We start from the raw sequence: 54619 nt of genomic DNA, 5'->3' as shown, positions 1-54619 counted from the left end.
CGCCTCGACCTCCTTCTCGAACCAGGTGGCCTCGGTCTCACCCTCGGGCACCGGATAGCGCGGCATGTAGTTGGCGTTCGTGTCGAAGGCCACCTCGCAGCGCTCGGCGATGAGGAGCGTGTTGTCGCAGGCCTCCGGGTAGTCGCGGAAGAGCTGACGCATCTCCTGGGCGCTCTTGAGGTAGAACTCGTCGGCGTCGAACTTGAACCGGTTGGGATCGGAGAGGGTGGAGCCCGACTGCACGCAGAGCAGGGCGGCGTGGCTCGTGGCGTCGTGGGCGTGCGTGTAGTGCAGGTCGTTGGTGGCCACGAGCGGCAGCTGCAGCTCGTCGGCGAGGCGCAGCAGGTCGGTCATGATGCGGCGCTCGATGTCGAGCCCGTGATCCATGATCTCGCAGAAGAAGTTCTCTTTGCCGAAGATGTCGCGGAAGTCGGAGGCCGCCTGCACGGCCTCCTTGTACTGGCCGAGCCGGAGCCTCGTCTGGATCTCGCCACTCGGGCATCCGGTGGTGGCGATCAGGCCCTTGCCGTACTGGCTGAGCAGCTCGCGGTCCATCCGCGGCTTGAAGTAGTAGCCCTCGATCGACGCCTTGGAACTCAGGCGGAAGAGGTTGTGCATGCCCTCGGTGGTCTCCGACAGCAGCGTCATGTGCGTGTAGGCGCCCGCGCCCGACACGTCGTCTCCCCCGCCGTTGCCCCAGCGCACCCGTGTCTTGTCGCTCCGGTGGGTGCCAGGGGTGAGGTAGGCCTCGGTGCCGATGATGGGCTTGATGCCGGCCTCGGTGGCCGTCTTCCAGAAGTCGAAGGCGCCGAAGACATTGCCGTGGTCGGTGACGGCGACCGCGGGCATGCCCTGCTCTTTCGCGGCTTCGATCAGGGGTTTCACTCTCGCCGCGCCATCCAGCATCGAGTATTCGCTGTGGACGTGCAGGTGCACGAAGGAGTCGTTCGAGGGCACTGATTCTCCGGCTGGTCGGCGTGGGTTCCAAGTCTAAACGCCGGGTGCACGACGGCGCCCGCGTGTCGCGAACGCGTCGCCGGATGGCGGACTAGCCGAGAAGCTGCGTGCCCGGCTGCGGGGGGCCGGCGGGCGGCACGAGGAGGCGGCGCTGGGTGGCCGACATCGCGAAGACGATGCCGCCGAGCCCTGCGATCAGCACGCCGCCGACGACCACGAACCACCCGATGAACGACAGCTCCCACGAGGCGCCGCTGCCGATCACGAGCATCAGGATGCCGACGAGGGCCCCGAGGAGCCCGGCGCCGATCAGCACCCATCCCATCCCGAGCAGCAGACGGAGCGAACGCGCGCCGTGGAAGGTGGGCCGCACGCCGAACCGGGAGGCCGTGTACTGCGACCAGCGGAGCCCGGTCCACCACCGCGACGTCCGGGTCGCGACCGGGAACCAGCCTGCTCCCGGCCCCTCGACCTCTCCGGGGAGGGGGCGCACGACGTCGGGAGCCTCCGGCGCGACGACCGGCGACGGGATGCGGCGCACCGCCGACGACGTCGCCCCGATCGCGAACCAGAGCACCGCGAGCAGCACCATCGAGATGCCGGCGGGTGACACCGAACCGATGACGGCACCGATCGCGAACTGAGCCAGCGCGAGAGCCGCGAAGACCGATCCGAACGCCCAGGCGACGGCGGGCTGCTCGGCCGTGGCCCAGTCGGTTCCGGGAACGCCGTCCTTCACCCGGAGGCCGGTCCACGTGCGGCCGTCCCACCAGCGCAGCCGCCCGCCCGGTGTCGGGTACCAGCCCTGGCCCGGCGCCGACGACACGTCAGTCTCGTGCGCCGACCACTGCACGCCGTCCCACCAGCGCAGTTTGCCCGGCGTTCCGGCGTCGTACCAACCCGGCGCGTAGCTCACGTCTCCCCCTTGCAGCGCCCGATCCCCGCGAACGGACGTGCTCCCATCCTCGACGGGGTGCGGCGTTCCCGCAACGACGGCCGTGCTCCTGCGAAGCGACCACCGCTCCGGCGACGCCGGCGGTCCCGAGGCACCGAGGGCGAACGCGAGTGTTTCGCCGTGTGACGCCCCGGGCCCGCTCGACCGCCGCCCCTGGCTAGCCTGACCGGGGCGGATGCAGCATCCCGCCGCGACCTGCGGGCCCCGCCCGCCGCACCGGCCGGTCACGACACCGCCGCGATCACACCCCCAGCAGAAGAGGCCCCCATGAAGACCGTCCGCACAGTGCTCCTCGGAGCGGCGACAGCCGCACTCCTCGTCGGAACCACCGCCTGCAGCAGCGGAGCGGGCGGCACCGAATCCGACGGCGCCGGGGCGAGCGCCGCCCCGAAGACCGAGATCACGATCGGCTTCAACCCCGGGCCGTACAAGGAGATGTTCGAGGGCGGCATCCTGCCCATTCTCGAGGCCGAGGGGTACACCGTCACCGAGCAGGACTTCACCGACGGCATCGTCACCAACGTGGCCGTGTCGGAGGGTGAGATCGATGCGAACATCATCCAGCACCCGGTGTACATGGACTTCGTGAACGCCCAGGAGGGCCTCAGCAACGTAGCGCTGGTGCAGGTGCCCACGCCCCGGATGGCTCTGTTCGGCGGCAAGTCGTCTTCGCTGGACGATGTGAAGGACGGCGCGACGGTGACCGTGCCGAACGCGCCCTCGAACCTCTACCGCGGCCTGCTCATCCTGCGCGACGCCGGCCTGATCGACTTCGACGACGTCGACGACCCCAACACGGCCGACCTCTCGATCATCACCTCGAACCCGCACAACCTGAACATCACGGCCATCGAGAACGCGCAGCAGGTGCCGGCGCTGCAGGATGTCGACTACGCCACCATCCAGGGCAACTTCATCATCGCGGGCGGCCTTGACTACGACGACGCCCTCGCGGTCGAGGACCAGCCGGTGGAGTTCTCGAACATCGTCGCGGTGCGCGACGCCGATGTCGACAGCGACTGGGCGAAGGCCATCAAGGCCGCCTACGAGTCGCCCGAGTTCGTGGAGTACATCAAGGGCGACTCGCAGTACGACGGCTACAACCTGCCCGAATGGTTCAATTGAGCGCTGAGCCGGCGCACCGGGCGCCCACGTCGTCGTCGCTCACCGGTTCCGCGGGCGGCGGGCGGATCGAGTTCGACGACGTGTCGAAGACGTTCGCCTCCCGCAAGAACGAGACCACGGCAGCCCTGCGGAGCGTGAGCCTCGAGGTCGAGCCCGGCGAGATCTTCGGCGTCATCGGGTACAGCGGGGCGGGCAAGTCCACCCTCATCCGCCTCGTGAACGGCCTCGAGCGGCCGAGCTCGGGCCGGGTGGTGGTCGACGACATCGACCTCGCTCCCCTGAGGGGTGCCCGACTGCGCGCGGCCCAGAAGCGCACCGGCATGATCTTCCAGCAGTTCAACCTGCTCGACACCGTGCGGGTGCGCGACAACGTGGCGATGCCGCTCCGGCTCGACGGCGTGAGCGCCGACGAAGCGAGGGCGCGCGCCGACGAGGTGCTCGACTTCGTGGGCCTCGGCGGGAAGGCGACCAGCTTCGCCGGCGAGCTCTCGGGCGGGCAGAAGCAGCGCGTGGGGATCGCACGGGCTCTCGTTCGCAACCCCCGCATCCTGTTGTCGGACGAGGCGACGAGCGCCCTCGACCCCACCACGACCGCGCAGATCATCGACCTGCTCCGGAACGTCAACCGCGAGTACGGCACCACGATCCTCGTGGTGACCCACGAGATGGACGTGATCAAAGACCTCGCCCACAAGGTGGCCGTGATGGCCGACGGCGAGATCGTGGAGCAGGGCACGGTGCTCGACACCTTCCTGCACCCCCGCTCGCCGATCACCCGCGACTTCGTCACCACGGTGGTGCCGCAGGGCCTCCCCGACCGCGTGGTCGAGCACCTCGGTACCGACGGACTCTGGCGGCTGCTCCTCGTCGACGACGAGGTGACCCAGCCGCTGCTGTCCGACCTCATCACCGGCTACGGCGTCGAGGTGAACATGCTGCACGCCGACATGACCGAGATCCAGGATCACACCGTGGGGCAGCTGATCGTGAAGGTGACCGGCCCGGCCGAGAAGGTGGCCGCTGCCCGCGCCTACCTCGAGCAGCGCGTCGTGCACCTCGAGGAGGTGCGGCGATGAGCGGCGACAAGTGGACCTTGATCACCCCCGAGCTGTTCCTGAAGGCTCTCGGCGAGACCCTGCAGATGCTCGGTGTCTCGCTGGTGCTCGGTTCGGTGCTGGGCGTGATCATCGGAGCGGTGCTCGCCCTCACCCGGGCGGGCGGGGTGCTCGAGAACAAGCCGATCAGCCTGGGGCTGGCGGTGGTGGTGAACCTCATCCGCTCACTGCCGTTCATCATCCTGCTGGTGGCGATCCTGCCGTTCACCCGGCTGCTGGTGGGCACGAGCATCGGCGTGTGGGCGGCGATCGTGCCGCTCACCGTGATGATCGCGCCGTACATCGGCCGCCTCGTGGAGAACTCGCTGCTCGAGGTGCCCCGCGGGGTGATCGAGGCCGCGCGGTCGATGGGGGCGTCACCGTGGCAGGTGTTCTGGCGCTTCATGCTGCCCGAAGCGCGCGGCTCGCTCGTCCTGGCCGTCACCATCGCCTCGGTGGGCCTGCTCGACGCCACCGCCATGGCGGGCACCGTGGGTGCGGGCGGCATCGGCGACCTCGCGCTCTCGTACGGCTACCAGCGCTACGACGGGTTCGCGATGGTGCTCACCGTCGTGACGCTGATCGTGCTGGTGCAGGGCATCCAGCTGCTCGGCACCCTCGTCGCCCGACGGTACCGGAGGCGCTGACCGTGGCCGTGTTCGAACCGGCCGCCCGGGTGCGGGCGCTGCCCCCGAACTTCTGGGGCGAGATGGATCGTGAGATCCTCCGGCTGTCGCGGGAGCCCGGTCCGCGGATGATCGACGTCTCGAAGGGCAACCCCGACCTGCCGACGCCCGAGCACATCGTGGCGGCCATGCAGCGCGAGGTGGCGGATGCCGCGAACCACCGCTACCCCGCCTACCTCGGCCGGGCCGCGTTCCGTGACGCGGTGGCGCTGCGCTATCGCGTCGACCACGGCGTCGACATCGATCCGGATGCGCAGGTCGCGGTCTTCCACGGATCGCACGAGGCCATCATGGCCGCGGTGCTCTCACGCGTCGACCCGGGCACCACGGTGGTGCTGCCCGACCCCGGCTACCCGATGTACACCTCGGCCGTCGACCTGGCGGGTGGGCGGATCACCGCGCTTCCCCTCCTGGAGCCCGGCTACCAGCCCGACTTCGCGTCGCTCGACTCCGTCGACGAGGCCGCCCTGCTGTTGCTCAATTACCCGAACAACCCCACCGGCGCACTCGCCACGCCCGCCGCGTTCACAGCCGCTGCGGAGTTCGCGCGGCGCACCGGGGCCGCGTTCGTGCACGACTTCGCGTACTCCTCTCTGGGCTTCGACGGGCGGGCACCGTTGTCGGCCCTGGCGGTCGATCGCGAGGCGGAGGTGACGGTCGAGGCGCAGACGCTGTCGAAGACGTACAGCATGGCCGGGTGGCGGATCGGGTTCGCCGCCGGCAACAGCTCCCTGATCGCGGCGATGAAGCGGTACCAGGCCCAGGCGTTCAGCACGATGTTCGGCGCCTCGCAGGAGGCGGCGGCCGTGGCGCTCGCCGGCGATCAAGGTGCGGCGCGCGAGCTGGTGGGCGTGTACCAGCGGCGGCGCGACCTCGTGGTGGCTGGCCTCCGGCGCCTCGGGTGGGACGTGATCGCACCGGAGGGCACGTTCTTCGTGTGGGTTCGCCTGCCGGGCGGCGGCGACTCCGTCGAGTTCGCCTCGAGGCTGCGGTCGGAGGCGCGCGTCGCGGTCGCACCGGGCGACGGATTCGGGCCGCGCGGAGCCGGCCACATCCGGATCGGCCTGGTGAACGACGAGGCCACCCTGCAGGAGCTCGTCGACCGCCTCGCCGCCTTCACGGCCCCGCGCTGAGCACGTCGCACGGCACGTGCCTGGAACGGTGAGGTCCCCGAACCCGCCCTCGGAGTTCCGGTCAGCACGTGGTGATGAGGTGTCCTGCGTGCGCGGTGACCGGTGAACGGTGCTGGGCTGAGGTGTGATGGCCGAAGCCAGGACGCTGCCCGCCGCGCCTACAGAGGGCCGGATTGACCGCCGGCCCGACGGTGTGTGCTCGCCCCGGTGCTCCTACCGACTCACCGTTCGACATCGACGACTACTGGCGCAGGTCGACCTCCCAGTTCGTGCGCTGGATGAGGGCGTCGAGCTCGCGCAGTTCGACGGCCACCTGATCGGCCCGCTGTCTCAGCTCCCGCACCGGCAGCGCCGAGAGCTGGCGCAGCTCGCTGCGCATCTGCCGGTAGCCCCGGCCACCCGACGCGGCATCGGAGGCGCGCACGAGGATGGCATGCTGCGCCCGCAGCGTCTCGCGCGCGGCGAGAGCGGCCGTCACCGTTCGCCCGTCGGGCAGAACCGCGACGGCATTGGTGAGGTTCACGGCGGTGACGAGCCGCTCGAGCTCCGCCTGCACGCGCAGGCATTCCTCGAGCAGTTCGGCAGCGTCTTCTGCCGGCGTCTCGCCCTCCTGGTAGAAGGCGTTGGCGACGACGCGCTCCTGCAGCGCGGCGGTGCGCTTCTGCAGGTCGGCACGCTCCAGCAGGGCTTCAGCGAGTCTCATGCCGCTGATCTTCGCACATCGGGGCTACGGGGTGAGGCCGTCGATCAGGTCGGTCACCAGGTTGACGAGGCCGAAGAGGGCGAACGCGGCGCCGAGCAGCCACCACCAGTCCTGGCGGAGCGAAAGGCGCCGACCGGGCCGGGCGACGCCCCGCGACGGCCGATCGAACGGGCCACCGGCCGACATCGACATCGGCACCGACCCGGGCCCGAGCACCGACCCGAAGACGGATGCGCCGCCGAACGAGGTCTCGTCCTGCGCCAGGCGGTCGTCGCGCCAGCGCTCCCACCTGACCAGCTGCGCCGAGAGCACCTCGACGGTGGCGAGGAGGCTCTCCCACGCCTCCGGATCGAGCGAGACCAGCTTTCCCGGCGCGTAGAGGAAGAGGTGGTCGTCGACGATCTCGACGTCCAGCCGTGACGCGGTGTCGATGAAGCGGGCCATCACATCCGGGGAGAACAGGTAGAGCGCATCTGCCTCGTAGCCCTCGGGGCAGTACAGCGTGAAGTGCCGGTCGAAGTCGCCCTCCAGCGACAGGCGCTGACCCCGCGCGAAGGCCACCGGCAGCCGCGGCCGACGGAGTGAGTTGTTCCCGCGCGCGTCGAGCACGATGTGGGGCAGGGCGACCGGCAGACGCAGGGCCGCGTAGCCCCACCGGTAGGTCGAGGAGTTCTTTCCCGAACCGATGGTGCAGGTGTGGTTGCCCACGTCCAGCGTCGGCGGGTTCGAGCGTCGAAGCCGGTCGGTGACGAAGGCGGAGGACTGGCCCGGGCGGCTGAAGATCATGCCGGGCAGCAGCGGCGGGCTCGTGCGCGCCTCGTACGTGAATCCGTTCGCCTCCGCGAAGCGATGCAACCGGAACTGGCGCACTCCCGACCGTCGGCGGACGGCTCGAACGAGGACGACGATGCCGATGACCGGCGGAATCGCGTACGGGATGAGGATTCCGGTCAGCGCCCAGTCCCACTCGCCGCCGTCGTCGAGCAGTGAACCGTCGATCAGGATCAGCCACGACGCCAGCAGCAGTGCCGGGAAGACGATCATCAGCACCGCGCGGCCCACGATGCCCCCGATCGACGGTCGCACCGTCGAGGGCAGCGTGCGGCGGAACACCCGCAGCCCTGGCCGGTCGACGTGCCCGGTGAGCGGCCCGGTGTCGAGAGTCACGCCGACGGGCGCGGGAGCACGATCACCATCGTGGTGCCCGCTCCGAGCTCGCTGGAGATGTCGATGCGCCCGCCGTGCGCCGTCACGATGGCTTTCGTGATGGTGAGGCCGAGGCCCACGCCCTGCACGGCGTTCGTCGTGGCAGTGGTGGCGCGGAAGAACCGCTCCGAGAGCCGGTGCAGCTCATGACCGGCGATGCCGTAGCCCGTGTCGGCCACCGAGATGCGCACCTCATCGTCGTCGACGCCGAGCTCGAGGGTCACCGAGCCGCCGCGGGGCGTGAACTTGACGGCGTTGGAGAGGATGTTGTCGACGGCCTGGCCGAGCCTGGTGGGGTCGGCTTCGACGACCACGTCTTCGTGGGCGATCACGGTGCGCAGCTCGACGCCGGCGGCTTCGGCGGCCGGTCGCGCAGTCTCGGTCGCCGCCCGCAGCACCGGTCCGACCACGATCGGCGCCGTCTCGACCGTGAACCGCCCGGAATCGACCTGGGCGGTGAAGAGGAGGTCGCCGACGAGCCTCAGCAACCGCCGGGCGTTGCGATCGACGACGCCGAGGTACTTCTCCTGCTGGCGGCTGAGGGGCTCGTCGTCGTCATCCCGGAGCAGCTCGACATAACCGAGGATCGAGCTCAGGGGGGTGCGCAGCTCGTGCGAGATCAGCCCGGCGAACTCGTCCTTGAGGCGCTCGATCTCGCGCGCGTCGGTCTCGTCGGTGGCCACGAAGATGAAGCCGGCCGGCTCGCCCTTCTCGTCGACCCGCTGGGCGATCGAGACCTGGGCGGGGAACTCGACGCCGTCGCGCCGGCGGTAGGTCCAGTCACGCACGTCGCGGAGCCCGCCGCGGGCGGTCTCGACCAGACCGTCGAAGTCGGTGTGGGGCCCCTCGGCTCCTGCGGTGTCGCCCGCGGTTCCGAGCCGCGACTCCTCACGGATCTCGTCAGCGAGATGCAGGTCGGTGATGTGCATGCGGCCGATCGCCTGCGTGGCGCTGTAGCCGAGGAGCGACTCGGCACCCGGGTTCCAGACGGTGATGCGGCCCGAGGTGTCGGTGCCGATGATGGCGTGGCCGGTGATCGAGCTCCAGACCTCGTCGAGCAGCTGGTTGGCCTTGAGCGTCTTCTGCTCGCGCTTTCGCGCCTCGCGGTTCAGTTTCTCCAGAGACGCCACGAGCAGTTCCCGCTCCGCATCCGCCTCCTGCACCTGCTCGAGCCGACGGTTCACCACCCGGGCGATCTGGTTGATCAGCACCGCGGCGATGGTGAAGACCACCGGGGTGAACACGAGCCGCACCGTGTCGGCCGCGCTCTCGATGGCCGAGACTCCCACGGCGAACGGGAACGCGATCGTGAACGCGACACCGGCTGCGGCGATCAGGATGTTGCGCACCCCGGGCTCGGAGGCGATCCAGACCAGCGGGATCACCAGCAGAGCCCCGAACGGCGACCCCTGCCCCCCGGTGCCCACCCGCATCAGCGCCACGGCGACGAAGGTGGCGATCGGGATGGCGAGCTCCCAGCCGGGAGCGATCCGCAGGCGCGGCAGCAGCGCGGCGAACCCTGCGGCGGCCAGCACGAGGGCATCGGCGGCCAGCACGAGGGCCGGCTCCACCTGCACCACCACCGGGGAGAGAACCACGATGGTGGCCAGCGCGAACGCGACCAGAGCGGCGACCTGCTTCAGCAGCGGCGACCAGGTGCCGAACGCGCCTGCCCGGCGGCGTACAGATGCTGCGGCAGGGGTGGCCGGGGCCTGCCCGGGGATCGTGCCCCCGCTCATCACACTCGGTCGGCGATGCCGCGCATGAAGTCGACGAGTTCACGAACCTGGAACGGCTTCGTGATCAGGCCGTTCGCCCCGGCCGAGTGCACGGCCTCCGCCGTGCTCGCCTGCACGTTGGCGGTGATGATCAGCACGTGCTGCTCGCGCAGCTCGTCGTCGGCGCGCAGTCGCTGAACGAGTTCGAGCCCGGTCATGCCGGGCATCGAGATGTCCAGCACAGCAAGATCGATCTCCTCGGCCTTCAAGCGTTCCCAGGCGGTGAGGCCGTCGCCGACGGCCGCCACGACCTCATGCCCTGCCTTCTCCACGGCGATCGTGACGAGGTCGCGCAGATCCGCGTCGTCATCGGCAATCAGTACCTTCATGTCGTCGGTCCCCCGTCCCCCAGGCGGGCCGGACCCGCCTCGTCTTCCTGTGGAAATAGCGTCCCCAGTACCCGCGCCACGTCGCGCGCCGTGAACGGCTTCGGCAGCACGCCGTCGACGAGCGGGAAATCCTCGAGGCCGAGCACGGAGGTGACCACGAGCACGCAGTCTGGCACGTCGGCCTTCATCGTGCGCACGAGCTGCCATCCGTCGATTCCGGGCAACATCAGATCGATGACCGCAACGGCCGGCATCAGAGCCCGGTACGAGGTGATCGCCGCCTCGGCGGTGGTGACCAGCTCGACCTGGTAGCCCAGTCGCTCCAGGTGCAGCCGGAGCAGGTCTCCCTGGTCGTCGGAGTCGTCGACCACGAGTGCTGTGCGGCCGACGTCCCCCGTCGTTTCGCCTGCCATGCCGCATCCTCCCCGCCCGCCGCCGGAATCCGGCTGGACACGGGCTGAGAACGCTCCCACGAGTATTTCACGCGCGACCCCCGACATCAAACATCCCGACGGGCGCGGCTATAGGGTCGGTGCCATGAACGGTCGATCGCGCGCGCTGTACGTGGAGACGCTCGTGCGGGCCGACATCGACGACCTGTGGCGACTCACGCAGGATCCGTCGCTCCATCCGCGCTGGGACCTGCGGTTCAGCGCGATCGAGCCCCTCGGCGTGGATGCGGAGGGGCGTAGCCGGTTCCGGTACGAGCGCCGACTTCCGTTGCACCGCATCGTCGGCACGGGCGTCTCGATCGGTGAGCGCACACGGCCCGACGGCACCCGCACCTCGGCGCTGGCCTTCGCCACCGAGGATCGGTTGTCTCCCCTCGCCGGCGGGCGGGGATACTGGCGGTACGTGCCGACTCCCGATGGCGTGCGGTTCATCACGGGGTACGACTACGTGCCCGGCTTCGGTCGCCTGCCCGATGTCGTGCTCCGGCCGCTGGTGCACTGGATGACGGCCTGGAGCTTCGACCGGCTGCGCATCTGGGCGGAGACGGGCGTGCCTCCGGAGCGGTGGCCCCTGGTCTCGGTGCTCGCCTGGTGGAAGGCCGGGCGGCCGCGGGCGACGCGCTGCCGCGTTCGCTCGCCGCGGGAGGGCGCCATGGCGGGAGCGCCGGCGACCCTGGAGCGACTGACGTGACCGGGTCGATCTTCGAGAGCACGCTGGGCGAGGACCGCTTCGCGCGGCTGCATCCGATGCTGCAGCGCCGGTTCGGTGTCTCCCTCGAGTCCGGCGAGGCCTGCATCGGGCGGGGCACGATGGAGCAGATCCGGCGCGGCCCCTGGTGGACGGTACCGTTCCTCCTGATCGGCCGGTTGCGCAACATCCTCGTCGCCGAAACGGGCCGAGGGGTGCCGTTCACCATCGAGAACCACCCCTATCTCGACCCATTCGGCCGGGAGACCGTCACCTTTGTGCGGGAGTACAGCGTCGGGCGGCGGCCGGCGCGCTTCGACGCGACGATGGTGCTCGACGGCCGGAGAGGCGTGATCGTCGACTACCTGGGCACCCATCAGCACCTCGCCGTCGACCTCGATCTCGACGTCGACGACCGCGGTGGGCTGGTGCTGCGCTCGGGTGAGCAACGGTTCTACGAGGGCCGGGTCGGCTTCCGGTTCCCGCTGACGTTCTCGGGCTCGGCCGAGCTGCACGAGCGCTGGGACGACGAGCGGGAGGCGTTCCATGTGTCGCTCGAGGTGCGCAACCGCCTGCTGGGCTTCCTGTTCGGCTACGAGGGCTGGTTCACCTGCGAGTTCGTGCCCGCGCACGGTGCCCCGGAGCGGCTCAGGCCGGTTCGCCACGAACGGCGGTTCTGAGCGGGCCCTGGTCAGGCGGGTAGTGGCAGGCCCTCCCTCGCGGCGCGTCGGCGGGCTTAGCGTGGGGGCATGAGCGATCTGCGTGCCGAGATCAAGGAGTTCCTGAGCTCGCGTCGAGGCCGGATCTCGCCCGAGGAGGCGGGGTTGCCGGTCTACGGCGGCAACCGCCGGGTGAGCGGGCTCCGACGCGAGGAGGTGGCCCTGCTCACCGGGGTCTCGGTCGACTACTACGTTCGGCTGGAACGCGGCAATCTCGCCGGGGCCTCGGAGAGCGTGCTCGATGCGCTCGCGCGCACCCTGCGACTCGACGACGCCGAGCGCGAGTACCTGTTCGACCTGGCCCGCAACGCCGGTCCGGGGCCGCGGCGGCCCGTGAAGGCGACCACCGAGGTGCGCCCCGCCATCCGGCAGGTTCTGGAGGCGATGGCCGACGCGCCGGCCTGGGTGCGCAACGGCCGGCACGACATCCTCGCGGCGAACCGGATGGGCCGGGCTCTCTACTCCCCTGTCTTCGACGACCCCCGCCGCCCGGTGAACACCACCCGGTTCACCTATCTGAACCCCGCCGCCCGGGAGTTCTGGCGCGACTACGACCAGATCGCCGACGACGCGGCAGCGATGCTGCGCCTGGAGGCGGGCCGGAATCCCCACGACGAGGGGCTCATCCGGCTGGTGGGCGAACTGTCGACGCAGAGCGAGCTGTTCCGCCAGCGCTGGGCGTCGCGCGACGTGAAGTACCACCGCAGCGGACTGAAGCGCCTGCACCACCCCGTGGTGGGCGACCTCGACCTGAACTACGAGTCGATGGAGCTGCCGGGCGAACCGGGGCTCGTGATGAACGTGTACACCGCGGCCGCCGGCACGCCCACGGCGGATGCGCTGAAACTCCTCGCGTCGTGGGCGGCCGGCCAGGTGCGCCAGCCGGTGTGACCGGAGCCGGCGGCGGCTCCCCGGCGGCCCACGGCTCAGGCGGGTGGCGCTGCCGGGTACTCGTCGGCCGTGAGCTTCTCGCCCCAGACCGTCTCGGGCTCGTCGGTGCCCGGCGCCTCCCAGAGCGCCAGGTGCGAGAGGAACTGGTCGGGCGCTGCACCGTGCCAGTGCCACTCGCCGGCCGGCGTGTAGACTGTGTCGCCCGGGTGCAGTTCGATCAGCTCCTCGCCCCGCGACTGCACGAAGCCCGACCCCTCCGTGACGTGCAGGGTCTGCCCCACCGCGTGGGTGTGCCAGGCGGTGTGCGCACCGGGCGTGAAGCGCACGAGGTTCAGCCGGGTGCGCGACGGCTCGACGCCGGCGTAGTAGCTGTTGAAGTAGACGTCGCCGGTGAACCACTCCTCGGGGCCTGTGACGGTGGGCGATTTCGGCTGCTCGGTGGTGCTCATGGGTGCTCCTTCGTGGGGTGGGCTCGGGGATCGGCGCTTCGGCCTCGCGACCATCACACCCGGCATCGGGCGGGAGCGGGAGTTCCTGACGGGACAGGTACCGGCAGACCCTCCCAGCGAGCCGGGCACCAGCTCAGAGGGCCTGGACGATCAACACGGCGCCGAGCGCGACGACCACGCCGTGGCCGACGAGCGCGGTGCGACGCTGGAACCGCGGGCCGGTCGTGCGCCGCAGAACGGCGCCGAGCGCGCCCAGTGCGGTCTGCCAGCAGAACGAGGCCGCGCCCACGCCCGCGACGAAGGCGATCGAACCTCCGGCCGAATCGGTGATGCGGTCGAGCGCCGGCAGCAGGGCGGCGAAGTAGATCAGCGTGGCCGGGTTGACCGCGGTAAGGGTGAGGAACAGGGCGAACCGGCGGGCGGAGCTCGTCGCCGGCCGCGCAGCGGGCGACGGTGTCCGCGGCGGTTCCGTCACGGGCGGGCCCGCGGCAGCGCGCCGGCCTGGCACCAGGCCGCGGAGCCCGAGGACGACCAGGGCCGATCCGCCGACGACCTGCGGCCACGGCGCCCATCCGCTCACCGTCGGCCCGGCCAGGGTGCCCGCCAGCACCGCGGCGACGCAGTACCCGAGGTCGACGGCCGCCACGGCGGCGGCACCCGCCAGCCCTCGCCGGAGCCCCCGCGCCACCCCCTCCTGGATGAGCAGCACCCCGATCGCGCCGAGTGGCGCGGCGAGGGCGAGACCGGCGGCGAGGCCGGAGACGAGTGCGAGTGCGGGATCCATGCCCCGATGGTGCTGCGGCGCTCCCCCGCCGACTGCACGATCGGGCAGTCGGCTGAGAAGATGTGTCGCATGGACAGCATCGACGACGAGATCATCGACGTTCTGCGCGACGACGCCCGTGCATCGTTCAGTGCGATCGGCCGCCAGGTGGGCCTCAGCACGAACGCCACGGCGGCTCGGGTGCGTCGGCTCGAGCGGGCCGGCGTCATCCTGGGCTACCGCGTGGTGCTGGGTGAGAACAGCGACGAAGACATCCACCGCGCCGGCCTCGAGGCGTTCGTCGACGTTCGGCTCGACCCGGCCCGGAACTCGGAGGACTTTCTGGAATGGGCGCGGCGCCTGCCCGAGATCGGCGACGCGGTGCACGTCACAGGCGCCTACGACTACCTGCTCCATGTGCGGGTGGGTGACACCGGGGCGCTCGACCGGCTGCTGCGGACGCTCAAGAACGACGGCGGGGCCACGCACACGCAGACCCGGCTGGCGTTGCGGTAACCGGATGGCCGCCACCGCTCGCGCTACCGCGCCCGCTCCTGGCGCAGGGCCGGCAGGTACAGCAACGCCCCCAGCAGGCTGAACGCGCCCGCCACCACGAAGGCGAACCCGGTTCCGGCGGTCTCGGCCAGCGGGGTCAGAACCAGCAGCCCGAGGCTGTAGCTGCCGCCCCCGACCATCGAGTTGATCGACAGCACCACCGCCCGGTTCGACCCCGTCGCCTGCCGGTGCAGCAGCGCGTTGTGCATCGGCCCGGCCGCACCGTGCGTGAGGTAGGCCAGCCAGAACGCCGAGATCAAGCCGATCGGCCCGGCCACGAGGCCCATCGCCATCACGAAGAGCCCGTTCAGGATGCGCGAGCCGATCGCCGTGCAGGTCACCCCGGCGTGCCGGCTCACCGACCCGGCCAGCGCCGAACCCGCGGCGAACAGCACCCAGGCGGCCGCCGACGCCGGACCGAAGAGGGCACCGGCCGCATCCTCGCCACCGACGAAATCGGCGAGCCGCACAGGGGTCACCGTCTCGAACGCGATCATCGCGACGCTCCAGAACACCTCCACGAGCACCAGCGATCGCAGCACCGGAGCCGTGCGGAGCATCCGGAGCCCGTCGGCGACCACCCCGAACGGCCGCCAGAGCGAGGTCATCGCCGAGTGCCGGAGCCGGTGCCGGAAGGGGTTCGTGCCTCGCCGGCCGACGGATGCGCGTGCGCCGTCGCGCCCCGGTGCCCGCCCGCGCTCCTCCCGCACGAGCACCGCCACGAGCACGGTGTGCAGCCCGTACAGCACCCCGGCCACCACGAACGGAAGCACCAGCGCCGACTGCCCGGCCACGGGATGCCACGCGATCAGCCCACCACCCACGACAGCACCGCCCGCGATGGCAGAACCGAGCGCCGTCGCGGCTCGGCTGAGCCCGCGCTCGATGGGCGCATCCGGAGCGTGGGCGAGGGCGGTGTCGACGAACCACGCCTCCAGCGGGCCCGAGTCGAGCGCCCGGAAGACACCCTGCAGCATCATCGCCACCGCGAACGCGCCGAACGTCTCGGCCGATGCGAACACCGCCGTGGAGACCAGGGCGAGTACCCCCGACACGATGAGCAACGGTCGCCGGCCCAGCGAGTCGGCGAGGCCGCCCGTGGGCAGCTCGAGCGCCAGCACCACGAACCCCTGCACGGCGAGCAGAGACCCCGTCTCGGTGAGCGACAGACCGCGTTCGAGCGGGAGCAGCACGGTGAGACCGAACACGAGGCCCACCGGGAACCACCGCGTGAGGGTGAGAAGCACGAGGCGGCGCTCGGCGGAGCGTGCCGTGAGGGAGGGGCGGCGGTCAGGCACCGTCGTGCGGGAGTTCGGCCTCGGCCTGCGGGCGGGCTTCCGGCGGGTGCTCCGGGTCGACCGGGGAGGCGTGGGTGTGCACGTGGATGCGCTCGGCTCGCGGATCGCCGGCCCCGAGCATCCGGTATCGATCGAGCACGGCGCCGAGCTCGTCACGCAGCGAGGAGGCCTGCTCGGGAGTGACCCGCACGATGCTGTCGTTCAGGCCGAGCACGTCGACCCACTCCGACGGCCAGCTGTCGGAGGCATCGTGCCAGAGCTCGGCCCGGGTGGCGAACTGGCGCAGGTAGTCGCGCTGCAGCCAGCCGAGGGCGGTGCGGGCGTCGTCGTCGCCGGCGAAGTCGGAATCGGTCCAGGAGTGGAAGTCGGTGGTGGCCCGCCAGAGCCGCCGCTTGCCCTCCCCCTCGCCCGTGTCGAGCACGAGCCCCACCGATTCCAGGGCGCGCAGGTGGTAGCTCGTCGCACCCGTGTTGGTGTGCAGCCGGGCCGCCAGTTCGGTGGCCGTGGCCGGGCCGTCCAGGCGCAGCCGGCTGAGCAGCCGCGACCTGAGCGGATGCGCCAGCACGCGCACGGCTCGCTCGTCCAGGCGCATCCCGGTGTACTGCTGCTCGTTCTCCGTCACGCCCCCACCCTCTCATGCACAGAATCTATGCACAATAGTTCTGCATAACTTCGACGAGGTCGCAGCCTTCGACGACGACGTGCTGATGGTTGTGGTGGTGACGCTCGGCCATCGCAGCGACGTCGGTTCGCGGTGACGCTGCGGCACGGATGCGAGCCCTACGACGGATCCGGGCGGCGGAAGGCGAGGGTGCCGGGAGCGGAGGCGCTTTCGGTGAGGCCCGCGTCGGCGAGGGCGGCCCGCACGCGGCGCGGGAGTGCCGGCAGGCCGGGCGCGGTTGCGCGGGGCGCTCGGGCGAGGCCCGCGATCAGGGAGATGCGATCGGTGCCGGCGTGCAGCTCGAGCCGCGACGACTGGCCGTCCGTGCGCCAATGCAGCCGGTCGATCCGCGCCAGGGGCACGTCGAGTCGCGTGCCGCCGGCGTCCACGACCACCCGGCGAGCCCCGAACGACACCGTGCAGGTGACCGTGCGACGCCGCAGCAGCGCTCTCAGCGCGAGGTGGACGGGCAGCACCAGCAGCACGCCGATCACGGCGATCAGGATGCGCGGCCCCAGCCGCTCGGCCAGGTCGCCCGTCGACACGAGCAGCAGCACCACCGCGGCGCCGACCACGACGATCGCCATCGCGACCAGGAGACGGAGCACCCGCATCCGGAGTCGCACCGCCGGGAAGCGCAGAACGGATGCGCCGCCCTCGTGCTCCCACGCGGGCGGGGCGAGCGGGGCCGCCGATGCACGGGGCCTGATGGCCGACACGACGCGGCCGAGGAGGGCGATCCACACCCAGGCGGCAGCGGGGAGCACGGCGAACTGGGCGACGAGGAGGGCGGAACGAGGGAATCCGGCGAGCTCGCGCGCAACCGCCGGAGCCTGTGACACCAGGGCCCACAGGAGGAGCGCGGCCACGACGGCGCCGACGACATGGGTGGCGACGCCGGCCTGAGGCCGGCGCATCCGGAGCGTGACGCCGACGAAGCCGATCGCTGCGAACCACCCGCCCAGGAGGGAGAACAGGAAGGGCACGAGATCGACCGCGGGGCCCGACCGGCCGCCGGTGACGACGGCTGCTCCGAGTGCGACGACGGCCCAGACCCACGGGCTGAGCAGCAGTCGGCGGGCGAGCGGGGGCACCGCCCGAGTCTATTCAGCGACAGCCGGCCGGCCGGGCGATCAGACGAACTGGGCGAGCTGGAGGAGGTTGCCGCAGGTGTCGTCGAGCACCGCGACGATCACCGGCCCCATCGCCGTCGGCGGCAGGGTGAAGGTCTCCCCCAGCGCCACCAAGCGCTCGTACTCGGCCTGCACGTCGTCGACGCCCAGCATGCAGAACGGGATGCCGTCGGCCACCAGCGCCCCGGTGAACGGGGCGACCGCCGGGTGGGACTTCGGCTCGAGGGAGATCTGGGTGCCGTCGGGCCGGGCCGGGTCGACCACGGTGAGCCAGCGGAACTCCCCGAGCGGAACGTCGGACGCCACCACGAAGCCGAGACGCGAGGTGTAGAAGTCGACGGCGCGCTGCTGGTCGTCGACGAAGATGCTGATCGTCTGGAGCCTCATCGATCATCCTTTCTCTCGCCGGACCCGTCTCGGCTGACGCCGGACCCGTCTCGGCTCACGCCGTCACCAGAGCGGCGATCAGCCCGATGAACACGAGTCCGAACGCCGCCATACTCACCGTGCCGGCCGTGGCCCGGCGCCCGGCCGGGAACACCACCGGCAGCACGATCGCCACCACGAAGGCTGCCACGAGCGCCAGCACGGTGCCGAAGACGAGGCCGTAGCCGTGCAGGTCGGTCGCGGCCGGCGCGAAACGGCTGCTCAGCGCCATCCACGCCGAGAACACGAACACCACTCCCGCGGCCGCGGCGACGACACCGGCCAGCACCCGCCGCACCAGGGCGAGGGATGTCGACCTCGAGCGAGGCCCGGGCGTGGTCATGCAGTCACTCTAGGCGGCGGGTCGTCGACGGTCTACGCCCCCGCCTCGGGGGAAAGGGTTGACGGGGCACTTGTTTTTTGCAAGTATCGGGGCGTCCGGATGCGGACGATCCGCGTCGAGAAGGAGTCACGATGACCCAGATGTTCGTCAACCTGCCGGTGACCGACCTGGAGCGCGCCAAGGCGTTCTACACGGCGATCGGCTTCACCGTGAATCCACTCTTCTCCGACCACAACGCCGCCTGCATCGTGGTGGAACCCGAGCACAGCTACTTCATGATCCTCGTGCGCGACTACTTCCAGACCTTCACCGAACTCCCCATCGGCGACCCAGCGGTGAACCCGTCGGTGTCGACCGCACTGTTCGTCGACAGCCGGGCCGACGTGGATGCGCGGGTGGAGGCCGGTCTCGCGGCCGGCGGTTCCCAGGGCCAGCCCGCATCCGACTACGGCTTCATGTACCAGCGGCAGCTCGCCGACCCCGACGGCAACCTGCTCGAGTTCGGCTGGATGGATCCGGTGGCCGCCGAGAAGGGGCCGGAGGCCTTCGCGGATCAGCAGGCCTGAGGGCCATGGCCGCACGCGACTACGGACAGTACTCGGGCATCACCCGGGCGATGGAGCTCGTCGGCGAGCGGTGGGCGCTGCTGATCGTGCGCGACCTGCTGGTGGGGCCGCGGCGCTACGGCGAGCTCGCCGCGGGGCTCCCCCGCATTCCGAGCAACATCCTGGCCGCGCGCCTGAAGGAGCTGCAGGCGGCCGGCGTCATCCGGCGGGCGCCGCGCTCGCGGGTGATCGTGTACGAGCTCACACCGTACGGTCGGGAGCTCGAACCGGTGGTGCTCGCGCTGGGCGCCTGGGGGTTCCGGGCGCTCGGCGAACCACGGGAAGACCAGGTGATCACGCCCGACTCGTTCACGATGGACTTGCGGGCCGCCTTCCGCCGCGACGTGGCGCTCGCGCTGCCGGCCACCGCTTATGGGGCGCGGTCGGGAGAGACCGAGCTGCTCATCCGCGTCGATGGATCGCGCCTCGACGTGTCGCGCGGGTTCGGCGCGGTCGACCTCGCGTTCGCCGTCGACGGCGCGGCGGGGCTCCGCCGTCTGCTCTCGGGAGAGCGGGAGGCCGAACGAGCGATCAAGGCCGGTGAGGTCGAGGTGCTGAACGGGCAGGAGACGCTTCTGGGGCGATTCTCGACCACGTTCAATCTGGCCGCCTGAGTGCGGTGGGCACCGCGACATCCGCGATTTCCAGCTGATTTTGAGGCTTTCCGACTTAGCACTCTACCGACGAGAGTGCTAAATTATCGGTAGTTGAGCGACACCCGCTCAGATCTTCGAATCGGAAGGAGATTGATTCATTATGGCGATGTCTTTTGATCCTTTCAGCGAGCTGGACCGACTGGCTTCCGGCCTGCTGCAGTCGCGACCCGGGCCCCGGGTGATGCCCGTGGATCTGTACCGCGACCGCGATCGGTACGTGCTGAACGCCGACCTCCCGGGCATCGACCCGGGGTCTGTCGACGTCGATGTCGACGGCCAGCTGCTCACCATCCGGGCTCAGCGTACGGCGGGATCGGCCGACGGGGGCAAGTGGCTGGTGCAGGAGCGGCCCGCCGGCAGTTACCTGCGCCAGTTCAGCATCGGTGAGGGCGTCGACACGGCGGGCATCTCGGCCTCGTACGACAACGGCGTGCTCAGCGTGATCATCCCGGTGAGCGAGAAGGCCAAGCCCCGCAAGATCCAGGTGCAGAGCCAGTCCGCAGCGGCCGACGAGCAGAAGACCCTCACCAGCTGACGGCTCGGTGGGGCGCTTCGGCAGCGAAGCGACCCGACCACCGATCGACTCGCAATCACCGCGGCCCGGGCGTCGACGAGCACTCGTCGCCCGGGCCGTCGCCGTGTGCGGAAGCCGACTGCCGATGATCGCTACAGTGGTGCCGTGACAGAGAAGAACCAGGCCATATCGGCTCGGACGTGCGCCATCCTGAGCGTTGCGATCGCCGCCTTCAGCATCTGGGCGGTCGCCTCGACGGCACGCGACGGCGGGGGCTGGACGTTCTCGGTGCTCGCCTGCTTCGTGCCGCTCCTGTTCGCGGCCCAGGGCATCCGGATGAGCCGGGAACCCGGAGCACCGTGGGCCGGGTTCAGCCTGATCGTCTCCATTCTCGGCGCGGGCCTGGGGCTTGTCTCCTTCGGCTCGTTCCTGTGGTTGCTCGTGCACTCGAACGCGGCCTGACCGAGTCCGATCCGGGCTCGCGCCGGTCGCGGTCGGGGGCCTACCGTTGTGGCATGGCCCACTCTCGCACCTCCGTTCCCGCCCGCCGGGGACTCCCCTCGTGACCGGGCCGAGCGGCTATCCGCCTGAGCCGTGGTACCTCGGCGGGTCGCTGCTGGTGTCGGTGTTCGCCGTGCCCGCCGACGACCTGCCCCGGGGTCTCGTGCTGCCGCAGGGGCGTCGAGCGCTCCGCCTGGGGTCGCGCGTGATCGTGGGCGTCGCGGCCGTGCAGTACGTACCGGGCGGAGCGTTGGAGTACGACGAGCTGCTCGTGGCCGTGCCCAGCCTCGGGCGCGGTGGCCTGCGGGTCACCATTCCGCAGATCTGGGTGGACAGCCCCGTGTCGCTGCGGGGCGGGCGCGAGCTGTGGGGCATCCCGAAGCAGCTGGCACGCTTCATCCGGCGCACCACGCCGAACGGACGCACCCTCGTGCGCGTCACGGGCGACCCCGCCGACGGCGGCAGCACGGATGGCGGCATCGCCGCGGTGCAGGCCAGGCGCGGCCGGCCGCTTCTGCCCGGCCTCCGTCAGGTCGTCCTGCCCATCCTGCAGCAGCTCGACCGCCGGGTGACGCTCTCGCACAACCTGGTGATCGGGCGCATCTCGGGCCTGCGCGCGACCTGGCGCTTCGACCGCGACGGCGCTCTCGGCTGGCTGCACGGGCGCCGTCCGGTGCTGAGCGTCGAGCTGCACGACGCCGCCGTGGTGTTCGGTATGGACGTGACCCGGTCGGCGACGGCGACCGCCGCGGAAGGCGCCCCCGCCACTCCAGCGACCCCCACCGGGCCCGCCACCCCCAGAGAGACGAGACTCCCATGAGCGCACGACCCGTCGCCGTCGTCACGGGCGGCGCCCGCGGCATCGGCCACCGCATCGCCGCCGACCTCGTCGATCACGGCTACCGCGTGGTGATCGGCGATCTCGACGAGACGGCCACCCGCGCCGCAGCCGCGGAGCTCGGCCCGCACGCCTCGGGTGTGCGCCTCGACATCACCGACCGGGTTCTCGTCGCATCCGTCGTCGAGGAGGTCGAGTCGACGGTGGGCCCGATCTCCGTCTGGGTGAACAACGCCGGCATCATGCCCACCGGCCGCTTCACCGAGCAGAACGTCTCGTTGTCGCGCACCGTGATCGACATCGATTACAGCGCGCTCGTCGAGGTCACCGCGGCGGTGCTGCCCCGAATGCTGGAACGCCGGGCCGGCACCATCCTGAATCTCGGCAGCGCCACCGGCATCAAGCCGCTCGCCGGGCTTGCCGTGTACTCCGGTGCGAAGGCGGCGGTGATCGGTTTCAGCGATGCGCTGCGCCGCGAGCTGCGCGGAACCGGCGTGACCGTGCGGGTGGTGCTGCCCAATCTCGTATCGTCGCCGATGGGTGCGGGCATCACGCCGCCACGGCTCTTCCCCGCGGTGACGCCCGAGCAGGTGAGCCGTGCCGTGCTGCGGGCGATCGACTCCGGTCCGTTCGCCGTCACGGTTCCCCGGGTGCTCGGCCCCGTGCTGCGGGTGTCGCGTCTCCTGCCCACCCCGGTTCAGGACTGGCTCGACGATCGCATCGGCACCGACCGCATCGGGCTCGGCGGCGACCCGGCGGCGCGGGCCGCCTACGAGAACGACCTCGAGCAGAAGCTGGGCTGACGCCGCCCGGGCGTGCCCCGGTGCATGGGGACCTCTCCCCCTCGTTCCGATCGACGGATGTCGGTAGGGTCGGCAGAACCCGGCCGACCGATGCCGGCCGAGAACGAGGTGCCGATGAGCGGGATGCCGCGATTCCCCGACCGTGCTGCCCCGGCCACGCGCCCGCCCGGCGCCTGGCCGTTCTGGCTGGCGTTCGCCCTGATGCTGCTTCCGGGCATCCTGGTGCTCGGTGCGCTCGGCCTCACGAAGGACACCGCCGCGGGTGCGCTCGAGTTGCAGCGCGACGCCCTCGGCCGCAGCGAGGTGCTGACCGGTGAACTCGTCGACGTCGACACCACCTCGGGCATGCCGAAGACGAGCAGCGTCTACGAGGTCGAGATCCCGGATGCCGCGGCCAAGGGCCTCGACGCCACGCTCACGTTCGGGGGCGGCGAGCACTGGGGTTTCCCGCCCTCGAAGGAGTACCCGGCCGAACTGTCGTTCCTGGTCGTCTACGACGACCCGCCGTACTCGCCGGTGCACGGACCGGTCGGCCGGGTGGAACCCGTGACCGAGCAGTCGGCCGCTTCGGCGGAGAGCGGGTTCGTGACCGCGCAGATCGGCTGGGTGGCCGGAATCGTGGTGTTCTGGGTGCTCGCGGTGGGGCTGCCCGCGCTCGCGATTCGCCGAAGCGTGCGCCGCCGTCGGGCGAAGCGGGTCGTGACCACGGCTCCACTGATCTGAGTCGCCGCCGCGCGGTGAACCCCGCCGTGACCAGGATATCGCCCGGGCGGGGGCTTGCGGCAAGACCCCGGTAGGCGGGCAGAATGACCGGTCGCGGGCCGAACGACCGCGAGATCGGGGTGACGGAATGGTCGATGTGATCGTCAGCGGCGGTGGACCGACCGGCATGATGCTGGCGGCAGAGCTGCGCCTGCACGACGTGGGCGTGCTGGTGCTCGAGCGCGACCCGCAGCCGAGTCCGGCCGTGCGGTCGCTGGGACTGCATCCGAGGAGCGTCGAGATCCTCGCCATGCGCGGACTGCTCGACCGGTTCCTGGAGCTCGGCACCGTGCATCCCGGAGCGGCCGGCCGGTTCGCGGGGATCGACACCGGTGAGCCCGTGCACCTCGACACCGACGTCGACTACATCCTCGGCATCCCGCAGCCGCTCACCGAGCGACTGCTCGCCGAGCGGGCCGGGGAACTCGGTGCCGAGCTGCGGCGCGGGGCCGAACTGGTGGGGTTCGAGCAGCTCGCCGACGGCGTGCGGGTCGATCTCGCCGACGGGTCGCGGGTGCAGGGTCGCTGGCTGGTGGGCTGCGACGGCGGGCGCAGCCGGGTGCGCCGGCTGGCCGGCATCGGGTTCCCCGGCGAGCCCGCGAGCACCGAGTGGCTGCTCGGTGAGGTGGAGCTGACCGCGTCGCCCCAGGAGGTGGCCGCCGTCTCGGCCCGCGTGCGCGCCACCCACCACGGCTTCGGCATCGGACCGGCCGGCGACGGGCTGCACCGCGCCGTGGTGCCGGCGGCGGGCGTGAGCGAGGACCGGTCGGTGGCGCCCACCCTCGAAGAGTTCCGTGCCCGCCTGCGGGAGTTCGCCGGCACCGACTTCGGCGCCCACTCCCCGCGCTCCCTCAGCCGGTTCGGTGATGCGACCCGGCTCGCCGAGCGGTACCGTCTGGGCCGCGTGCTGCTGGCGGGCGATGCCGCCCATGTGCACCCGCCGCTCGGCGGTCAGGGCCTCAACCTCGGACTGCAGGACGCCGTCAATCTCGGCTGGAAGCTCGCCGCCGCGGTCAGCGCGGAATCCGGGGCGCCCGCGCATCCGGCGGTCGAGAACGGCGGATGGCGGGATGCCCTCATCGACAGCTACGCCCACGAACGCCGCCCCGTCGCCGAGACCGTGCTGAGCATCACCCGCGCCCAGAGCGAGCTGCTCTCGCCCGAACCCGGACCGCAGGCCGTGCGCCGGCTGCTGGCCGACCTGATGCGCTTCGACGACGTGGCCCGGAGCCTCGCCGAGACCGTGAGCGGCATCGGCATCCGCTACGACCTCGGTGACGGGCCGGCGCTGCTCGGCCGACGGCTGCGCGACCTCGCCCTGCCCGAGGGCCGCCTCTACGACCGGATGCGCGCAGGCCGCGGCCTGCTCGTCACCGGGGCGGGCGTGCCGGCCGACCTGGCCGGGTGGGGCGATCGGGTCGACCACGTCGACGCTCCCGGCGCCGACCTCGCGGCTCCGGCGCTGCTGCTCCGCCCCGACGGCCACGTCGCCTGGCTCGGCGACCCCCGCCGCCTTGCCGGTCGTCGCGACCTCCGGCGCAGCCTCACCACCTGGTTCGGCCCCGCCCGCCCGCCGACCCCGACCCGCTGAGGCGGGCGACACGACGGGGGCTGGCGCACGCCAGACGGCGACCGACCGCCTGAGCGGCTCGGCGGCCGCCTGGCGTGCGCCGAGCAGCGAGGCGGAGACCGGACGCGCCGGGGCGGGCGCCGAGGCGGGCCCGCTAACGGCGGCGGCGCACCACGATCTGCCGCACCACCCGCAAGAGCCCCAGGAAGCCGAGGAACCCCACGAACGCCCCGAACAGGTCGAACAGCCGCAGGCCGCCCGTGAACACCGGCCCGCTCTCGGTGACGATCAGCACCACGGCGATCACCACGGCGGCGATCGAGATCAGGCTGCCCACCACCTCGGCGGCGATCGACCGCACGAAGCTCTGCGCCTGCTCGTCGCCGAAGGCCCGCAGCTTGATGCCCACGGTGCCCTTCTCCAGACCGGCCAGCAGCGCGTCGAGCCGGCCCGGCAGAGACCGCAGCCGCGCCGCGCCCACACTGGCCTGCGCCTGCAGGCTCGACACGGTGCGCCGAAGCGACTGCGCCCGGCGCATCAGCTTCGGCACCATCGGCAGCGCCTGCTCGAACATGTCGAACCCCGGGTCGAGCACCTTCAGGCACCCCTCCAGCGTGGCGAAGCTGCGGAACGCCGACGCCAGGTCTCCCGGCAGGGCGATGTGGTGCTGCCGGATGACGTCGAGCAGCCGGGTGAAGATCGACCCGTTGCCGCTCGGCCGGAAGCGCTCCGTGGTGATGACCACGCCGACGTCGTGCCGCAGCGCGTCGAGGTCGGCGTCATCCGGGACGTCGACGATGAGCAGCAGGGCCTCGGTGGCCGCGATGTCGTCCTCGCTCACGGCGGCGAGCATGAGCGCGGTGAGGTACTCCCGCTGGCTGCGTTCGATGATGCCCACGGCCCCGAAGTCGATCAACCCGAGGGTGCCGTTCTCGCGCAGGATGACGTTGCCGGGATGCAGGTCGGCATGGAAGACGCCGTGCACCAGGATCTGCTCGAGCACCGTCATCATCAGCCCGGTGGCCAGCGCCTGCCTGGCCTCGATGGTCATGGCCGCCAGCTCGTGGTCGGCCCGGCTCAGCGGCTGCCCGTCGACGAGCTCCATGGTGAGCACCCGAGCCCCCGACGCCGCGGGGTACACCGTCGGCACCGAGATCGTGGCGCCCTCGTCGGCTGCCGAGCCGCGCTCGAGAGTGCTGCGGATCATCTCCACGTTCGTGGCCTCGATGCGGTAGTCGAGCTCGTCGAGCAGGGTGCTCGTGAAGCCGCGCGCCACCGATTCGAGCCGCAGGTCGTGCCCCGTGTGGGTGCGGAGCTCGGCGCGGTGGGCGAGGCGCAGGATGATGTCGACATCCGCCTCGACCTGCGCTCTGGCCGCCGGCCGCTGCACCTTCACCACCACGGCGGTGCCGTCCAGCAGCACCCCCGTGTGCACCTGGGCGACGGATGCCGCGGCCAGAGGCTCGGGGTCGACCGACGCGAACACCGTTCCGAGCGGTGCGCCGAGCGCCTCCACGATCACGGGCTCGATGGCCGTCCACGGCAGGGTGGTGGCTCCCGACTGCAGCGACGCGAGGGCGCTGAGGTACGGCTCGGGAACGAGGTCGCGCCGAGTCGACAGCACCTGCCCGAGCTTCACGAAGGTGACGCCGGACTCGTTGATGGTGGCCACCAGCGCGTTCGCCCGCTGCTCGGCCGTGGTGAGCTCCCGGTGCACCTTCGAGTGGCCGTGGAAGACCCAGCCGGCGCCGTGCCGCGTGGCGATGCTCACGATCTCGAGGTAGCGCCGGGTGCGCTTGCGCTGACGGATGGAGGCGCGCACCACGTCGATCGGGTTCGGCAGCGGCCGTGTGGGGAACACGGCCTCGAGCGCCACGAGCACGCCGATGCCGAGGGCGAACACCCAGGCCACCGCGAGCAGCACCACGGCGAGGGCGACGAACGCGTCGCGCACGCTGCGGGCCCGGTCGTCGACCAGCAGGCCCGTCTGGTCGAGCAGCCAGGTGGCGAACGGCAGCCCGGTGGCGAACACGATCAGGCCCACCACGATGCTGCGCGGCCAGCCCACCGGCGTGTCGAGGATGCGTCGGCCCACGAACCCCACCAGCACCGCCGAGACGATCGCCAGCAGCACCGTCAGAATGTCGGTGACCATGCGCAACTCCCCCTGCTGCCCGGGCGAGATCCCGCGCTCAGGCTCAGAGTACCGAACCACCAGTTTCGGTGGCCGACACCGGCCCGTCGGTGCCGCCCCTGGCGGCACACTGGGCCAGCGGGGCCCGCGCGCATCAGAGCGCCTGCGGGTGGGCGGAGCCGGACTCCCCCCGACACCCGGGCGAAAGGGGATGCCGAGAGTGAGCGCCGAAGCCGAGTACCCGACACGGCAGCGCCGGCAGCGGGGCACCGACCGCGACAGCACGCCGCAGCCCGCGCTGCACGCCGTGCCCTCGGCGTTCCGCACCGGCCGGGCGCGACTGGCGCCCGTGCTGTGCGTGCTGCTCTGGCTGTTCTACCTCGTGACGGTGGTGGTGGCCCTCGCCCGCGGGGAGGCCCTGGCCGACTCCACCGAACTCGTGATGACGATCGTCTTCCTCATCTCGGTGACCCTGCTCACGTTCTCGGCCTGCATGTACCTGCTGGCCCGCTCGGCGGCGCTGCCGCGCTTCGCCTCGCACCAGCGTGCCCGCCGCATCGACCTCGACGACGTGGTCGCGCATCCCGAGCCACGGCTGGTCGCGCTGCTGCCCTCGCGCTCCGAAGACCCCGAGCTGGTGCGGCTGTCGCTCTGGTCGGTGGCGCTGCAGGAGTTCCCCGACCTGCGGGTGGTGCTGCTGCTGGACGACGACCCCGACCCGGCCGACCCGGCCGACCAGGAGTCGCTCCGACGGAGCCGGCTGCTCGCCGCGGAGATCGCGGCCGAGCTCGAGGCGCCGCGCCGCCGCGTGCTGGCGGCGGCCGAGGCGCTCCGCGGAGCGAGAACCGACGAGGGCCGGCGAGACCGGCCCGGCGCCCTGGAGGCCACCGAGATCGTGATGCGCGAGCACGCGGCGGCGGCCCAGTGGTTGCACGCCCGGGCGGCGTTCGTGCCGCGCCGCACCCACGTCGACACCTTCTTCGCCGAGCAGGTGCTCGAAGGCCTCGCCGCCGGTCTGGACGCCACGGCATCCGCCCTGCTCGAAGCCCTCGACAACGGCGAGACCCCGCTCTCGCAGGCGAGGGCCCAGCAGGTGCTGCAGCGGCTGGTGAACATCTTCACCGTCGAGCTCAGCGTGTTCGAGCGCAAGCGCTATGCCTCGCTGTCGCACGCGCCCAACAAGGCGATGAACCTCAACAGCTACCTCGGCCTGCTCGGCGGCACCTACCGGGAGCAGACCGACAGCCGGGGACTCGTGCTCGTTCCGGTCGACGAGCACCACCACCCCGACGAGGAGGCTGCCGACTCGAGGCTCCTCGTGGTGCCCGACCCCGAGTTCGTGCTCACCCTCGACGCCGACTCGATGCTGCTGCCCGAGTACTGCCTGAGGCTCGTGCACGAGCTCGACCAGCCCGAGAACGCCACCATCGCCGTGGCCCAGACGCCGTACTCGGCCTACCGCGGCGCGCCCACCCGCCTCGAGCGCCTCGCCGGCGCCACCACCGACCTGCAGCACATCGTGCACCAGGGCCTCACCGGCTTCGGGGCGACCTTCTGGGTGGGAGCGAACGCGGTCCTCCGGCGTTCGGCGCTGGAGGACATCCGGCGCGAGACGATCGAGGGCGGCGTGCGCATCGTGCGCTTCATCTCCGACCGCACGGTGATCGAGGACACCGAGTCGAGTCTGGACATCGCCATCCACGGCTGGTCGCTGCTGAACTACCCCGAGCGGCTCAGCTACAGCGCCACGCCGCCCGACTTCGGATCGCTCGTCATCCAGCGCCGGCGGTGGGCCGACGGCGGGCTGCTCATCCTGCCGAAGCTGCACGAACTCGTCACCACCCGGCGGCGGCAGGGCCGGCCGCTCCCCCTCGCCCAGACCCTGCTCCGGGCCAACTACCTCGGATCGATCACCTGGGTGACGCTCGGGCTCCTCGCCGTGCTCACCCTCAACCCGCTCGGCGGCCAGCTGGTCACCCTGCAGCTGCTGCTCATCGCCACCCCGTACTTCGTCGAGATGGCAGCCGACCTGCGCTACCTCGGCTACCGGCGGCGCGACGTGCTCGGCATCTACGGCCTTAATCTGCTGCTGCTCCCCGTGAACCTCGCCGGCAGCATCGCGTCCGTGGCCCAGGGACTCACCGGCCGCAAGGCGCGGTTCATGCGCACCCCCAAGGTGAGCACCAGAACCCCCGCGCCCGCGCTCGCCGTGCTGGCGCCGCTCGTGATCGTGCTGGGTGCGGGCTGGGTGGCCGTGCGCGCGGGTCTCGCCGCCGACTGGGGCACCACGGGCTTCGCCGCCTTCACCGCACTCGCCGCCGTCTGGGGAATCACGCGCCTGATCGGCGTGCGGGCGGCCCTGAACGACCTCTGGTTCGGCTGGCTGAACTGGATCTGGGTCGACGCGCCGGCCCCCGAACCCGCCGCCCGCACCGTCGCTCCGCGCTGGTCGGTCGTGGTCGACGACGGCCCGCTCGAGCCGATCGGGGTGCTGCGATGAGCCCGGTCCGGGCCGGGTCCCGTTCCCGCTTCGCCGGCCGACGGCTCTCGTTCGGCCGGCTGCTCGCGAGCCTCGCCGCGATGGTGCTCGTGCCGGCCGGGGTGGCCGCCGTGACCGTGCTGCCCTCGCTGCCCGCCTCGGTGGCCGGCGCATCCGTCGACGACCGCTGGTTCGCGGGCTACTACGACGTCACGCTCGAGTCGGGCGAGCAGCTCGGCCGGAGCGCCCTCGGCGAGTCGCCCGGCGGCGCCGTGCTCGCCTTCGTGGTGGCGGCCGGCGACGACGACTGCACGCCCACCTGGGGCAAGGCGTACAGCCTCGACGAGGCCGCGACGACCTTCCAGCTCGACCGGCGGGTCGAACGGATGCGCCGCGAGGGCCGCCCGCTGGCCGTCTCGTTCGGCGGGGTCATCAACACCGAGCTCGGTGCCGCCTGCTCGAGCGTCGACGCGCTCACGGGCGCCTACCGCACCGTGATGGACCGCTACGGCATCGACGTGATGGACCTCGACCTCGAGGGCGACATGCTCACCGACGACGCGGCCTCGACCCGGCGCGCCTCGGCGGTCGCCGACCTGCAGGCCGAGCGCCGGGCCGGCGGCGGAGAGCTCGACGTGTGGCTGACCCTGCCGGTGGCGCCGCAGGGCCTCACCGACGACGGACTCGCCCAGGTGGCGGGGATGCTCGACGCCGGAGTCGACCTCGCCGGGGTCAACGTCATGACGATGAACTACGGCACCGACGGAACCGCGGCCTCCATGGCGAGCCTGGGAGCCGACGCCCTGACGGCCACCGCCGCCCAGCTCACCGACCTCTGGGCGGCGCGCGATCTGGCCCTGCCCTCCGGCGGGGTCTGGGCACTGCTCGGCGCCACCCCGATGATCGGGCAGAACGACGTGAAGGGTGAGAGGTTCAGCACCGACGACGCGATCGCCTTCACCGCGTTCGCCGCGGAGCACGGCGTCGCCCGGCTGTCGATGTGGTCGCTCAACCGCGACCGCACCTGCGGCAGCAACTACCCTGCGCTCTCGACCGTGTCGACGTCGTGCAGCGGCGTGGAGCAGGCCGGGCTGAGCTTCGCGGCCCTGCTCGCCGAGGGCTATGAGGGCACGCCATCCGGTCGCCCCGCCGCCGTGATCGAGGCGGAGGAGATCGCGGATGACCCTGAGACGAGCCCGTACCCGATCTGGTCGTCGACCACGTACTACTCGGCCGGGGTGATGGTGGTGTGGAAGGGCTCGGTGTACGTCTCGAAGTGGTGGAACGAGGACGGCGCGACGCCCGACGACCCCACGCTCGACGTGGCCGGATCGGCGTGGACGTACCTCGGACCCGTGCTGCCCGGCGACAAGCCCTTCGCGCTGCCCACGGTGCCGGAGGGCACCTACCCCGAGTGGTCGGCGACGACCCTCTACGACCAGGGCGACCGGGTGATGCTCGACGGCACGGCATACGAGGCGCGCTGGTGGTCGCAGGGCAAGAACCCGGGGCGGTCGGTGCTCGACCGCGACTACTCGCCGTGGAAGCTCATCACCGATCCGTGAGAAGCGGGGCCTCGACGGTGGACTGCGGGAGGCCGACCGTCGAGTGCCGGCCGTCGACCGTGAGGCTCGCGCGCGCATCCCGGCCCGCGGGGAGCAGCCGGCCGACCGCACGCTCGTGCGCTCCCCGGATGCCCTCCGCCAGCCACGCCACGATGTGATCGGCCTCGCGGTCGTCGAGCGATCCCCCGCTGTCGTCGAGGAGCAGCACGTCGACGCCGCGCTCCCGGGCCGCGGCTGCCGCGCTGCTGAGAGGCTCGCGCGCCAGCACGCCCGCCCTCAGGCCGTCGCGCAGCTCCCCCTCCGAGCGCGCGTACTCCCGGCGTTCCTCCTCGGTGGCGGGGCGGCCGCGGCCGATGCGGGCGAGCAGGGGAAACGCCGTGCGGGCGAGTTCACCCAGCCGCACGGCGAGCTCGGCGCGCGCGGCGGCCGTCCAGCTGCGGTGCCCGGCGGAGGCCACCGCCTCCCGGTGCAGCAGGGCGATGCGGCGCTGCATCCGCTCGATCACCACCAGCAGCGCCACCGCCAATCCCACGAGCACCACGGGGCGGGCCGAGAGCTGCACGATCTGGCCGGCCGGGGCGCCCGCGAGCAGCCCGGCGACGATCAGCACGCCCACGATCACGGCGGCACCGAACGCCGCCGCCCGGATCCGCCGGCGCAGGGCCACGGCCACGAGCACGAATGCGAACGCGACGGCGAACCACAGCGAGCCGTACCGGAAGGGCAGCCCGGCCGCCGCATGCACCGCCACCCCCGCCAGGAATCCGCCGCAGCAGAGCACGAGCACCGCAGCCGTTCGTCGCGTCGAGGGCACCAGCCCTGGCGAGCGCCGCAGCACCTCCGCCGCCAGGAGCGCGGTCACGAGCACGGCGGCCTGCAGGGCCCACGACCCGGGTTCGGCCACCGACCCGAGAACGGCGCTCACGCCCTGGGTGAGCAGGTACACCGCGGCGATGGCCGCCAGGCCGCGCCTCAGGGAGACCCGCACCGCCAGCTCGTCTCCCGCGTCGACGGGCGGCTCCCGGTACTCCAGGATCACCCGCGTTCCCGCACCGGGTCGCGACCGCACCTCGGCTGCGCCCCCGGGAACGCGCGCCAACCGCGCAAGGATGCTCTGGCGCACTCCCAGCCGGTCGTCGCCGATCGCCTCGGGGTCGAACCCGGGCCCGTCGTCGGCGATCTCGACGCGGGAGTGGCCGGCCGACTGCTCGAGCAGCACCCGGCGCACCGCATCCGGAGCATGCTGCAGGCTGTTGCGGAGGGCCTGCTTCGCGGCTCCGAGCATCGCGTCGTGGGTGGCGGCGGGCACCACGTCGCCCGTCGAGTCGCCCTGCACCTCGAAGGCGGCGTCGTGCTGCCGGGCCAGCTCGGCCAGCGCCACCCGCAGCACCGGGGGGCCGTCGGCGCCGTCCGAGCTCAGCCGGGTGACCATCGCGGTGGCCGTCTCGGCCTGGGCCGCGAGGCGGTCGGGCGGGATCGGCAGCTCCGAGGCCGCCAGCGTCAGGGTGGCGAGCACCTCGTCGTGCACCAGCGCCGCCGCCTTCGTGCGGGCCGCGAGCCGGCCGCGCTCGGCAGCCTCACGGGCCGCCGCCTCTGCCGAGTCGGCCGCCGCGACATCCAGGGCCCGCCCGACCGTCAGGATGTGCCCGCCGATCACACAGATCACCGCCCCGGTGAGCAGCGCCTGCAGGTCGTTCACCACGCCGTCGAGGTCGAGCCCGCCGTAGATCAGCCGGAACCCGAGGCCCGCCGCGGCGCCGACGGCCACGGTGATCCAGGCCAGCGGGCGCCCCCCGGCCACGAGCGCCGCCGCCGCCGCGGCGCCCGACGCCGACAGCGTCCAGGGGATGCGGTCGATGCCCTCCGCCGGCACCGCGGCCGGGAAGGTGACGATGGTCAACCCGTAGGCCGCCACCGCGGCGATCGCGAACCCCCGGAGAGCCCGATCGGACAGACGACGGATGAGCACCACGGCCACCAGGGTGACGGTCACCGCCACCCAGCCCAGTGAGAGGGCCCAGAGCGGGTACGGCCCCAGTCCGCCCTGAGCCACGAACGCGAGGTGCACCACCACCACGATGGCCAGCAGGAGGGCGGAGTCGACCATCAGGATGCGGCGGGCGGATCGCTCTCCGCTGCCCAGCGCGGGCCGGTTCCGACTCGCCGCGGCGGCGCCCGAGAGCACGTCAGGCACGCCGGGGGGCCTGCAGGTAGCCGTCCTCCAGGCCTCGCTGGTAGAGCTCCACCTTCGTGGGCGCCGGCCGGCCGAGCTGGTGGTAGAGCGATCGGATACGGCGCAGGTGATCGTTCACCGTGTTCTCCGAGATGAACAGCTGCGCGGCGACGTCACGGGCACCCAGCCCGGAGGCGTAGAGCCCGAGCACCTCGCGCTCGCGGCCGGTGAGCGGTGCAGCATCGAGACGCGGATCGGTGTCGAGCGCGGAGGCCCACTCGGTGGTGGGCACGAGTTCGCCGCGGCCCGCCGTGCGGATCGCGGCGACGAGCTCGTCTTTCGGGGTCGACTTGCGCACGATGCCGAGCACCTCCGTGCGGGACGCGGCCCGCACGAGGAACGGGTCCTCGCCGGAGGTGAGCACGAGAACCTCGGCACCCCACTCACGGATGCGGCGAACGCTGTCGGCGGGATCGGTGCCGTCGCGCAGGCTCAGGTCCAGCAGCACCAGATCGGCGTCGCGCATCCGCCGCACGAGCTCCGCCGTCGACGTCGTGTGCCGCGCGAACTCCAGACCGTCGGCGGAGTCGATCAGGCTCCGTACGGCCAGGGCCACCAGCTCGTGGTCGTCGACGACCGCCACTCTCGTCGTCTTGCTCATCCGGACTCCTGCCGTGAACGCTCCACCCGATGGTCAGGATAGCGGTGCCGGCAGGCCTCGACGGCGTTCGGGGTACCCCCCGAATGCCCGGCCGAACGCGCCCTGGCACCGGGCGGAATGCGCGGGGCCCCTCACCAGTTGCACGGGGGGTGAATCTCATCGAATGGCTCTTCGACGCCCAGCTGCACATCGGAGACCAGACGATCCTGTGGCGCGAGGTGATCGGCAACGTGTTCGGTCTCGCGAGCGCCCTGGGCGGAATGCGCCGGAAGGTGTGGGCGTGGCCCGTGGGCATCGTCGGCAACGTGCTGCTGTTCACCGTCTTCCTCGGCGCCGTGTTCGGCACCCCCAACCCCGTCAACCTGCTCGGCCAGGCCGGGCGGCAGGTGATGTTCATCGTCGTGTCGATCTACGGCTGGTACCGGTGGCGGCAGGCACAGGGCGAGACCGGGGCCGCTGTACAGCCGCGCTGGGCCGGCGGGCGCACGCGCATCCTGCTCGCCGTCGCCCTCGTGGGCGGCACCGCGCTGCTCACGCCCGTGTTCACCGCGCTGGGCTCGTACGAACCGGTGTGGTCGGACGCGTGGGTGTTCGTGGGTTCGCTGCTCGCCACCTACGGCATGGCCAAGGGCTGGACGGAGTTCTGGCTCATCTGGGTGGCCGTCGACGTGGTGGGGGTGCCCCTCCTGGTGGGCGCTGGCTACTACGCCTCGGCCTTCATGTACCTGTTCTACGGGGTGTTCACGCTCATCGGGTTCTTCGTGTGGGCCCGGGCGCGCACCGACGGTAGATTCGAACGCAAGCGCATCGCGGTGTAGTTCCGGATGCGACCACGAGACTCCTGGAGACATTGATGACCGAAGCGGCGCCCATCGACCCGACCGAGACCGACGCGTGGCAGAAGCTCGACGCCATCGCCGACGAGTTCGTACCCGACCTGCGCGAGTGGTTCGCGAGCGACCCGGAACGCGCCTCGACCTACACGCTGCAGGCCGCCGACCTGACGGTCGACCTGTCGAAGAACCTCGTGACCGAGGAGATCCTCGGCCACCTGCTGCAGCTGGCCGAGGATGCCGGGGTGGCGTCGCGCTACCAGGCCATGATCGCCGGTGAGCACATCAACGTGACCGAAGACCGCGCCGTGCTGCACACCGCGCTGCGCCGCCCGGCCGCCGGAACCCCCGGCGCCACCGAGCTCGACCCGCCGGCCGGCTTCGTGGTCGACGGTGCCGACATCGACGCCGAGGTGCACGGCACGCTGGACAAGGTCTACGCCTTCGCCGACCGGGTGCGCGACGGATCGTGGACCGGGGTCACCGGCAAGCGCATCTCCACCGTGGTGAACATCGGCATCGGCGGCTCCGACCTCGGACCGGTCATGGTGTACGAGGCGCTGAAGCCGTACGTGCAGCAGGGCCTCGAAGTGCGGTTCGTTTCGAACATCGACCCGTCGGACATCTACGAGAAGACCGCAGACCTCGACGCCGAGACCACGCTGTTCATCGTGGCGTCGAAGACGTTCGGAACGCTGGAGACGCTGACCAACGCGCGCCTGGCGCGGCAGTGGCTGTGGGAGCGGCTCACCGCATCCGGAGCCATCGCCGACTCGGACGACGCGCGCACGGGCGCCGTGGCCAAGCACTTCGTGGCCGTGTCGACGGCGCTCGACAAGGTGGCGGCCTTCGGCATCGACCCCGCGAACGCGTTCGGGTTCTGGGACTGGGTGGGCGGGCGCTACTCGGTCGACTCGGCCATCGGCACCGCGGTGGCCGTGGCGATCGGGCCCGACGGGTTCCGTGAGTTCCTGGCCGGCTTCCACGCCATCGACGAGCACATGCGCACCACTCCGCTGGAGCGGAACGTGCCCGTGCTGATGGGGCTGCTGAACGTCTGGTACTCCAACTTCCTCGGCTCGCAGAGCCACGCGGTGCTGCCGTACGCGCAGTACCTTCACCGCTTCCCGGCCTACCTGCAGCAGCTCACCATGGAGTCCAACGGCAAGTCGGTGCGCTGGGACGGCTCGCCCGTCACCACCGACACCGGGGAGATCTTCTGGGGCGAGCCGGGCACGAACGGGCAGCACGCCTTCTACCAGCTGATCCACCAGGGCACGCGGCTCATCCCGGCCGACTTCATCGCCGTGGCGAACCCCGCGCATCCGCTCCGCGACGTCTCGGCCGACGACGTCGACGTGCACTCGCTGTTCCTGGCGAACTTCTTCGCACAGACCAAGGCGCTGGCCTTCGGCAAGACGGCCGAGGAGGTACGCGCCGAGGGCACGGCCGAGGACGTGGTGCCCGCCCGCGTGTTCAGCGGCAACCGGCCCACCACGTCGATCCTCGCGCCGGCGCTCACGCCGAGCGTGGTGGGACAGCTGATCGCGCTCTACGAGCACATCGTGTTCGTGGAGGGCACCATCTGGGGCATCGACTCGTTCGACCAGTGGGGCGTCGAGCTCGGCAAGCAGCTCGCGCTGCAGATCACGCCGGCGGTCGACGGCGACGAGGATGCCCTCGCCGCACAGGACTCCTCGACGAAGTCGCTCATCGCGAAGTACCTCTCCCTCCGCACGTCGTAGCCCTCAGGGCTCCCCGCCGACCCGTCGTAGACCGCCCTTTCACCCGCGTGAGAGGGCGGTTTGCGACGGGTCGGCGGCGCCTGCGGGGTCAGGGGGTGCGGGGTGGGCGCGTGCGGGCGGGGTGCAGGAGCTCGAGGGCGGCCGCTTGGCGCAGGAGCGCTGCGTCGGTGTACGCCGGGCCCGCGATCGTGAGCCCGATGGGCATGCCGATGTCGGGCAGGAGGCCCATCGGGATGGTGACCGTGGGGATGCCCAGGTGCCGGATGGCGAGGTTGCCGTTCGCCACCCACACGCCGTTCCGCCAGCCCAGGTCGGCCGACTCCGGGTTCACGTCCATGTCGGCGGGCGCCACGTCGGCCACCGCCGGGAAGAGCACGGCATCGAGTCCGAGCCCGCGCATCCACTCCTCGAGGTCGACCCGACGGGTCTCCTCGAGGCCGCGCACGCCGTCGGCCAGGGCCGGGATGTCGGTGAACGCGGCGTAGGGATGCGCCCGCACCTGGTCGGGGTAGCTCGCGATGTCGTCGTCGAAGCCGTCGTAGCGGTCGGGCAGGGCGCCGTCGGGATGCGGGAAGATGCTCGCCCCGTCGACACCCACCAGGGTGTCCAGCGCCGGGTCGGCGTTGGCGCGCAGGAAGTCGTCCCAGGCCCAGGCCGAGAGATCGACGATCTCGCGGCGAAGGTACTCGGGCGTCACCAGGCCCCGGGTGGCGATCGTCGGCGCACCCGCCCGGTCGCCCTCGTAGTTGCTGACGGCCGGGAAATCGACCTCGCGCACCGTCGCACCCGCATCCTGCAGCACCCGGCGGACCGCCTCGAACACCTCGAGCGAACTCGGCCGCGGGTGGATGCGGCGGCCCGTGGAGCCGCCGATGCCGGTGCCGGTGCCGGCCTCTGCGTCGGTGCCGAGGTACATGCGCGGGACGCCGAACGTGAGCCCGGCGAGCACCGATCGTGCCTCGTCGACCGAGGTGGGTGCGAGCGACGGGAACGAGGCCGCGGCCTCGGGAGTCGCCGCAGTCGCCGGAGACCCCGCGGTCGTCGGGCGGATGCTCGACGCCGCCGGCACGTGCACCCACGGCTGCGACCGCCAGAAGTCGCCCCGCGCATCCGGGTCGTCGTGCACCACCACGTCGATCACCTCGAGCAGATCGGCCATGCTGCGGGCGTGCGGCACCACCACGTCCATGGTGGGCACCAGCGGCCAGTTGCCGCGCACCGAGATCACCCCGCGCGAGGGCGTGTAGGCGCAGAGCGCGTTGTTCGAGGCGGGGGCGCGCCCACTGGACCAGGTCTCCTCGGCCAGGCCGAAGGCCGCGAAGCTCGCCGCGGTCGCGGTTCCCGAGCCGTTCGAGGAGCCCGAACCGAACGCCGAGGTGAGGTAGTCGCCGTTGTACGGGCTCTCGGCCCGGCCATACAGCCCGCGCTGCATGCCGCCGTTCGCCATGGGCGGCATGTTCGTCAGTCCGAGGCAGACGGCTCCGGATGCGCGCAGCCGTTCGATGGTGAACGCGTCGCGCTGAGCGACCAGCGAAGCGAAGGCGGGGCTGCCGGCCGCTGCGGTGAGGCCCTTGACGAGGTAGCTGTCCTTCGCGGTGTACGGGATGCCGTCGAGCGGGCCCGCGACCCCGCCCGCGCGGCGGCGCTCGTCGGAGGCGCGGGCCTCGTCGAGCGCGTGCGGGTTCGGCACCACGACGGCGTTCAGCCGCGGACCCCCGCGATCGTAGGCGTCGATGCGCTCGAGGTAGGCGGTGACGAGCTCGACGCTCGTGGCCCGCCCCGTCTCGAGGGCGGCCCGGAGTTCGGCGATCGAGGCCTCGACCACGTCGAACGTCATCGGGTGGGCCCAGGCGACGGCTCGGCGGCGGTGCCGACGGCGGGCTGCTGCTGCGTGATGCAGTGGATGCCCCCGCCCCGCGCGAAGATCTCCCGCGCATCGACGGTGACGACCTCGCGCCCCGGGTACACCGACGCCAGGATCTCGGCCGCCCGCGCATCCGCCACCGGGTCGTCGAAGCCGCAGGCGATCACTGCGCCGTTCAGCACGTAGTGGTTCACGTAGCTGTAGTCGACGAAGCCGTGGGCGTCGCGCAGGGTGGCCGGGGCCGGCAGATCGATGATCTCGAAGGCGCGGCCCGCCGCATCCGTCTCGCCCGCCAGCAGCGCCTTGAGCGCCGCCGTCACCTCGTGGTCGGGGTGCTCGGGCGAGGGCTGTTCGTGCAGCAGCAACCGGCCGGGCGAGGGGATGGCGGCGACGATGTCGACGTGCCCGTTGGTGCCGAAGTCGTCGTAGTCGCGGGTGAGTCCGCGGGGCAGCCACACGAAGTGGGTGGCGCCGATGGTGCGTCGCAGCTCGGCCTCGACCCGCTGCCGGTCGGCGAAGGGGTTGCGGCGCGGGTCGAGCTGCACGGTCTCGGTGAGCAGCACCGTGCCCTCGCCGTCGACGTGGATGCCGCCGCCCTCGTTCACCAGCAGCGAGTCGATCAGCTCGGCTCCGGCGAGACCCGCCACGAACCGGCCGTGCTCGGCCGAGCGCTGCCACTTCGCCCACGCGGGCGCGCCCCAGCCGTTGAAGATCCAGTCGACCGCACCGAGGGCATCCGGCCGCTCGGGGTCGAGAACGAAGGTGGGCCCGGAGTCGCGCAGCCAGAACTCGTCGACCGGCGTGACGTGCAGCTCCACCGAACCGTCGAGCAGCCGCCGGGCCCGCTCGAACTCCTCGGGGTCGACGAGCATCGACAGCGGCTCGAACGCGGCCACCGCGTTGGCCACCGCGGCCCAGGCGCCGTAGCCGGCCTCCGCCTCAGCGGGCGTGGCCCCGAGGGTCTCCCCCGCGTGCGGGAACGTCATCCAGGTGCGCTCGTGGGGTGCGCCCTCAGGGGCCATTCTCCAGTTCATGACAGTCGCCAATTCATGACAGTCTCCAGCTCATGTGGGGCCCCTCAGACCGTGGCCATGGTGTCGAGGATCATCACCAGATCCTCCAGGGTGGTGCGGGGGTTCAGGATGGCGAAGCGGGCGTTGGGCCGGCCGTGGTGCGCGCTCGGCGTCACGAAGGCCAGCTGCTGGTCGAGCAGCCGGGTCGACCACGCGCTGTAGTCGGCCTTCTCCCAGCCCACCCGCTCGAACACCACCACCGAGAGCTGCGGCTGGCGCACGAGGGTGAGCTCGGGCCGGGCGTCGATGATGTCGGCGATCTGCCGGGCCAGCACGAGCGCGTCGGTGATCGCATCGCGGTAGGCCGCCGCGCCGTAGCTCGCGAGGGAGAACCACAGCGGCAGGCCGCGCGGCCGCCGGGTGAGGTGGGCGGCGAAGTCGGAGGGGCTCCAGTCGCCGGCCTCGGTGAGCGTGTCGAGGTAGTCGGCATGCTGGGTGTGCGCCCGGCGGCCGAGCTCGGGGTCGCGGTAGAGCAGGGCGCAGGCGTCGAAGGGGGCGAACAGCCACTTGTGCGGATCGACGACCAGCGAATCGGCGCGCTCGACGCCCCGGAAACGGGGGCGTCCCTCCGGAGACAGCATCGCCGAGAGCCCGTAGGCGCCATCGACGTGGAACCACACGCCGTGCCGGCCGGCCGCCTCGCCGATGGTGTCGAGCTCGTCGACGATGCCGAAGTTGGTGGTGCCGGCGGTGGCGACCACCGCGAACACGCTGGCGCCGTGCAGCTCGAGGGCCTCCTCGACGGCGGGGCCGCGGAGCACACCGTCGGAGTCGACCGGCACGGCGACGACCTCCACGTCCATCACCCGGGCGGCCGATGCGATCGACGAGTGCGCCTCGGCGCTGCACACCACCCGCCACCGGTCGGGCGCGGCAAGGCCCGCCTCGCGGCCGTTCTCGCGCGCGGCCTCGCGGGCCGCCACGAGCGCCGAGAGGTTGCCGAGGGTGCCGCCCTGCACGAACACGCCGCCGGCGCCCGCCGGCAGCCCGAACTCGGCGGCCAGCCAGCGCAGCACCTCGTTCTCGGCGTGCACGGCGCCGGCGCCCTCGAGCCACGACCCCCCGTACAGCGCGCTCGCCGACACCACCACGTCGAACGCCGCGGCGGCCTTCGAGGGCGCGCTCGGGATGAACGAGAGGTAGCGCGGGTCGTCGGTGGTGATGCACGCGGGAGCCAGGATGTGCTCGAAGATCGACAGCGCCTTCGCGCCGCCGATGCCCCGCTCGGTGATGGTGGGGCCGGCCAGCCGGGTGAGCTCGGCGGCCGACTGCGGCTTGTCGAGCGGGGTCTCCTCGGCGAGCAGGCGCTGCCGCGAGTAGTCGAGCACGCGGTCGACGATGTCGCGGTTCTCATCGGTGACCTCGTGCATGCGCGCGGGGAATGGTTCAGTGGGCATCGGTTCCTCCGCGACCGAGCCTAGAGGCTGGTGGCCCCGGGTTCGAGTGGGCACGATGAGCCCCCGCCGATCCGCCACGAAAGCCCGCTCGCGGAGCCGCGGAGGGGGCTTTCGTGACGGGTCGGTGTGGAGTGGGATGGAAGGAGCGCGGCTGCGGACGGCAGCCCGGCGAGGAGCCCAGCATGACCGATCAGCCCGGAATCCCCGACGCGGAGTCACTGCCCCCGACGGCGAGGAGCATCGCCATCCTGGGCGCGGGCGGCGACCTCACCGAGCGGTTGCTGCTGCCCGGACTCGGCCACGTGGTCGACCAGGCGCGCGACGTCGAGCTCACGCTGATCGGGGCGGCCCGCACCCCGCAGAGCGACGAGGAGTGGCAGGGGCTCGTTCGCCGCAGCCTCGAGGCGGCCGGGGTCTCGGCCCACACCGTCGCGGACCTCGCGTCGCGCGCCCGCTTCGTGCCCACCGACGCCTCCGATCCGGCTGAGCTGAAAGCCCTGCTGGACGCCTGCCCGTCGTCCCCGGTGCTCTACATCGCGCTCCCGCCGTCGATGGGCGGTACCGTCGCCGACTCGCTGGCCGCGATCGAGCTGCCCGACGACCTCGTGGTGGCGATCGAGAAGCCGTTCGGCGACGACCTCGACGACGCCCGGGCACTGAACGAGAAGCTGGCCGCCGTCATCCCGGAGGACCGGCTCTGGCGCATCGACCACTTCCTCGGCAACGCCACCGTGCTCGGCATGCTGGGCCTGCGCTTCGGCAATCGCCTGCTGGAGGCCGGCTGGAACGCCGAGAACATCGAGAAGGTCGAGATCGTGTTCGACGAGGTGCTCGGCATCGAGGGCCGCGCCACCTTCTACGACCAGACCGGCGCGCTGCGCGACATGCTGCAGAGCCATCTGCTGATGGTGCTCGCGCTCACCGCCATGGAGCGCCCCGAGGCCATCACGGCGAGCGACGTGCACGACCGCATGGCCGAGGTGCTCGGAGCGGTGCGGCTCTGGCGGGACGACCCGCACACCGCCCGCCGCGCGCGCTACACCGAGGGCCGCGTCGACGGTCGCCTGTTCCCCTCCTACGCCGACGAGCCCGACGTCGACCCGGAACGCGGCATCGAGACCCTCGCCCTGCTCCTGCTGCAGGTGGACACGCCGCGCTGGGCTGGGGTGCCGTTCGTGCTGCGCTCGGGCAAGGCCATCGGGGATCCGCGCGCCGAGGTGGCGGTGCACTTCCGCGCCTCGACGCCACCCACCGGGCTGCGCGGCGACGGCGCCTCAGGGGGCACCGTGCTGCGCCTGTCGCTGGAGACCGGCGACGTCGACCTCGACCTGCTGGTGAACGGGGCGCGGGATGCCGCCGACCTCGAACGGGTCGTTCTCGAGGCGCGGCCGGGTGCCGCCGAGTTGGATGCGTACGGTCAAGTGCTCGCAGGACTGCTGCGGAACGACACCCTGCTGTCGGTGCGCGGTGACGTGGCGGAGCAGTGCTGGCGCATCGTGACGCCCGTGCTCACCGCCTGGGCCGAGGGTGAGACGCCGCTGGAGGAGTACGAGGCCGGCAGCGCCGGACCGGAGGGCTGGTAGCGCCGAGTGGACGGCGGCGCGCCCTAGCTGTCGTTCCGGCGCCAGGTGTAGGGCGTGGTGGTGGACACGGCCACGAACCCCGACCGCTCGAGAATCGGCCGCGAGTACTCCGTCGAGTCGCTGTGGATGAGCGACTTGCCCAGCGCGATCGCCGAGCGGGCGCGGGCGGCTGTGAGAGCGCGGTAGACGCCTCGGCCCCGCCATCCGGAGCGCGTCGACCCACCCCAGATACCCGCGAAGTCGGTACCCGGCACGGGCTCGAGACGCCCCGCGGTGATGATCTCGCCGTCGGCCTCGGCGATCCACAGTTCCATGCCGTCATCCCGGGCGAGGCGTGACAGCAGGGCCTCGGCCATCTCGTCGGAGACCGGGTCGCCGAACACCTCGTCCTGCATGGCGCTCATGGCCCGCACGTCGGGCTCGGCGGTGACCCGGCGGAGCGTGACGCCCTCGGGCAGCGGCACGTCGACGGCCAGCGCCCGGGCCTCGCCGATCATGATCGACTCGGGTTCGTCGGGCACGAAGCCGTTCGCGAGCAGGTCGTCGTGCAGGCCTGGGGCGGCGTCGTGGCCGCGGGTCTTCCACTCGACCCGCTCGATGCCCGGAGCCACACGGAAGTGCTCGAGCGCCTCGGCCACGAGCCGGCCCACCGCCTCGCGGTCGGCGCCGCCGAGATCGCGGTAGGTGATGAAGCCGCGCCCACCCGCGAAGGTCACCAGCCGCAGCGGGCCGAGGAGCGTGACGGCGACGGCGCTCGGGGTCTCCGCATCGGTGCGGAGCTGCTCGTCGTAGGCCGTCAACAGCCGGATGCGCCGGGTCTCGTCGTCACTCATGCTCCCAGTCTGCGGCATCCGCAGCGCTGCGGCCGGTACCGGCAGGAGGCGGCCGGAGGCGGCCGGGTCGGTCAGCTCGTCGCGGCCACACGGGCGAGCACCACCGGGTCGGCGCAGCCCCGCGCGAAGCCCCGGATGCGGCGGTCGATGTCGCGCTGCAGCAGGAACGCGCCGATGCGTTCGGCGATCGGTGCGAGCCAGCGCGGCCGGCAGCTGAAGTTGTAGCGCCAGATCGCGAGGGTGCTCGAGTCGTCGCCCTCGACGGCGCTGAACCGCCAGCCGCCGCCGAGTCGCTCGAAGAACCACGAGCCCTTCGTCATCTTCATGCCCACGTTCGACGGCGGGTTGTAGGAGACGTACTCGCTCACCATGCGGAGGCCGAAGCGCTGCACGGTGAAGGTGCGAACACCCTTCGCGGGCACGACGGCACCGTCGAGGAGATACTGGCGACGGATGAACGGGTCCCAGCGCAGGCGGGTGTCGCCCGTGGTCTGCGAGACGGCGAAGGCCACCTCGGGACTCACCGGAACGATGCAACGGGACTCGACGACGGGCACGGTTCCATCGTGGCACGGGTCGGGCGTCGGCGCGGGCCACGCTGGCAGGTCGGGGGCCGGCGGGGGTTGGATGGAGGCATGAGAGCGATCGTGTACAGCAAGAACGGCCCCTCCGAGGTTCTGCAGCTCGTCGACCGGGAACCCGCCGAACCCGCGGCGGGACAGGTGCGGGTTCGCGTCGCAGTCTCGGGCGTCAACCCCACCGACTGGAAGAGCCGCGCCGGAAACGGGCGGCCGCCGCGGGGTGAGCACGTTCCGAACCAGGACGGTGCGGGAATCGTCGACGCCGTCGGCCCCGGCGTCGACACCGTGACCCCGGGCGACCGCGTGTGGGTGTACCTCGCCGCCCACGAGCGGCCCACCGGCACGGCGCAGGAGTACACGGTGTTGCCTGCCTCGCGCGTGGTGAAGCTGCCCGAGGGCGTCTCGTTCGACGTGGGGGCGTCGCTCGGCGTGCCGGCCATCACGGCCCACCGGGCGCTCACGGTGCACGAGGGCGGGCCGTCACGGCTCGCGCCCGGCGCCCTGGCCGGTCGCACGGTGCTGGTGGCCGGCGGGGCCGGCGCCGTGGGGCACGCGGCCATCCAGCTCGCGACCTGGGCGGGCGCCACGGTGATCACCACGATCTCCTCCGACGCCAAGGCCGCGCTCGCCGAGGCGGCGGGGGCCGGGGTGGTCGTGAACTACCGCGACGAGGATGCGGCCGCGCGCATCCGCTCGGCTGCACCGCACGGCGTCGACCTGGTGGTCGAGGTCTCCCCCGCGCGCAACGCGGCGCTGAACGCGGGCGTGCTGGCCAATCACGGCAGCGTGGCCGTGTACGCCAACGACGGCGGCGACGAGATGACGCTGGATGTGCGGGCCCACTTCGCGCTGAACGTGCGGTACCAGTTCCTGCTGCTCTACACGGTGGGCGCCGAGGCACTCGACGCGGCGACGGCCGACATCACGGCGGCGCTGGCCGACGGGGCTCTGGGCGTCGGGGAGTCGTTCGGACTGCCGCTGGTGCGGTTTCCGCTCGAGCGCACGGCCGAGGCGCACGACGCGGTGGAGTCGGGCGTGGTGGGCAAGGTGCTGATCGACGTGGCGGCGCTGTAGCGGCAGCCGCTGCTGCCGTGGCGGCCGTGGCGGCCGTGAGCGGATCCGGCCCCGGCGGCCGCTGCTGGGCCCTACCGTCGAGGAACGGCTCACGGCAGGAGGACCCGATGGAACTGCTCTTCGTTCACGGCGCACTGGTGCGCGGCGGCGCGTGGTGGTGGGGGCCCGCTGCCCGGCTGCTGCAGGATCGCACGGGCATCCGGAGTCGGGCCCTGGCGCTGCCGTCGTGCGGCGAGGTCACTCCTCCGGCCCGGGCCGGGGCCGAGGGCGCGGCCGGGCAGGGCGGGCTCGAGGCGGATGCGGCGGCACTGCGCGAGGCGCTCGACGAGGCCGGGTCTGAGATGGGCGCGGCGGGCTCGGTGATCGTCGTCGGGCACTCCTACGGGGGCACCGTGATCGCCGAGGCCGGGCACCACGCAGCGGTGGCGGGGCTGGTGCTGGTGTCGTCGTACCTGCCCGAGGTGGGGCTGTCGCAGGCGGCGATCATGAGCGGCGAGACCGACCCGGTGGCGATCGAACCCGGCGACGACGGCACGCTGCGACTGGCGGGTCACGACGAGGCGTCGTTCGGGGCGCGGTTCCTGCAGGACGCGGATGCCGCGACCCGGCGCGCGGCCTGGTCGCGGGTGACCCCGCAGGCTGCGGCGGCGTTCATCACACCCACGAGCGCGGCCGGCTGGCAGGGCGTCGACTCCACCTACGTCGTGTGCACCGACGACCGCAGCACCTCGGTGGGGCTGCAACGACGGCATGCGGCGCGGGCGACCCGGTCGATCGACGTGCCGACGGGGCACCATCCCTTCCTCACCCGCCCCGACCTCGTGGTCGACGAGCTCGAGGCGCTGCTGCGGCGGCTCTGAGCTGCGTCTCCGGCGAGCCACGTCTGCCGGCGAGCCGCGTCTGCTGTGAGCGGAACCGGATGCGCCGCCGGCCGCCGCCCGGTTCACTGGGGACATGAGCCTTCCGCGCATCCGCCCCGAACCCAAGCCCCTCTGGCGTGAGCTCGTGGGCGAGCAGCTGCGCGAGGTGCGGCAGTCCCGCGGCGAGACGCTGCGGGGCATCGCGCGCCGGGCCAGCGTGTCGCCGCAGTACCTCTCCGAGGTCGAACGCGGCCTGAAAGAACCCTCGAGCGAGATGCTCGAGGCCATCGGCGCGGCGCTCGACACGTCGCTGCTCGACCTCACGACCGCCGTGGCCGAGCGCCTCCGCCCCGCGCCGGAGCACCCTGCAGCACCAACCTCGTCGGCCCACCTCTTCTCGCTCGCCGCCTGACCCTCGCGCACCCGCCCGGCATCCGCTGAGTCGCGTCGAACTGCTGTTCCGAGTGCTGAGTCGCGCCTCGATGTCGCACGTAGGCGCGACTCACCGCAGCCGGACCGGCTCAGCGCACCTGGCGGGCCGCGAACTGCAGGCGCGGGTGGGCGTAGAACTCCTGCGACTCCACGAGCTGCAGCTCGCGCTGGCCCGAGCGGTAGGTGGTGTCGATGAGGTCGAACACGCTCGACGCCGTGCGCTCGAGGGCGGCCGCGGCATCGCCCGTCGACCGGTAGTGCGCCGTGAACAGCGCCGCCGTGACGTCGCCCGAGCCGTTGGCCTTCAGCGGCAGGAACGGCGTGGTCACCAGCCACGCCCCGGAGTCGTCGGCCACGAGCATCTCGATGGTGTCGGGGTCGCGGTCGGGGCGCTCGACGCTCGTGACGAGCACCGTCGACGGGCCCATCGCCCGCGCCAGGTCGACCGAGGCGAGGGTCGACTCGAGGGTGTCGGGCTCGGTGCCGGTGAGGTAGCCCAGCTCGAACTGGTTCGGCGTGATGATGTCGGCCACCGGCACCACGCGGTCGCGCAGCAGCACGGGGATCTCGTCGGCCACGAAGCAGCCCGACTTGGCGTTGCCCATCACCGGGTCGCACGCGTACACCGCCGAGGGGTTCGCCTGCTTCACGCGCCGCACCGCGTCGACGATCACGTCGCCGATGCCCACGCCGCCCTGGTAGCCCGAGAGCACCACGTCGATCTCGGGGAAGATGCCGCGCTCCTCGATGCCCAGGAGCACCTCGCGCACGTCATCCGGCGAGATCAGCGGCCCACGCCACGCGCCGTACCCGGTGTGGTTGGAGAAGTTCACGGTGTAGACGGGGAGCACCTCCGCCCCGATGCGCTGGAGGGGGAAGACGGCGGCGGAGTTGCCGACGTGCCCGTAGGCCACGGCGGACTGGATCGAAAGAACCTTCACCCCACTATCTTCTCTCTCCGAGCCGGGTTTCCGTCACCGCGACCGCTAGCGTGGAGCCGTGCAGAACGCGATGCCACCGGCGGTTCCGACCATCCACGATGTCGCGGCTCGTGCCGGGGTGTCGAAATCGGTCGTCTCCCGCGCCCTCTCCGGCGCCGGCGGGGTCGCTGCCGCCACCGTCGACCGGGTGCAGGCCGCCGCCGCCGAGCTCGGGTACGTGGCCAATGCGAACGCCCGCGGCATGTCGGCTCATCGCACCCACACCCTCGGTGTGTTCGTTCGGGATGCCGCCACGCCGTTCTACGGTCACCTCCTCACGGCGTTCCAGGAGCGCGCGTCGGCCAGCGGGTATCGCGTGGTGACCGCCACCGGGGCGGGATCGTTCTCGATCGCGGAGGAGCGGCGGGCGCTGGAGACCCTGGTGTCGCTGCGGGTGGAGGGCCTGATCGTGTGCAGCGGGGCGCTTCCGGTCGGCGACATCCTGCCGTTCGCCCGGCGCATTCCGACGGTGGTGGCCGGCCGGCCCGAGGTCGACGACCAGGTGAGCAGCGTGTACTGCGACGAGTTCGGCGGCGGGGAGGGCCTCGCCGACCACGTGCTCGCGCTCGGCCACCGGCGCATCGCCGTGATGACCTTCCAGCCCGCCTCGTCGATGACGCAGGCCGCCCGCACGCAGGCGATGATCGCGAGGCTGCGCACGGCCGGTGCCGACGTGCTGCCGCTGCCGGCCGAGGAGTTCGGCGTCGAGGCCGACGGGGTCGACGCCCTGGTGCAGGCCGCCCTGGACGCCGACGGGGTCACCGCCCTGATGGCGCCGAGCGACTCCTGGGCCGTGGCCGTGCTGGAGGCCCTCCGCCGCCGGGGGCTCAGCGCCCCCGCCGACATCTCGGTGACCGGGTACGACGGGGTCACCCCGCACCTCAGCGAACTGCTCGGCCTCACCTCCTGGCGTCAGCCGCTCGGCGTGATCGGGTCGCTCTCGGTCGACGAGGTGGTCGATCAGATCGACGGCCGCAGCACCGGCACCAGCCACCGCGCCGTCGACGGCGAGCTGATTCCGGGCCGCACCCTCGGCGCCGTGTAGGGCGCCACCGTCCGTTCACCCCGCGGTCACCCGTTCTTCGGTCGGGAGTGGAACGGTGAGGAACGACATAGGGAACGTTCCCTATCCTCATCCCACCCACTCACCCGAAACGAGCCATCATGACGGACCGCGTCCCCTCGAAACACCGCCGCGACGACAGCGACCCCTACCGCTACGGCGTCTACCTGCGCCCCGACGCCCCCACCTGCCGAGCCGTCACCGTGGTGACCGATCAGCTCCGCGCCCAGTACGGCCTGCTCTCGGCGGGCGCCTTCCCCCCGCACGCCACCCTCGTGGGCAGCCAGCCCTTCGGTTTCGCCGAACGCGACGTGGTGGATGCCCTCACCCACGCCCTGGCCGGGGTGGAGCCGTTCGCGGTGCACAACGCCGGCATCCGGAGTCAGGGAATCGGCTACGTCTACGACGTCGACCACCGGCCGGACGGAACGGTCAACGACGAGCTGCACGGACTCGCCGCGGTGGTGGAGGCCACCGTCGCCCCGTTCCGCCGGCCGATGGGGTCGCCGCCCGCGAACGGCTTCGACCCGGCCACCTTCCGGGCCCACCTCTCGCTCGCCTCGCACGACCTGTACGTACGCCCCGACCTGCACGACGAGGTGGGCGAGTTCATCCGCGAACTCGCGGTGCCCGTGCCGAGCGGATTCGCGGGCCACACCGTGGTGCTGTACCGCACGGCGAGCCCCGACTGGACAGGCCGGTGGTGGCAGACGATGACCTGGGAGCACGTGCACACCTGGCGGCTCAGCGCCTCCTGACGGGAGCTATCGCCCGATCGACCGCCGGGCCGACAGCTCGCGCACGCGGGCGGTGAGCACCTCGTGCCCGCCGCCCGCGCCCGAGGCCACGTAGTCGAGGCTCTCGTGCGGGCGCGGCACCGCCACGCCGCCCACGAAACCGTCGAACCGCCCGCCGGCCCGCTCGAGGATGAGGGCTCCCGCCGCGACATCCCAGGGCTTGGTGTCGAAGCCCATCGTCGCATCCGCCCAGCCCGCCGCCACGTGGGCCAGGTTGAGGGCGCCGCTGCCCAGGCTGTGCACGTGGCGGTAGGTGCGCGTCATCAGGGCGATCAGCTGGAAGGCCTCCTCGCCGAGCAGCTCCACGTCGTGGTGGGTCGGAAAGCTCGTCAGCAGGGTGGCTCCGGCATCGGCGGCCGAGGCCGAGCGTATCGGCCGGCCGTTCAGGGTTGCGGCCGCGTCGTCGGCCGCGAAGAGGTTGCCGGCCACCGGGTCGAGCACCACACCCGCCACCACCTCGCCGTCGACCTCGGCGGCGATCGAGATGCACCAGTAGGCGAGCCCGCGCGCGAAGTTCGCCGTGCCGTCGATCGGGTCGACGATGAACCGCAGCCGGGCCTCGCCGGAGCTGCCGGTCTCCTCCCCCAGCACGGCGGCGCCGGGCCGGGCGGCGAGCAGCACCTCGCTGATGACGCGCTCGGCGGCGCGGTCGTGCTCGGTCACCACGTCGTGCGGGTCGCGCTTGAACGACACGTCCATCTCGCCGCGGAAGGCATTCAGCAGCGCCGGCACGGCGGCCCTGGCGGCGTCTGCCGCCAGCTCACGGAGCGACGCCGGCTCGAACTCGTTCTCGGTGGTCATGGTCTCTCCTGCGTGGTCGGGGCGGCCCGGGAAGGGCCGGGAGTCGATTCATCCGGCGTGGAACACACCTGGCCGTGAAGCCAGGTGTAGAAGCCGCCCGCCACCTCCAGGGGAATGGCCGGCAACCACCCGGCAACGGGTTGGTGAACGAACACCGAACCGCCTTGACCGGCTTCGGCAGCGTGTCGCAGAGTGGAGCCGCTCCCGATAGGGAACGTTCCCTACAGGCGTCGAAAGGTAGCTCATGACAGTGTCGATCCGCGAACGGCCGCGACCGGCGACCCTCGCCCCGCCCCGCATCCCGACCACCCGCTCGTGGCTCCGCTCCGACCGACGGGTCGGCGTCGCCCTGCTGCTGCCGGCCCTCGCCGTGTTCGCCGTGTTCGTGTTCTACCCGCTCGGCCGTGTGCTCTGGCTGAGCCTGCAGGGCACCGACATCTTCGGCCAGCCGGCGGGTTTCGTGGGCGCGAAGAACTTCGCGACCACCTTCACCGATCCGGAGTTCGCGGCCACGATGGCCCGCACCGCCGTGTTCTGCGTGGCCGTGGTGGCCGGGCGCATCGTGCTCGGGCTCCTCATCGTCATCCCCCTCACCACGAAGTTGCGCGGGATGCCGGTCTTCCGAGCACTCCTGACCTCTCCGATCGCCGTCTCGGTCTCGGCCGGGTCGGTGGCGTTCGCCGCGCTGCTCACCCCGGGCACCGGGCTCGTCGACTCGGTCATCACCCGGTTCGGCGGGCAGTCGATCCCGTTCCTCACCGACACCCACTGGGCGATGCCGAGCGTGATCGCCGTGACGGTGTGGGGCTCGATCGGCTTCACGGTGCTGCTGCTGCTCGGCGCCTTCGGGGCCATCGACGCCGAGGTGATCGACGCCGCGCACCTCGACGGTGCCGGAGCGGCGCGCACCCTCTGGTCGGTCTCGCTGCCGCTGGTCACGCCGACGCTGTTCTTCATCGTCGTCACGGGCACCGTCGAGGCGCTCACCACCTTCGGCCAGATCCAGATCCTCACCCAGGGCGGGCCGGCGGATGCGACCACCACTCTGGTGTACGACATCTACCGCACGGCGTTCGGTGCGGCCAGCGCGAACTTCGGGCTCGCCGCCGCTCTGGGGGTGGTGCTGTTCCTGCTGGTGCTGCTGCTCTCACTGGTGCAGTTCCGGGTGCTGGAGCGGCGGGTGCACTACTGATGCCCGCCACGACCCGGCTGCGGGCCTCGACCCGCTCGCGCATCCGGAGCACCCTGCTCTACGCCTGGCTCGTCGCCGCCGTGCTGGTGGTGTGCTTTCCGCTCTACTACGTGTTCGAGGGGGCGCTCACGCCCACCGAGTGGCTCGACCAGGGGCTCGCGGGGCTGCTGCCCGTTCACCTCACGCTCGACAACGTCATCCGGGCCGCGCAGGTGATGCCGCTCGGGCAGCAGTTCGTGAACAGCCTGGTCGTCACCGCGGCGCAGACGGCCGCGCAGGTGGGCATCGGAGTGGCCGCCGCCTACGCGCTGGTGTTCTGCCGGCTGCGCGGCACCCGGGCCGTGTTCCTGGTGCTGCTGTCGAGCCTGATGATCCCGGCCGAGACCACGCTCATCGCGAACTACCTCACCGTCTCGTCGTGGCACCTGATCGACACGCTTCCGGCGGTCTTCCTGCCCTTCCTGGCGTCGGCGCTGGCCATCTTCCTGTTCCGGCAGGCCTTCCTCGGCTTCCCGGCCGAGCTCCGCGAGGCCGCTCTGCTCGACGGCGCGGGGCACGCCCGGTTCATCCGCTCGATGCTGCTGCCGATCGTGCGGCCCACGCTGATCTCGGTCACCCTGGTGAGCGCCACCGCCGCCTGGAACGGGTACTTCTGGCCGCTGCTCGTCACGAACTCCCCCGAGAACCGCACCATCCAGGTGGGCATCGCGCAGCTCTCCAGCGCCGAGCAGGCCGACGTGGGCGTGGTGCTCGCCGGCGCCGCCCTGGTGACCCTGCCCGTGCTGCTGCTGGTGCTGCTGGCCCACCGGTTCTTCGCCCTCGGCCTCACGGCCGGGGCGCTGAAGTGACGCCCGCCACCGCCCCGCCCCGCATTCCCTCCCCCATCCTCGCCTCCGACCCACCACCCCTCACGAACAGGAACTCGCCCATGCCCTCCCGCCGATCCCTCCCCTTCGCCGTCGTCGCGGGCCTCGCCGCCCTCGCCCTCGCGGGCTGCAGCGCCGACGCGCCCGCCTCCGATCCCTCCGCCGACGCCCCGGTGACGATCTCGTTCTGGCACGAGATGACCGGACCGGCCGCCACCGAGCTCGACGCCCTGGTGGCGCAGTTCAACGCCGAGCAGAACGGCCGCATCACCGTCGACTCCTCGTTCCAGGGCACCTACGCCGACGTGCAGACGAAGTACACGGCGGCCGTGCAGTCGGGTTCCACGCCCGACCTGCTGATGATGAACGACGTCGCCACGGGGTTCATGCTCGACTCCCGGCAGACCGTGCCGGTGTCGACCTTCACCGCCGGCGACTCGTCCTTCGACGTCGACAGCCTGCCGCCCGCGGTCAGCCAGTACTATTCCGACTCCGACGGCGATCTCGCCGCCATGCCCTTCGCCGTGTCGCAGCCGGTGCTCTACCTCGACCGCGCCCTCGTCGCCGCTGCCGGGCTCGACGTCTCCCACCCGCCCACCACCCTGGCCGAGGTGGCCCGGTGGGCCGAGAAGATCCACTCCGCCAGCGGTGGTTACGGCTTCACCATGAACATGTCCGACTCCTGGATGCTCGAGCAGCTCACGGCCTCGGGCGGCGAGGACTTCTGCACCCCCGACAACGGGCGCGGCTCCGATCGCGTCGACGGCATCTCGATGACCAGCCCCACCCAGCTCTCATTCCTGAGCACACTGCAGTCGCTCTTCACCGACGGAACCGCGCTCAACCCGGGCACCGACAACAGCGCCATGGTGTCGGCGTTCGCGAGCGGCAAGGTGGGCATGATGATGACCTCCACCGGCGCCTACACCGCGGCCGACCCGTCGAAGAAGGAGTCGGTGGTCGCCGCCTTCCCCACCACCTCGACGTCGCACGACGCCGGGGCGGTGATCGGCGGAAACGCCCTCTGGGTCTCCGGGGCGGGTCACACGGATGCGCAACAGCGGGCCGCGTACGAGTTCGCGTCGTTCCTGCACTCGGCCGACACGCAGGCCGCCTGGGCGAGCGCGACCGGCTACCTCGCCTCGAACACGGATGCCGCGGCGACCGCCGTCGGAACGGCCTCCCTCGCCGACCCGAACGTGGCCGCGATGTACGCCCAGCTCACCGGCACGCCGGCCGTCCAGGCCACCGCGGGCTGCCGCACCGGGGCCTTCCCCACCGTGCGGGCCACGGTCATCTCCGCCTTCGACCGGGTGGTGGAGGGCGCCGACCCGGCCTCGGCCATGGCTGACGCGGAGAGCAAGGCCGCCGACCAGATCGCGGCCTACAACTCCGCTCTCGGCTGAGCCGAGGCGGGCGGCCGGGGCTGCCCGGCCGCCCGCGCGGGCCCGGTCAGAGACTCCGGAGCTCGCCCCGCACGATCGAGTCGCCGGAGTGACCCGGGTCGCCGTCGTCGGTCTCCGCGGAGATGTCGACGAGGGCGTACTGGGCGATGTCGATGCCCGGCGGGATGTCGAACCGCCCCTCGGTGCCGTCGAGGAAGCCGATGCTGATCAGGCCCGTGCCATCCGTTCTGATCAGCCACACCTCGCGCAGCTCGGCCGCCGGCGACCCGGAGTCGGTGGCCGGGTCGACGTCGACCACCACCTGGCGCCGGCCGTCCGCATCCTGTTGCACCACCGCGCTGCCGCGGGCGTCGGGCCACGAGGGGAACGGATCCAGCTGCGCGCCGGCCACCACGATGCCCGAGGCCTGCGTGGCCGGTTGCGTGGTGGCCTGCCACCAGATGCCGGCACCGGCTCCGGCCACCAGGCCCACCACCAGGGCCGCCGCGCCGATGGGCAGCCACAGCCGTGATCGCCGCCCCGCGCGGCGGCGGGGAGCGCGGTGGGAGGATGCCGGCACCACCGCGGGCGCCCCGTCGAGCTGCAGTTCACTCCGGATGCGCGCCCACACCGCGGCCGGCGGCGGCACCAGCTCCGGGCCCTGCGCCGCGCGGCCGAGGGCCACGACACGGGTCAGTTCGGCGAGCTCCTCCGAGCACGGCACGCAGCCGGCCAGGTGGATGCGCTCGGCCTCGCTCACGGGAGCGTCGCCGAGAGCGATCATCGCGAGCGCGTCTGAGTCAATATGTGTCATCGTTCACCTCGAGACGTGTTCGGAGCCGAACCAGGCTTCGACGGATGTGACTCTTCACCGTTCCGAGCGGAAGGCCCAGGTGCTCGGCGATCTGCACGTGCGTGAGATCAGCGTAGAAGGCGAGTCTCATCACCTGCTGAGGCACTTCCTCCAGCCGGTCGAGCTCGTCGGAGAGCAGCAGTTGATCGGCCAGCACCGAGGTGTCGTCGACAGGCTCGCGTGGCCGCTCGGCCACGTGCGACTCCTCGGCGAGGCGGGATCGGGAGCGGGCCTCGAGGGTGTCGGCGATGCAGTGCCGGGTGATGCCCACGAGCCAGGCGCTCAGCCGGGCCCGGGCGGGGTCGTACCGGTCGCGGCCGCGCCAGGCGTTCACGAACACCTTCTGCGTCACGTCCTCGGCGTCGCGCGGATCGCCGAGCGACCGGAGCGCCAGGGTGTGCACGAGTGCCGACCAGCGTTCGTAGACCTCGGCCAGAGCGCTCTCGTCGTGCGCGCGGAAGGCTTCCGCCAGCGCGTCGTCGTCTCTGGTTGCCACTGTCACATCCGGTGCCTTCGTCGCCTCGAGCATACCCACCCCGCCCTCACGGCACCGGAACCGCGGTCACGATCACGTTGCTGAGGTAGTGGCCGGTGTCGTAGTCGAACTCGCCACCGCAGGTGATCAGCACCAGACGATCCTCTCCCTCGCGGGTGAACACGCTCGCCCAGTCGACGCCCGACTTGTCGGCCATCTGCACCTGCTGCACGGTGTACTGCGCCTCGCGTCCGTCTGCGGCCTGGACGGTCACCACCGTGCCCGCGGTCGCGTCGGGAAGACGGGCGAACTGGCCGAGCCCGTACT

General features: G+C 71.9%; 56 protein-coding genes (2 of these 56 cut by a window edge). 29 read left to right on the top strand and 27 right to left on the bottom strand.

Translation table 11 applies throughout. The features are described 5' to 3' along the window. On the bottom strand, positions 1-906 hold the start of the coding sequence (gene dnaE / locus ACEXOR_RS11965; protein ID WP_374849902.1) for a DNA polymerase III subunit alpha. 2556 nt of this gene lie to the left of the window's left edge; the window shows 906 of its 3462 coding nt (coding positions 1-906); the start codon lies at positions 904-906; the stop codon falls past the left edge of the window. A 142-nt stretch (positions 907-1048) separates the two neighbouring features. Beyond that, entirely contained in the window at positions 1049-1873 is an 825-nt protein-coding gene (locus ACEXOR_RS11960) for a DUF2510 domain-containing protein (RefSeq protein WP_374849870.1), read from the bottom strand. Between the two features lie 306 nt (positions 1874-2179). On the opposite strand from ACEXOR_RS11960, the gene ACEXOR_RS11955 reads away from it, so the two are divergent. The 4 genes from ACEXOR_RS11955 to ACEXOR_RS11940 are packed head-to-tail and all read left to right on the top strand — an operon-like array spanning position 2180 to position 5950. Continuing rightward, positions 2180-3037 carry a MetQ/NlpA family ABC transporter substrate-binding protein gene (locus tag ACEXOR_RS11955; RefSeq protein WP_374849869.1) on the top strand — a complete coding sequence of 286 codons (858 nt, stop codon included), beginning with the start codon at positions 2180-2182 and terminating at the stop codon, positions 3035-3037. Continuing rightward, entirely contained in the window at positions 3034-4113 is a 1080-nt protein-coding gene (locus tag ACEXOR_RS11950) for a methionine ABC transporter ATP-binding protein (protein ID WP_374849868.1), read from the top strand. Before ACEXOR_RS11955 ends, ACEXOR_RS11950 begins: the two co-directional genes overlap by 4 nt. Next, positions 4110-4778, top strand: coding sequence for a methionine ABC transporter permease (locus ACEXOR_RS11945; protein ID WP_374849867.1), 669 nt, complete (start codon positions 4110-4112; stop codon positions 4776-4778). Before ACEXOR_RS11950 ends, ACEXOR_RS11945 begins: the two co-directional genes overlap by 4 nt. 2 nt (positions 4779-4780) lie before the next feature. After that, the gene (locus tag ACEXOR_RS11940; RefSeq protein WP_374849866.1) at positions 4781-5950 is read left to right on the top strand and encodes a pyridoxal phosphate-dependent aminotransferase; all 1170 of its coding nucleotides are present in this window, start codon (positions 4781-4783) and stop codon (positions 5948-5950) included. Between the two features lie 241 nt (positions 5951-6191). Here ACEXOR_RS11940 and ACEXOR_RS11935 read toward each other — a convergent pair whose 3' ends face one another. The 5 genes from ACEXOR_RS11935 to ACEXOR_RS11915 are packed head-to-tail and all read right to left on the bottom strand — an operon-like array spanning position 6192 to position 10379. Continuing rightward, positions 6192-6653 carry a DIP1984 family protein gene (locus ACEXOR_RS11935; RefSeq protein WP_374849865.1) on the bottom strand — a complete coding sequence of 154 codons (462 nt, stop codon included), beginning with the start codon at positions 6651-6653 and terminating at the stop codon, positions 6192-6194. Positions 6654-6677: 24 nt separating this feature from the next. Beyond that, on the bottom strand, positions 6678-7820 hold the full coding sequence (locus tag ACEXOR_RS11930) for a hypothetical protein (protein WP_374849864.1): 1143 nt from the start codon (positions 7818-7820) through the stop codon (positions 6678-6680). Continuing rightward, on the bottom strand, positions 7817-9598 hold the full coding sequence (locus ACEXOR_RS11925) for a sensor histidine kinase (RefSeq protein ID WP_374849863.1): 1782 nt from the start codon (positions 9596-9598) through the stop codon (positions 7817-7819). Before ACEXOR_RS11925 ends, ACEXOR_RS11930 begins: the two co-directional genes overlap by 4 nt. Then, the gene (locus tag ACEXOR_RS11920; RefSeq protein ID WP_374849862.1) at positions 9598-9966 is read right to left on the bottom strand and encodes a response regulator; all 369 of its coding nucleotides are present in this window, start codon (positions 9964-9966) and stop codon (positions 9598-9600) included. Before ACEXOR_RS11920 ends, ACEXOR_RS11925 begins: the two co-directional genes overlap by 1 nt. Further along, positions 9963-10379, bottom strand: a complete 417-nt coding sequence (locus tag ACEXOR_RS11915) for a response regulator transcription factor (RefSeq protein WP_374849861.1) — start codon at positions 10377-10379, stop codon at positions 9963-9965. The genes ACEXOR_RS11920 and ACEXOR_RS11915 overlap by 4 nt, the downstream gene beginning before the upstream one ends. 124 nt (positions 10380-10503) lie before the next feature. On the opposite strand from ACEXOR_RS11915, the gene ACEXOR_RS11910 reads away from it, so the two are divergent. The 3 genes from ACEXOR_RS11910 to ACEXOR_RS11900 all read left to right on the top strand — a co-directional run bounded on the left by ACEXOR_RS11910 (position 10504) and on the right by ACEXOR_RS11900 (position 12716). After that, positions 10504-11109 carry an SRPBCC family protein gene (locus tag ACEXOR_RS11910; protein WP_374849860.1) on the top strand — a complete coding sequence of 202 codons (606 nt, stop codon included), beginning with the start codon at positions 10504-10506 and terminating at the stop codon, positions 11107-11109. Beyond that, entirely contained in the window at positions 11106-11786 is a 681-nt protein-coding gene (locus ACEXOR_RS11905; protein ID WP_374849859.1) for a DUF4166 domain-containing protein, read from the top strand. The genes ACEXOR_RS11910 and ACEXOR_RS11905 overlap by 4 nt, the downstream gene beginning before the upstream one ends. Before the next feature lie 69 nt (positions 11787-11855). Continuing rightward, a complete protein-coding gene (locus tag ACEXOR_RS11900) occupies positions 11856-12716 on the top strand; it encodes a helix-turn-helix transcriptional regulator (RefSeq protein ID WP_374849858.1) in 861 nt (286 codons plus the stop codon). 35 nt (positions 12717-12751) lie between these two features. On the opposite strand, the gene ACEXOR_RS11895 is transcribed toward ACEXOR_RS11900, so the two are convergent. Further along, positions 12752-13165 carry a (R)-mandelonitrile lyase gene (locus ACEXOR_RS11895; protein WP_374849857.1) on the bottom strand — a complete coding sequence of 138 codons (414 nt, stop codon included), beginning with the start codon at positions 13163-13165 and terminating at the stop codon, positions 12752-12754. 133 nt (positions 13166-13298) lie between these two features. Beyond that, the gene (locus tag ACEXOR_RS11890) at positions 13299-13949 is read right to left on the bottom strand and encodes a LysE family transporter (protein WP_374849856.1); all 651 of its coding nucleotides are present in this window, start codon (positions 13947-13949) and stop codon (positions 13299-13301) included. A 69-nt stretch (positions 13950-14018) separates the two neighbouring features. Here ACEXOR_RS11890 and ACEXOR_RS11885 point away from each other — a divergent pair, with 69 nt between their 5' ends. Then, complete coding sequence (locus ACEXOR_RS11885) at positions 14019-14444, top strand: Lrp/AsnC family transcriptional regulator (RefSeq protein ID WP_374849855.1); 426 nt, start codon at positions 14019-14021, stop codon at positions 14442-14444. Positions 14445-14467: 23 nt separating this feature from the next. On the opposite strand, the gene ACEXOR_RS11880 is transcribed toward ACEXOR_RS11885, so the two are convergent. The 5 genes from ACEXOR_RS11880 to ACEXOR_RS11860 all read right to left on the bottom strand — a co-directional run bounded on the left by ACEXOR_RS11880 (position 14468) and on the right by ACEXOR_RS11860 (position 18344). Then, positions 14468-15781: an MFS transporter gene (locus ACEXOR_RS11880; protein WP_374849854.1), complete on the bottom strand. Its 1314-nt coding sequence runs from the start codon at positions 15779-15781 to the stop codon at positions 14468-14470. Further along, positions 15774-16403, bottom strand: coding sequence for an ArsR/SmtB family transcription factor (locus ACEXOR_RS11875; RefSeq protein WP_374849853.1), 630 nt, complete (start codon positions 16401-16403; stop codon positions 15774-15776). Before ACEXOR_RS11875 ends, ACEXOR_RS11880 begins: the two co-directional genes overlap by 8 nt. Before the next feature lie 158 nt (positions 16404-16561). Then, positions 16562-17536 (bottom strand): hypothetical protein, encoded by a 975-nt coding sequence (locus tag ACEXOR_RS11870; RefSeq protein WP_374849852.1) that lies wholly within the window; start codon positions 17534-17536, stop codon positions 16562-16564. Positions 17537-17575: 39 nt separating this feature from the next. Next, the gene (locus ACEXOR_RS11865) at positions 17576-17962 is read right to left on the bottom strand and encodes a VOC family protein (protein ID WP_374849851.1); all 387 of its coding nucleotides are present in this window, start codon (positions 17960-17962) and stop codon (positions 17576-17578) included. Positions 17963-18017: 55 nt separating this feature from the next. Beyond that, positions 18018-18344, bottom strand: a complete 327-nt coding sequence (locus ACEXOR_RS11860) for a hypothetical protein (RefSeq protein ID WP_374849850.1) — start codon at positions 18342-18344, stop codon at positions 18018-18020. Positions 18345-18475: 131 nt separating this feature from the next. Here ACEXOR_RS11860 and ACEXOR_RS11855 point away from each other — a divergent pair, with 131 nt between their 5' ends. From ACEXOR_RS11855 to ACEXOR_RS11820, 8 genes are all read left to right on the top strand, one after another. Beyond that, entirely contained in the window at positions 18476-18910 is a 435-nt protein-coding gene (locus ACEXOR_RS11855; protein ID WP_374849849.1) for a VOC family protein, read from the top strand. A gap of 5 nt (positions 18911-18915) precedes the next feature. Further along, positions 18916-19563: a winged helix-turn-helix transcriptional regulator gene (locus tag ACEXOR_RS11850; RefSeq protein ID WP_374849848.1), complete on the top strand. Its 648-nt coding sequence runs from the start codon at positions 18916-18918 to the stop codon at positions 19561-19563. A gap of 142 nt (positions 19564-19705) precedes the next feature. After that, the gene (locus tag ACEXOR_RS11845) at positions 19706-20140 is read left to right on the top strand and encodes an Hsp20/alpha crystallin family protein (RefSeq protein ID WP_374849847.1); all 435 of its coding nucleotides are present in this window, start codon (positions 19706-19708) and stop codon (positions 20138-20140) included. Between the two features lie 144 nt (positions 20141-20284). After that, positions 20285-20581, top strand: coding sequence for a hypothetical protein (locus ACEXOR_RS11840; protein WP_374849846.1), 297 nt, complete (start codon positions 20285-20287; stop codon positions 20579-20581). A gap of 100 nt (positions 20582-20681) precedes the next feature. Then, positions 20682-21440 (top strand): acetoacetate decarboxylase family protein, encoded by a 759-nt coding sequence (locus ACEXOR_RS11835; RefSeq protein ID WP_374849845.1) that lies wholly within the window; start codon positions 20682-20684, stop codon positions 21438-21440. Then, complete coding sequence (locus tag ACEXOR_RS11830; protein ID WP_374849844.1) at positions 21437-22261, top strand: SDR family NAD(P)-dependent oxidoreductase; 825 nt, start codon at positions 21437-21439, stop codon at positions 22259-22261. Before ACEXOR_RS11835 ends, ACEXOR_RS11830 begins: the two co-directional genes overlap by 4 nt. Positions 22262-22375: 114 nt before the next feature. Continuing rightward, a complete protein-coding gene (locus tag ACEXOR_RS11825) occupies positions 22376-22984 on the top strand; it encodes a hypothetical protein (RefSeq protein ID WP_374849843.1) in 609 nt (202 codons plus the stop codon). 127 nt (positions 22985-23111) lie between these two features. After that, positions 23112-24614 (top strand): FAD-dependent monooxygenase, encoded by a 1503-nt coding sequence (locus ACEXOR_RS11820; RefSeq protein WP_374849842.1) that lies wholly within the window; start codon positions 23112-23114, stop codon positions 24612-24614. Positions 24615-24747: 133 nt separating this feature from the next. Here the strand turns inward: ACEXOR_RS11820 and ACEXOR_RS11815 are convergent, their stop codons facing one another. After that, on the bottom strand, positions 24748-26748 hold the full coding sequence (locus tag ACEXOR_RS11815; protein WP_374849841.1) for an ABC1 kinase family protein: 2001 nt from the start codon (positions 26746-26748) through the stop codon (positions 24748-24750). A 199-nt stretch (positions 26749-26947) separates the two neighbouring features. Here ACEXOR_RS11815 and ACEXOR_RS11810 point away from each other — a divergent pair, with 199 nt between their 5' ends. Then, complete coding sequence (locus tag ACEXOR_RS11810; RefSeq protein ID WP_374849840.1) at positions 26948-29227, top strand: glycosyltransferase family 2 protein; 2280 nt, start codon at positions 26948-26950, stop codon at positions 29225-29227. Next, positions 29224-30771 (top strand): chitinase, encoded by a 1548-nt coding sequence (locus ACEXOR_RS11805; RefSeq protein WP_374849839.1) that lies wholly within the window; start codon positions 29224-29226, stop codon positions 30769-30771. The genes ACEXOR_RS11810 and ACEXOR_RS11805 overlap by 4 nt, the downstream gene beginning before the upstream one ends. Here ACEXOR_RS11805 and ACEXOR_RS11800 read toward each other — a convergent pair. After that, positions 30758-32965, bottom strand: coding sequence for an ATP-binding protein (locus ACEXOR_RS11800; RefSeq protein WP_374849838.1), 2208 nt, complete (start codon positions 32963-32965; stop codon positions 30758-30760). The two genes, ACEXOR_RS11805 and ACEXOR_RS11800, sit on opposite strands and share 14 nt — an antisense overlap. Further along, positions 32958-33605, bottom strand: a complete 648-nt coding sequence (locus ACEXOR_RS11795; RefSeq protein ID WP_374849837.1) for a LuxR C-terminal-related transcriptional regulator — start codon at positions 33603-33605, stop codon at positions 32958-32960. Before ACEXOR_RS11795 ends, ACEXOR_RS11800 begins: the two co-directional genes overlap by 8 nt. A gap of 149 nt (positions 33606-33754) precedes the next feature. On the opposite strand from ACEXOR_RS11795, the gene pnuC reads away from it, so the two are divergent. Then, entirely contained in the window at positions 33755-34423 is a 669-nt protein-coding gene (gene pnuC / locus ACEXOR_RS11790; protein WP_374849836.1) for a nicotinamide riboside transporter PnuC, read from the top strand. A 35-nt stretch (positions 34424-34458) separates the two neighbouring features. Next, positions 34459-36183 carry a glucose-6-phosphate isomerase gene (gene pgi / locus ACEXOR_RS11785; RefSeq protein ID WP_374849835.1) on the top strand — a complete coding sequence of 575 codons (1725 nt, stop codon included), beginning with the start codon at positions 34459-34461 and terminating at the stop codon, positions 36181-36183. Between the two features lie 88 nt (positions 36184-36271). Here pgi and ACEXOR_RS11780 read toward each other — a convergent pair whose 3' ends face one another. Genes ACEXOR_RS11780 through ACEXOR_RS11770 form a run of 3 tightly spaced genes read right to left on the bottom strand, consistent with a single transcriptional unit; the run spans position 36272 to position 40517 of the window. After that, a complete protein-coding gene (locus tag ACEXOR_RS11780) occupies positions 36272-38020 on the bottom strand; it encodes an amidase (protein ID WP_374849834.1) in 1749 nt (582 codons plus the stop codon). Beyond that, entirely contained in the window at positions 38017-39081 is a 1065-nt protein-coding gene (locus ACEXOR_RS11775; protein WP_374849833.1) for an agmatine deiminase family protein, read from the bottom strand. The genes ACEXOR_RS11780 and ACEXOR_RS11775 overlap by 4 nt, the downstream gene beginning before the upstream one ends. 44 nt (positions 39082-39125) lie before the next feature. Further along, positions 39126-40517: a pyridoxal phosphate-dependent decarboxylase family protein gene (locus tag ACEXOR_RS11770; RefSeq protein WP_374849832.1), complete on the bottom strand. Its 1392-nt coding sequence runs from the start codon at positions 40515-40517 to the stop codon at positions 39126-39128. A 182-nt stretch (positions 40518-40699) separates the two neighbouring features. On the opposite strand from ACEXOR_RS11770, the gene ACEXOR_RS11765 reads away from it, so the two are divergent. Then, positions 40700-42100: a glucose-6-phosphate dehydrogenase gene (locus ACEXOR_RS11765; RefSeq protein ID WP_374849831.1), complete on the top strand. Its 1401-nt coding sequence runs from the start codon at positions 40700-40702 to the stop codon at positions 42098-42100. 23 nt (positions 42101-42123) lie between these two features. On the opposite strand, the gene ACEXOR_RS11760 is transcribed toward ACEXOR_RS11765, so the two are convergent. Both ACEXOR_RS11760 and ACEXOR_RS11755 read right to left on the bottom strand, forming a co-directional pair. After that, positions 42124-42933 carry a GNAT family N-acetyltransferase gene (locus tag ACEXOR_RS11760; protein WP_374849830.1) on the bottom strand — a complete coding sequence of 270 codons (810 nt, stop codon included), beginning with the start codon at positions 42931-42933 and terminating at the stop codon, positions 42124-42126. 71 nt (positions 42934-43004) lie between these two features. Then, a complete protein-coding gene (locus ACEXOR_RS11755; RefSeq protein ID WP_374849829.1) occupies positions 43005-43490 on the bottom strand; it encodes an SRPBCC family protein in 486 nt (161 codons plus the stop codon). A 78-nt stretch (positions 43491-43568) separates the two neighbouring features. On the opposite strand from ACEXOR_RS11755, the gene ACEXOR_RS11750 reads away from it, so the two are divergent. From ACEXOR_RS11750 to ACEXOR_RS11740, 3 genes are all read left to right on the top strand, one after another. Beyond that, positions 43569-44588: an NADPH:quinone reductase gene (locus ACEXOR_RS11750; RefSeq protein ID WP_374849828.1), complete on the top strand. Its 1020-nt coding sequence runs from the start codon at positions 43569-43571 to the stop codon at positions 44586-44588. A 107-nt stretch (positions 44589-44695) separates the two neighbouring features. Continuing rightward, positions 44696-45448 (top strand): alpha/beta fold hydrolase, encoded by a 753-nt coding sequence (locus ACEXOR_RS11745; protein WP_374849827.1) that lies wholly within the window; start codon positions 44696-44698, stop codon positions 45446-45448. A 94-nt stretch (positions 45449-45542) separates the two neighbouring features. Continuing rightward, positions 45543-45860: a helix-turn-helix domain-containing protein gene (locus tag ACEXOR_RS11740; protein ID WP_374849826.1), complete on the top strand. Its 318-nt coding sequence runs from the start codon at positions 45543-45545 to the stop codon at positions 45858-45860. Positions 45861-45969: 109 nt separating this feature from the next. On the opposite strand, the gene pdxY is transcribed toward ACEXOR_RS11740, so the two are convergent. Next, complete coding sequence (gene pdxY, locus ACEXOR_RS11735; protein WP_374849824.1) at positions 45970-46821, bottom strand: pyridoxal kinase PdxY; 852 nt, start codon at positions 46819-46821, stop codon at positions 45970-45972. Between the two features lie 58 nt (positions 46822-46879). Between pdxY and ACEXOR_RS11730 the strand changes: the two genes are divergently transcribed. Together ACEXOR_RS11730 and ACEXOR_RS11725 are read left to right on the top strand one after the other, a co-directional pair. Beyond that, positions 46880-47905, top strand: a complete 1026-nt coding sequence (locus ACEXOR_RS11730) for a LacI family DNA-binding transcriptional regulator (protein ID WP_374849823.1) — start codon at positions 46880-46882, stop codon at positions 47903-47905. Positions 47906-48024: 119 nt separating this feature from the next. Then, positions 48025-48681 carry a heme utilization protein gene (locus tag ACEXOR_RS11725; protein ID WP_374849822.1) on the top strand — a complete coding sequence of 219 codons (657 nt, stop codon included), beginning with the start codon at positions 48025-48027 and terminating at the stop codon, positions 48679-48681. 6 nt (positions 48682-48687) lie between these two features. Here ACEXOR_RS11725 and ACEXOR_RS11720 read toward each other — a convergent pair whose 3' ends face one another. Further along, positions 48688-49521, bottom strand: coding sequence for an inositol monophosphatase family protein (locus tag ACEXOR_RS11720; protein ID WP_374849821.1), 834 nt, complete (start codon positions 49519-49521; stop codon positions 48688-48690). 244 nt (positions 49522-49765) lie between these two features. Between ACEXOR_RS11720 and ACEXOR_RS11715 the strand changes: the two genes are divergently transcribed. From ACEXOR_RS11715 to ACEXOR_RS11705, 3 genes are all read left to right on the top strand, one after another. Next, a complete protein-coding gene (locus ACEXOR_RS11715) occupies positions 49766-50713 on the top strand; it encodes a carbohydrate ABC transporter permease (RefSeq protein ID WP_374849819.1) in 948 nt (315 codons plus the stop codon). Continuing rightward, a complete protein-coding gene (locus ACEXOR_RS11710; protein WP_374849817.1) occupies positions 50713-51561 on the top strand; it encodes a carbohydrate ABC transporter permease in 849 nt (282 codons plus the stop codon). The genes ACEXOR_RS11715 and ACEXOR_RS11710 overlap by 1 nt, the downstream gene beginning before the upstream one ends. Before the next feature lie 80 nt (positions 51562-51641). Then, a complete protein-coding gene (locus tag ACEXOR_RS11705) occupies positions 51642-52985 on the top strand; it encodes an ABC transporter substrate-binding protein (protein WP_374849816.1) in 1344 nt (447 codons plus the stop codon). Between the two features lie 46 nt (positions 52986-53031). Here ACEXOR_RS11705 and ACEXOR_RS11700 read toward each other — a convergent pair whose 3' ends face one another. The 3 genes in view from ACEXOR_RS11700 to ACEXOR_RS11690 are tightly spaced (at most 13 nt apart) and all read right to left on the bottom strand, a layout consistent with a single transcriptional unit that may run on beyond the window. Further along, on the bottom strand, positions 53032-53778 hold the full coding sequence (locus ACEXOR_RS11700; protein WP_374849815.1) for an anti-sigma factor: 747 nt from the start codon (positions 53776-53778) through the stop codon (positions 53032-53034). Beyond that, positions 53765-54346: a sigma-70 family RNA polymerase sigma factor gene (locus ACEXOR_RS11695; RefSeq protein ID WP_374849814.1), complete on the bottom strand. Its 582-nt coding sequence runs from the start codon at positions 54344-54346 to the stop codon at positions 53765-53767. The genes ACEXOR_RS11700 and ACEXOR_RS11695 overlap by 14 nt, the downstream gene beginning before the upstream one ends. A gap of 13 nt (positions 54347-54359) precedes the next feature. Then, a protein-coding gene (locus ACEXOR_RS11690) for a class F sortase (RefSeq protein WP_374849813.1) crosses the window boundary here: on the bottom strand, positions 54360-54619 show its 3' end. It continues 370 nt past the right edge of the window; the window shows 260 of its 630 coding nt (coding positions 371-630); its start codon lies off the right edge, out of view; it ends in the stop codon at positions 54360-54362.

This window comes from Herbiconiux liangxiaofengii, from assembly GCF_041927335.1.
Classification (GTDB): Bacteria; Actinomycetota; Actinomycetes; order Actinomycetales; family Microbacteriaceae; genus Herbiconiux; species Herbiconiux liangxiaofengii.
Note: the sequence above shows the minus strand (reverse complement) of the source record. Positions and strands in the feature narration are given on the sequence as shown.

What these genes read in the sequence shown, in the direction of transcription:
- ACEXOR_RS11830 (WP_374849844.1), top strand. Translation starts at nt 21,437, where the DNA reads ATGAGCGCACGACCCGTCGCCGTCGTCACGGGCGGCGCCCGCGGCATC.
- ACEXOR_RS11805 (WP_374849839.1), top strand. Translation starts at nt 29,224, where the DNA reads ATGAGCCCGGTCCGGGCCGGGTCCCGTTCCCGCTTCGCCGGCCGACGG.
- ACEXOR_RS11700 (WP_374849815.1), bottom strand. Translation starts at nt 53,778, where the DNA reads ATGACACATATTGACTCAGACGCGCTCGCGATGATCGCTCTCGGCGAC.
- ACEXOR_RS11780 (WP_374849834.1), bottom strand. Translation starts at nt 38,020, where the DNA reads ATGACGTTCGACGTGGTCGAGGCCTCGATCGCCGAACTCCGGGCCGCC.
- ACEXOR_RS11720 (WP_374849821.1), bottom strand. Translation starts at nt 49,521, where the DNA reads ATGACCACCGAGAACGAGTTCGAGCCGGCGTCGCTCCGTGAGCTGGCG.
- ACEXOR_RS11820 (WP_374849842.1), top strand. Translation starts at nt 23,112, where the DNA reads ATGGTCGATGTGATCGTCAGCGGCGGTGGACCGACCGGCATGATGCTG.
- ACEXOR_RS11955 (WP_374849869.1), top strand. Translation starts at nt 2,180, where the DNA reads ATGAAGACCGTCCGCACAGTGCTCCTCGGAGCGGCGACAGCCGCACTC.
- ACEXOR_RS11715 (WP_374849819.1), top strand. Translation starts at nt 49,766, where the DNA reads ATGACAGTGTCGATCCGCGAACGGCCGCGACCGGCGACCCTCGCCCCG.
- ACEXOR_RS11705 (WP_374849816.1), top strand. Translation starts at nt 51,642, where the DNA reads ATGCCCTCCCGCCGATCCCTCCCCTTCGCCGTCGTCGCGGGCCTCGCC.
- ACEXOR_RS11845 (WP_374849847.1), top strand. Translation starts at nt 19,706, where the DNA reads ATGGCGATGTCTTTTGATCCTTTCAGCGAGCTGGACCGACTGGCTTCC.
- ACEXOR_RS11815 (WP_374849841.1), bottom strand. Translation starts at nt 26,748, where the DNA reads ATGGTCACCGACATTCTGACGGTGCTGCTGGCGATCGTCTCGGCGGTG.
- ACEXOR_RS11865 (WP_374849851.1), bottom strand. Translation starts at nt 17,962, where the DNA reads ATGAGGCTCCAGACGATCAGCATCTTCGTCGACGACCAGCAGCGCGCC.
- ACEXOR_RS11745 (WP_374849827.1), top strand. Translation starts at nt 44,696, where the DNA reads ATGGAACTGCTCTTCGTTCACGGCGCACTGGTGCGCGGCGGCGCGTGG.
- ACEXOR_RS11910 (WP_374849860.1), top strand. Translation starts at nt 10,504, where the DNA reads ATGAACGGTCGATCGCGCGCGCTGTACGTGGAGACGCTCGTGCGGGCC.
- ACEXOR_RS11710 (WP_374849817.1), top strand. Translation starts at nt 50,713, where the DNA reads ATGCCCGCCACGACCCGGCTGCGGGCCTCGACCCGCTCGCGCATCCGG.
- ACEXOR_RS11725 (WP_374849822.1), top strand. Translation starts at nt 48,025, where the DNA reads ATGACGGACCGCGTCCCCTCGAAACACCGCCGCGACGACAGCGACCCC.
- ACEXOR_RS11915 (WP_374849861.1), bottom strand. Translation starts at nt 10,379, where the DNA reads ATGGCAGGCGAAACGACGGGGGACGTCGGCCGCACAGCACTCGTGGTC.
- ACEXOR_RS11750 (WP_374849828.1), top strand. Translation starts at nt 43,569, where the DNA reads ATGAGAGCGATCGTGTACAGCAAGAACGGCCCCTCCGAGGTTCTGCAG.
- ACEXOR_RS11885 (WP_374849855.1), top strand. Translation starts at nt 14,019, where the DNA reads ATGGACAGCATCGACGACGAGATCATCGACGTTCTGCGCGACGACGCC.
- ACEXOR_RS11775 (WP_374849833.1), bottom strand. Translation starts at nt 39,081, where the DNA reads ATGAACTGGAGAATGGCCCCTGAGGGCGCACCCCACGAGCGCACCTGG.
- ACEXOR_RS11925 (WP_374849863.1), bottom strand. Translation starts at nt 9,598, where the DNA reads ATGAGCGGGGGCACGATCCCCGGGCAGGCCCCGGCCACCCCTGCCGCA.
- pgi (WP_374849835.1), top strand. Translation starts at nt 34,459, where the DNA reads ATGACCGAAGCGGCGCCCATCGACCCGACCGAGACCGACGCGTGGCAG.
- ACEXOR_RS11765 (WP_374849831.1), top strand. Translation starts at nt 40,700, where the DNA reads ATGACCGATCAGCCCGGAATCCCCGACGCGGAGTCACTGCCCCCGACG.
- ACEXOR_RS11920 (WP_374849862.1), bottom strand. Translation starts at nt 9,966, where the DNA reads ATGAAGGTACTGATTGCCGATGACGACGCGGATCTGCGCGACCTCGTC.
- ACEXOR_RS11890 (WP_374849856.1), bottom strand. Translation starts at nt 13,949, where the DNA reads ATGGATCCCGCACTCGCACTCGTCTCCGGCCTCGCCGCCGGTCTCGCC.
- ACEXOR_RS11770 (WP_374849832.1), bottom strand. Translation starts at nt 40,517, where the DNA reads ATGCCCACTGAACCATTCCCCGCGCGCATGCACGAGGTCACCGATGAG.
- ACEXOR_RS11850 (WP_374849848.1), top strand. Translation starts at nt 18,916, where the DNA reads ATGGCCGCACGCGACTACGGACAGTACTCGGGCATCACCCGGGCGATG.
- ACEXOR_RS11945 (WP_374849867.1), top strand. Translation starts at nt 4,110, where the DNA reads ATGAGCGGCGACAAGTGGACCTTGATCACCCCCGAGCTGTTCCTGAAG.
- ACEXOR_RS11825 (WP_374849843.1), top strand. Translation starts at nt 22,376, where the DNA reads ATGAGCGGGATGCCGCGATTCCCCGACCGTGCTGCCCCGGCCACGCGC.
- ACEXOR_RS11695 (WP_374849814.1), bottom strand. Translation starts at nt 54,346, where the DNA reads ATGCTCGAGGCGACGAAGGCACCGGATGTGACAGTGGCAACCAGAGAC.
- ACEXOR_RS11935 (WP_374849865.1), bottom strand. Translation starts at nt 6,653, where the DNA reads ATGAGACTCGCTGAAGCCCTGCTGGAGCGTGCCGACCTGCAGAAGCGC.
- ACEXOR_RS11900 (WP_374849858.1), top strand. Translation starts at nt 11,856, where the DNA reads ATGAGCGATCTGCGTGCCGAGATCAAGGAGTTCCTGAGCTCGCGTCGA.
- ACEXOR_RS11795 (WP_374849837.1), bottom strand. Translation starts at nt 33,605, where the DNA reads ATGAGCAAGACGACGAGAGTGGCGGTCGTCGACGACCACGAGCTGGTG.
- ACEXOR_RS11740 (WP_374849826.1), top strand. Translation starts at nt 45,543, where the DNA reads ATGAGCCTTCCGCGCATCCGCCCCGAACCCAAGCCCCTCTGGCGTGAG.
- ACEXOR_RS11760 (WP_374849830.1), bottom strand. Translation starts at nt 42,933, where the DNA reads ATGAGTGACGACGAGACCCGGCGCATCCGGCTGTTGACGGCCTACGAC.
- ACEXOR_RS11855 (WP_374849849.1), top strand. Translation starts at nt 18,476, where the DNA reads ATGACCCAGATGTTCGTCAACCTGCCGGTGACCGACCTGGAGCGCGCC.
- ACEXOR_RS11860 (WP_374849850.1), bottom strand. Translation starts at nt 18,344, where the DNA reads ATGACCACGCCCGGGCCTCGCTCGAGGTCGACATCCCTCGCCCTGGTG.
- ACEXOR_RS11895 (WP_374849857.1), bottom strand. Translation starts at nt 13,165, where the DNA reads ATGAGCACCACCGAGCAGCCGAAATCGCCCACCGTCACAGGCCCCGAG.